This is a genomic window from Achromobacter sp. 413638 (assembly GCF_043119405.1).
In the GTDB taxonomy this organism is placed as follows: Bacteria; Pseudomonadota; Gammaproteobacteria; order Burkholderiales; family Burkholderiaceae_B; genus Achromobacter.
The window spans coordinates 1-55,558 of record NZ_JBICCO010000002.1; the positions used below are offsets into that span (position 1 = coordinate 1).

Here is a 55,558-nt window from a genome sequence, read left to right on the forward strand (position 1 = left end):
AAGTGAACATTCAGGTTCAGCGCGCTGCCGAAGCGCTGGATCAGCGTTACCGCACCGCATTGCGCCGTATCCCGCGGCACGCCGGCCTGATCGGCAAGCCAACCGGCGATCACACGATGCACGATGCCCAGCACCGGGCCGATCGCCTCAGGCTTGCTGGCGAACAGGAAGCGCAACGGGTACGGAAAACTCAGCACCCATTGCCGCACCGGCCGCGGGCCAAACACCTCCTCCACCAGGTGCCGCGCGCTCTCGGCCATGCGCCGCGCCCCGCAGCTGGGGCAGAAGCCGCGCTTCTTGCAGGAATACGCCACCAGCCTCTCGGCCCGGCACTGCTCGCAGACCACGCGCAGGAAGCCGTGCTCGAGCACGCCGCAGCGCAGGTAGGTCTCGAACTCCTCGCGCACATACTCGGGCAGCGGGCGGTCTTCGGCCTCAAGACGCGCGATGAAGTCCGGGTAGTGCGCCTGCACTAGCGCGTACAGCAGCGTGCGCTCGGGAACATGGCGTGCGTAGCTCGGCGCGGCCGCCAGCGCGGTGTTTGCGGCACGGGCGACACGCGGCGCGGCGCGTCCCTCCGGTGCGGTGAGGCACAGCACGGAACGATCCTGCGCATCGACGGCTGCACAGTGTTCCGCGCGGCCTCATCGCCGCCCATCGGCATTTCTCCCGCGCATGGGTAAGACATCGGCGCGGCGCAGCGTAGCAAATCACCTACCTGAGGGCACCTCTAAAAACCCCCGCTCTCGCGCCAGCAGCCCTCAGCAGAGTGCCCCGCTGACGGCATCAGGGTGATCCTCCGGGTACAACAACTGCGGCGCATGACAATCGATCCTGAAGCTGGCCAGAAACCGGCGGACAACCCGCAAAACGGGGATGAGAGTTCCCGATTCGACTGCGGCGCAGAGGGTCAGGTCTAGAATTGTTGCACCGCGTCGGCCGCGTATGACCGAAGGTGCGCTGCGCCACACGAGGAAGCACGCCCGACGGCCACGGCGTAGCCACATCGCGCGGCTTCCCAGGTACAGACGCCGTCACCCTTCTCGCCTGCCGCGCTTTCTCGTGCAGGCTCGGCGCCGATGCCCTCGCGCTGGACCATGCTTGTCGATCCTGCGCCCGTGGAGGACGCTGAGCGACACCAACCCTGGGCTTGGATGCAGAGTTTTATTGTTGCGAATGATTCGCATCATCACGTAGAATCCGCGCGCCGCGCATCGCGCCTTCGAGACCTACGCCCATGTATCCGCTCCGTCGCACCCTGCTCAGCCTCAGCATCGCCGCCGTCTGCGGCCCCGCCTTCGCCGACGATGCCGCCGAGCTCGACCGGGTCGTGGTGGTCGGCACGAAGGAGCGTGCCGCCGCGCAGCCCGGCAGTGCGCAGGTGCTCGATCAGGCCGAGCTCGAGAGCGCCCGCGTGCTCTCGGTCGCCGAGGCGCTGCGCAAGGTGCCGGGCGTGGTCGTCCGCGACGAGGAAGGCTTCGGCCTGCGGCCCAACATCGGCATCCGCGGCCTGAACCCGACGCGCTCGACCAAGGTTCTGCTCCTGGAAGATGGCCTGCCCTTCGCGTTTGCCCCCTACGGCGACAACGCGAGCTACTTCCACCCGCCGATCGAGCGCTATGAGCGCATCGAGGTGCTCAAGGGCACCGGTATGCTCCGCTTCGGGCCGCAGACCATCGGCGGGGTGAGATTGTAGATCGCGGTGCCGATCGCGATTTCGGAGCCGTCGCCGCGGACGAGCACGCCGGCATCGCCCGGCTGGCCGCCGCCGGTGGCGTAGAATACGGTCCGATCGAGCTCGATGCCGCCGCGCTCATTGATCGCGACGACGGTCGCTTGCGTTTCGGTCAGGTAGGCATCGTCTCGGAACAGCAATTCGGTCGGCATCGCGATCTCCATGGTTCGCTCGGTTTATCGCAGGCGAGGCCGGGCTGGAAAAGCCGGTGGAGGCCAAGTGGCCACGTCATCGGCAGGGCTTCCGCTGCGGGCCTGTCATCACTAGGGTCCGGCACAAGACTGCCGCGGCATGGAGGCCCGATCGAGACATGACCCCGCCGCGCATCGAACCGCAGGATGGCGTCGCCTGGGTGACCGGGGCGAGCTCCGGCATCGGCGCGGCCGTGGCGTTGGAACTGGCGCGGCGCGGCTGGACGGTCGCCGCGACGGCGCGCCGGCTCGACAAGCTCGAGGCGCTGGCGCTCAGCGCCGGGGGGCTGCCGGGACGGATCGTCGCCCATGTCGGCGACGTCGCCGATCCCGCCGCCATGGCCGCTGTGGTCGAGGGCATCGAGAGCGTGCACGGGCCGATCGCGCTCGCCTTCCTCAACGCCGGCATCGCCCCGCGCAACGGACCGGGCCTGATCGATGTCGCCGCCTTTGAGCAGGTCTTCGCGGTCAATCTCATCGGTGTCGTGCGAGGCGCCGCCGCCGTCGCCGAGCGCATGGCCTCGCGCGGCAAGGGCCAGATCGCGGTCAACGCCTCGCTGGCGGGCTATCGCGGCCTGCCGGGCGCGGCCGCCTACGGAGCCTCCAAGGCGGCTGCGATCCATCTCTGCGAGGCGCTGCGGTTCGATTGCGAACGGCACGGCATCCGGCTGCAATTGGTCAATCCGGGTTTCGTCGAAACTCCGATGACCAAGCGCAACAGCTTTCCGATGCCGTTCATGGTGTCGCTCGAGGCGGCGGCCGCGCGCATCGTCGAGGGCTTTGCCCGAGGCGGCTTCGAGATCGTCTTCCCCCGTCGTCTCGCCTGGCTGATGAAGGGGATGCGGTTGCTGCCTTACCCGGCCTATTTCTGGGCGATCCGAAAACTGGCCGGCGAGCATCGCGGCGGCAGGCGCGACGGGGCGGTGTAGCGGAGAAGATTCTGTGCCCAACTGCTTGGGCGGTGGCGTTCACAATCAGGGCGAGCCTGAGCCGAACCGCGTTTCGAGCCAGCTCACGCCAAAGGCGGTGATCGCCGCCGCACCGACCAGAACGGAAGAAGCGCTACCGATCAAACCCTGTCGGCCTTGGCCGCTGGCGAGAAATTGGGTCACGATCTCCGCGAAATAGTCCTCGGCCAGCCTGTCGACGATCGGATCGCCGGTATCGAATTCCTCGATCATGCGCCATTGCCTGCCGGCGGGCGTCGCCAGCGGCACCTCGACCCGCTTGATGCGCTTGCCGGGGATGTCGGCCAGATGCTCGGCATGGTGTAGTAGCGTCAGCGTGTCGAGCGGAGCGCCGAGCATCAGCACCTTGCCGCCGGCGGCGACGAGCTTGGCGAGCGGCGAGCCCTCGCCATAGCCGTAGTCGAGCGGATGATCGGCGGTGAACCATTCCGCCTTCGCTCCGAGCGCGACGATGGAGGCGCCAGGATTGCTACTGCGCAATGCCCCGGGCGTCGTCCGCAGGAACTCCGGCAGTACGCCGTTGTCGCGGATCGCGCGTGAGCGCTGCGGATCGAAGGGTGGGATGTGGTCGCGCCATTCCGGCGGCACGCGGCCGTCCTCGTCGCACAGATCTTCATAGCGCGCTTCCCAATCGGCATAGGCGAGGACGGTGCCCTCGTGGCCAACGACATCGCAGAGCGCGGCGATGATGGTGTCAGGGCCGTCGAGCAGGCGGCCGACCTTGCTCACGGCCGCGTGGACCATCACGGCATCGCCAGGAGCAAGGCCGAGCTTGGTGAGATCAACGGCCAGCGAAGCGCGCGTGACGAAGGAGGCGGGAGGCGGCGTCATGGTGGTGGGCTATTCCGAACGAAGGGCGGCAGGGTATAGGAAGTTCAACCGCCCTTTTTGGCGAGTCTGGCAGGTAGGAAGCGGCCGCGCAAGCGCCGCTTTGGGCACAGATCGGGCACAGATCGGGGGTTCATGCGTGGGTTTTCGACATCGCGGGGCCACGCAGCGGCTCAGTGCGTAGCCATTTCTCACCGAATCCCGGCACAGGGCCGAGCGCAGCCCTGCGGGGTCGTGGCCGCATCGGATCGGACTCTGGCTTGGCTGCCGGCTGTGTGGCCGGCACCTCGTCACGCGGCCGGCGGCGGCGCGCGCGCTGCGGGCCGGTAGTGCGCTTGCTCCAGCGCGCCGTGCTTCTCGAAGTGGGCGAGGATGGCGCGGATGGCGGTGGGTTCCTCGATGCTGGCGACGATCCGCACCGCGCCGCCGCAGTGGGCGCAGGTGGTGACGTCGATGGAAAAGACCCGCTTGAGCCGTTGCGCCCAGCTCATCGCACGGCGCTTCTGCTCGGGGCTGCGCGGCTCGTCGTGGGCGCTGACGTCCACCGGCACTGCATCGCTCGCAGGCCGCTTGCCGCGCCCCGATGGCGTCAACTGTGCGCGCAGGGCGGCGTTCGGGGCAAACACCCCGTGGAAGCGGGTCAGGTGGGCGCGAGGTGGCGGGACCAGTGCCGCCAGCTTGGCGATGAAGTCCACCGCATCCCATTCGACATGCGTGGTGCCATTGCGCCACGGCGTCTTGAGCTGATACCGCACCCTACCCTGCGGTGAGATCGACAGCCGCTGCTCGCTGATCGCCGGGCGCGTGATGTAGCGGCACAGCTTTTCGAGCTTGTGGCTTTCGTGTGCTTCCGCGGCCACGCCGGCATGCAGCGAGAAGCCGCCGACCTTGCCGGCATCGCCCTCCAGCGAGCCTGCGTCACCGGGCAATGTTTGCAGCGTGACGACCTTGCGGCCAGCGTCGCGACCGGTGGCGATGCGGTAGGTCATCGAACTCATCCGCAGCCCATCCATGCCGTCGTCGCTACCCGCGCTGTCGGACAGGAACACGGATTCGTCTTCGCCTTCCAGCCAGCCTTTGCGCGTCAGGTGCCGGCAGACGCGATGCGCGATGGTGTTGGCCAGTTCCGTCAGTTGCGCCGATGTGGGCGCACGGGTGCGGTGCAGGCGCGGCTTGCGCTGCGGACGCTCGGTGGTGTCCTCGTACACGCCGTCGAGCCACAGCATGTGGAAGTGGATGTTGAGATTCAGCGCGCTGCCGAAGCGCTGGATCAGGGTCACCGCACCGCATTGCGCCGTATCCCGCGGCACGCCGGCCTGATCGGCAAGCCAACCGGCGATCACACGATGCACGATGCCCAGCACCGGGCCGATCGCCTCAGGCTTGCTGGCGAACAGGAAGCGCAACGGGTAGGGGAAACTCAGCACCCATTGCCGCACAGGCCGCGGGCCGAACACCTCGTCCACCAGATGCCGCGCCGACTCGGCCATGCGCCGTGCGCCGCAGCTCGGGCACAGCCCGCGCTTCTTGCAGAAATACGCCACCAGCCTCTCTGCACGGCAGTGCTCGCACACCACCCGCAGGAAGCCGTGCTCGAGCACGCCGCAACGCAGGTAGGCATCGAACGCCTCGCGGACATATCCGGGCAGCGAGCGGCCCTCCGCTTCGATCCGTACAATGAAGTCCGGGTAGTGCGCCTCTACCAACGCGTACAGCAGCGTGCGCTCGGGCGCGTGGCGCGCGTACCGCGAACCGGTGTGGGCGGACGGCAGTGGCGCGCATCCCGCGGCTTGCCGCCGGGATGTGGCGAGGCGCGGCACGCAGCGCTCCGGTGCGGGGACGGCTGCTCAGTGTTGCGCCTGTGTTCGCACGTTCGTATCGTGCGTTCTGATCTTCGCGTCAGACATTGCCGCGGCGACTCCCGCCTCGACCGCCTCGACACCCAGGTGCAGGGCGCGGCCCAGAGCGCCGAATCCGCCAATCAGGGCGCCCAGCGCGCCAACCAGCGCCTCGACCAGATCGAAGGCCGCGTGCAGCAGCTGGAATCGTCGCCGCGCCGCGTGCCGCGCGGGTGAGCACGCACTCCGCTTGACCGACCGGCGCGGGGATCCGTCGCCTGCGCGGCGCGGATCCCCGCGTTGGATGGTGTTCCGCCCCCGAGGAGCTTCCCATCCGTACTTTCCCCCACTCCCTCCCCCACCCGGGCCGGCGCGCGGTTGCGCTGGCGCTGGCGCTGGTCAGCGTGGGCGCCACCGCCAGCGCGCGCGACGACGGCACCCCGCCGGTGACGTCACTGGACGAACTGCCCCGCGGCCAGGACGTCTCCGACACGGTGATCGAACTGGCCGGCTGGGTCGTCGCCTCCGGCGACAGCCAGGGCTATCCCTTCGCGATCATGGACAAGGCCGCCGCCCAGATCCTCGTGTTCGGCGGCGATGGCCGCCTGCGCGGCGCCGCGCCCGGCCTGTTCGGCTCCGCCGTGGGCGACCACACCGCCCCCGGCATCGCGGGCCTCGCCCTGCGCGAGATCCCCGGCCGCGACCGCACCACCCCGGCGGGCCGCTTCGTCGGCGGCTACGGTCCGTCCATCGATGCCGGCCGCGTGCTGTGGGTCGACTACGACTCCGCGGTCTCGATCCACCCGACCGCGACCGGCGTGCCGGAGGAAAAGCGCCCCGAGCGTCTGGCCTCGCCAACGCCGGATGACAACCGGGTCACCCACGGCTGCATCAACGTGTCTCCGGCGTTCTACGAGCAGGTCGTCAGCCCCACCTTCGCGCGCGGCGGCGTGTTCTACGTGCTGCCGGACGAAGGCTCGCTGGATGCAGGTGAGTGGGCACGTGTGAGCTCTGAACCGGTTAGCCGGCCTTCTGCACCACGTACGCCTCCAGGGCATCACGCATCACCGCAGACTCCGTGCGGTGCTGCCGCTGGGCCAGCTCGGCCAACTGATCCTTCAGCGCCTGCGGAACACGCGTGCGCACCGTCGGCGACGGCCCGGACTCCTGCCCCGCCCTCGGACGGCCCACAGCCAGCGGGATCACATCCTCCACCCGCTGCGCCCCCGTGGCCTCCATCAGCAACCGAGTAGCCTCAGCCCGGGCCTCGGCTCCACGGCGGATAGTGCCAGGGATGATGCTCAGCTCTCCAGCCTCAGCCCGATCAGCCAAGGTCTCGTACTCGTGGTTCATGTTCAGTCCCTCCCTCAGGACAACAGGTGGCGGTACTTGTCGGTCAGATCCATCACATGGAAGATCCGCACCCCTCTCGGGGGATTCACCTCAGCGATCACCTCAAGGTAGCGCTCGGTCTGCCCGTGGGGGTGGCCCACGTAGACCGTCGTCACCATGCCAGGCCGCCCCTCCACCGGCGCGGCCGCCTCGGCATGGAGCATGGCGTACAACGCATCCTCGTGAGGGATGCCGTGTCGGTCCGCGCTAGGTGTTGCGGGTCATGAGGTTGATGACGCGGACGGTCATCTGATCTCGTTGTCCGGATGTTGCGCGTCGTAAGCCTGGCGCGCATGGGCGATGTCGTCTCGGTGCTCAAGTGACCAGTCCGCTAGCGCCTTGACAAGATGGGACAGACTCGCGCCGGTTTCGGTAAGTCGGTAATCGACTTGGGCAGGCACGGTCGGATACACGGTCCGGAGTACCAGCCCATCGCGCTCCAGCCGGCGCACCGTGAGCGTCAACATCCGCTGGGAGATTCCATCGATGGCGCGCTGAAGCTGCCGGAAGCGGCGTGCTCCATTGGCAAGCTCGACGATCACGAGGACCGACCACTTGTCGCCCACGCGATCGAGGACATCGCGGATCCCGCAGTCGGGGTGGTCGGGTTGGCCGCACGGGTCGAGCTCTGCGGGTCCAGCGGTTACCTCGGTGTGCGTCACTGACATCAAACTGCCTCCTTGTGGGCGGTCCTTGATCGGTCGAGACTCATCGTAGTTACTGATGAGAACCACCTAGCAGCCTGTCGGACTTGAATTCATAAATGGACAGAGCGCGACAAAGACAAAGCGAATTGCCCACTATTTGAGCGTTTTTAACCGGTTGTTGCCCTGAATTTCCTGAATTCGAGCGGATTCAGCCTCTGTTCACGCATTTTGAACGGAATGCGGGCGCAACGTGGCCATGCGTTTCAAGTTCCACGCCAGGCACACCAGGGTCCATTCGTTCTGGACATTCGCCAGACCGCGCAGCAGGAACTGACGGAAGCCCATCACCGACTTGATGATTCCGAATACCGGTTCCACCGTCTGCTTGCGCTGCCCATAGGCCGCGCGCCCGGCCTTGGTCTTGAGTCGGTGCTTCATTTTGTCGACCGGACTGGTCGGCTCCGATGACGCTGCCGGCTCTTCGAAACGCTCGCGCCAGTGCCGATGGTGGGCGTCGCGGCCCACGGCAATCAGGGGCTCGATCCTGGCGGCCTCGCAGGCTTCGACATTCTTCTCGCTGAAGTAGCCGCTATCGGCCAGGAATTTCTCCGGCTGGTTCAGCTCCTCGGGAAGCGCTTGAAGCTTGGCCAGCATCGGTACGACCTGTTCCTTGTCGTTGCCCGCCTGGGTCACATGCGGCGCCATGACCAACATGGATTCGCTATCGACCAGCGCTTGGGCGTTGTAGCACTGCTCGAAGCCGCCACCAGCCACCTTCATGATGCGCGACTCTTCGTCGGTCAGGTTGATCTGGTCGTCCGGGCGCGGGCCCACCTGCGGCGGCTTCGGCGGTTTGCCTCCAGGCTTCTTGCCGTTGGCCTTTTCCTTGGCCTCGCGCTTGTCCAGCTTGGCTTGATACTCGGCCTGCTCGCGCTCGAGGCGTTCCTTGGCCCGCGCTTCGATCTTGGTCTTGGCTTCTGCTATGGCGGCCAGGCGGTCTTCGCGCCGCTTGATCTCGTCGGGCAGACTGACCCCGTCGGGGAGGTCGCTCTGATCGGCCGCTTCTGCCAGCTTGAGCATCTCCTGGACCTCGGCCTTTAGCTGGGCCTCGATCTTCTCGGCGTGAGCATAGGACAGGGCGCTGTGCCGCGAGGCATTGGCGTGGATCTTGGTGCCGTCCAGACTGACCGTGCCAAAACGCGAGACTTGGTTCTCGCGCGCGATTTGCAGTACCTGCACAAAGGTCGCGGCGAACTGCTCTCCGTGGCGACGGCGGAAGCTGGCCAGGGTGTCGTGATCCGGGTGCTGGTCGCAGGCGATAAACCGGAACGCCAGGGAGTCATAGCTGGCTCGCTCGATCTTGCGGCTTGAATACGCACCCGTGGCATAGCCGTAGATCAGCAACGACAGCAACATAGCCGGATGGTAGGCAGCGCTGCCACGGCCCGCATAGACGCTCTCCAGCTTCGACAGATCCAGGCCCTCTACGACCTCCACCACGTAGCGCGCCAAATGTGACTCGGGCAGCCAGTCCTGCACCGACGGCGGGAGCAAGTAGTCGATTTCGCGGTTTATCGGTCGAAAGCGGCTCATACAGTCAGGTTCCAGGAGCGATGCGCAATTCTACCGGCGAGGGGAAAAGTCCGACAGGCTGCTAGGAGAACGACCGCAATGATTATGGTTACCGGCGCGAACGGACAGCTCGCATCCCTCACGCTTCAGGAGTTGGCCGACCGAAGCGTGCCCGCCTTGGGCGGCAGCAGGACTCCGGCCGATGGGCAGCGTCACCTGGACTTCGACGACCCCGCCAGCCTGGACCTCACTGGTGTCTCGACGCTGGTCCTGGTCTCAGCCGGGTACGCCGAGGATGACCAGGTCATCGCCCGGCATCGGGCCGTTCTTGATGCCGCTGTCCGTGACGGCGTGCTGCATGTGATCTACACCAGCTTGACCGGAACCGGGGATCACCTCGGGTTCGCCCTTGCCCACCGCGTCACTGAGGACCTGGTCAAGGACAGTGGCCTTGCCTGGACGATCCTGCGTAATGGTCTCTACGCCGAGCTCTTCGGGGCGCTGTTGACGTGGACGCCCAACGGTCTGGAGTCGGCGTTCGGCGATGGTGTTCTCTCAGCTGTTGCTCGTGTCGACCTGGCTGCCGCAGCAGCCATCGTCGCCAGTCAACCGACCGATCACGCTGGCAAAACCTACGAGCTGGTCGGCGAACCGATTTCCACTGGGGGCGTCGCCGAGCATCTCGGGATCGCCCACCGATCGATCGGCCTTGGCGAGTACCGCGCCCGTCTCCTTGCCGACGACGCCCTGCTGCCGTTCCAGCCGCCGATGCTCGCCTCGATCGCCACCAGCGTCCGACATGGGCAGCTCAGCAACTCCAGCCCTGACCTTGCACAGCTACTCGACCGGCCGCTGACCGATGCGCTGGCTGTAGCGGCGGACACTGCGGCTGCGATGCGTCCGGGCGCTCGCTGACACGGATGGTTCATCGCAATGCGCCGCTGCCCCTCGAAGGTCGTCGACGGCTCGTAGAACGCTGCCGCACCCGTCCGATCGCGCACGTGGCAGCTGAGATGGGCATCTCTCGGGCGTGTGCATCGAAGTGGGTCAACCGCTACCGCCAGGATGGGGAGCTTGGCCTCCTGGATCGCTCCTCGACCCCTCGCCGCCAGCCGACAGCGACTTCTGCGGACACCGTGGCACGGATCGAGGACCTACGTCGCACACAGAAGTGGTCCGCCTCCCGGATCGCCTTCGAACTCCAAGACGAGGACATCAAGATCAGCCGTCGTACGGTCTCTCGTCACCTTCATGCCCTCGGGCTGAACCGCCGGAAGTTCATCGACCCGAACGGAGATACAAACCGCGAACCACGCAAGATCATCGCCCGCCGGCCCGGCCACATGGTCCACATCGACGTGAAGAAGGTCGGCCGAATCCCTAACGGCGGCGGCTGGCGAGTCCACGGCCGAGGAACCGACCAGGCCAAGGCAGCCGAGCGCGCCACGGCCTCGGCCCACCGCGCCGCCGGTGGTTGAAGCAGGCCGTTGTGCACCGAACCGTGGTAGGTGCCTACCGCCAATGTGAGCCAGCGCTCCAGCTCGCGCAGCGTCAGGGCAGCCTTGTTTTCGGAATCGTAGTCGCCGCGCTGGTCCGGGTTGGAGAAGGTTGTTCCCGGTAGATCGTCGTGGATCATCTGCATCGCCGTGCCGATGATCCGTTCCACGATGCCGCCAAAGTGCGGCTGTCCCAGCGGACGATAGTCCAGCCGGATGCCATGCTGCTCGCAACCCCGGCGCAGGGCCTCGCTCTTGAACTCGGCCGCGTTGTCCAGGTAGAGCAGCAAGGGCTTGCCGCTCATCGGCCAATCCATTTCCACCTTCAGCCCTTCCAGCCAAGGACGCTTGTCGCAGGCGACATGCACGAGGCACAGGCCAACCGAAACGGCAGACGGGGCTTCCAGCGTGACGACCATGCCGAGCACGCAGCGGGTGAACACGTCGATGGCGAGGGTCAGGTACGGGCGGCCAATCGGTTGCCGGTCGCGCTCATCGACCACGATCAGGTCGATGACCGTATGGTCGATCTGTACCTGCTCCAGCGGCGCGGAGACGGGTGGCGGAACACCACCAACACCTTGCAGGTCGCGGGCGGCATCTTGTCCTTCCCGGCGGTGAGTGACCTCGCGCGGATCGAGGCCGGCGATCCGCAGTGCCACCGTGTTGCGCGCCGGCACCCGCAGCTTTTGCAGCTTGCACGCCCGCACAACTTCGCGGTGGAACGCCGCCAAGCTACGCTTCTGCTTGGTCAGGAAGCGCTTTTGCAGTAACTCGCGGATGATTCGTTCGACCGACTCCGGCAAGCGGCCTTTACCTTTGCCACCGCTCGACTGCCCAAGAGCCAAGTCAGTGACCAGCCCCGAACCTAGCCGGGCACGGCGGATCAGGACGTAGACCTGCCGCCGGGACAGCCCCAATGCCTGGGCTGCCGCGTCGGCCGCTTCATGCCCAACCGTCTCCGACTGCGCCAACGGCCCAATGATCTCCGCACGACGACGCGCACGCTCCCATGCCTGTTCTGGCAGGGTGGCCACGCCGTGCTCGGTAATCGGTGCGGTATCGGTCGCCATGCTCACCTCGCTTTGGTGCACACGAGTATTGAGCATAGACGAGTTTTGTGCAGAGGAATCCTGATATCGGGTTATCAGGAGCCGTATGCACAACAGGCTTCAAACCGCGCTGAATGGTGCAGTCGTCTTCTGAAAATGACACTGGCGTCAGTGCCTGCCAGGGTTCGACAAAAGGATGGTTTTCCCGAACTAACCAGACGCCACAAGGGTTTGCGGGCAGGCGCTGGGCTTAAGTGCACTTTCTGTTCCGTTGCTCCCCAAACCCCCACTGCACACCCTCGGCTGTTGGGGCAAGCGGAGCGCGCAGGCCCGCCAGGGCCGGAGGCGTCAGTGATGGAAGCCCGCATGGGGCGAGACTCGCGCAGCGAGGCTCGATGCGCAGCACGACAGCGCGACGGCGGAACGCCGGGACGCCCGACTGCTGGGAACAGGACTACCCGCTATCGGTCTTGCGCTGCTCGATCTGCAACTGTGCCCGCTGCGTTGCCTGTTGCAACCGCTCCACCAGCACACCCCTTGGCGGCAAGGCGGTCAGGTACTCGGCGACGTGGATGCCCGACTTGTCCAGCTCCAGCAACTCGATCTGCTCGCGCTTCTTGCCGGTGCAAAGGATGATGCCCAGCGGCGAGGCTTCCTCCGGCTCCCGTTCGTGCTTGTCGAGCCAGCGAAGGTAAAGCTCCATCTGGCCCTTGTAGGCCGCCTTGAACTCGCCGACCTTCAACTCCACCGCCACCAGCCGCCGCAGCTTGCGGTTGTAGAAAAGCAGGTCGAGGTGGAAATCCTCGTCGTCAATCGGGATGCGCTTCTGCCGGGCCACGAAGCTGAAACCTGCGCCCAGCTCCAGCAGGAATGACTCCATTTCACGAATGATCGCGGCTTCGAGGTCGCTTTCCTGCCAAGTGTCACGCAGCCCCAGGAAGTCGAGAATGTACGGGTCGCGCATGACCAGCGCGGGCGACATGCGCTGCGCATCGCGCATCGTCGCCAGCTCCTGCGCGATCATCTCCCCTGGCTTCTGCGACAGCGCCGTGCGCTCGTACAGCATCGAGTCGATGCGCTCGCGCAGCGTTCGCACGCTCCAGCGTTCGGCGCTCGCCATCTGCGCGTAGTAGTCCCGCTGGAGCGGGTCTTTCAGCGGGATCAGGGCGATGAAATGCGTCCAGCTCAATTGTCGTATCAGTGATACGACAATTCGCTCGTCCGGGTAGGCGGCGGCGAACTGCACCATGCGGCGCAGGTTCTTGACCGCGAAACTGCCGCCGTACTCCTTGACCAACTGCGCCGCCAGGGTCAACACCACTTCCTCGCCGTAGTCGGCTCGCCGGCCCTCCAAGACCTGCGTGTGGATGCGCTGGCCGATGCGCCAATAGAGCATCGTCAACTCGCTATTCACCGCCGAGGCGGCGCGTTGCCGCGCCGCCTCGATCAGTGCCCGAATGTCGCCCAGCAGCGCCGAAGGCGCTGCGGGTGACGCTACGGATGCCTTGCGCTGGTTCATGCCGCCACTCCTTCGGCCTGCCGTGCGCCAGTGATGGCCTGGCGTCGGCTGGCCACCAGCTCGGCCGCATCGCGCACCGGCTTGTCCTCGGTGTGGACGTAGTGCATGAACATCGCCACGGTCTTGTGGCCCGTCAGCTTCATGCCTACCTTGGTCGGTACGCCCGAATTGGCAATGTCGGTCGTGGAGCGGTGGCGGATGCCGTGCGTGCCGACATGCGGGACGCCAGCGGCCTTGAGTACCCGGCACCAGCCGCCATAGTGCTCGCCGAAGGTCAGGTGCCGGGCCGGGTCGTTGGGAGACGGCAGGACATACGGGCAACCCTCCCGGCGCGGGGCCGTCGAAAGCAGCCGATGGGCTTCCGCGCTCATGGGCTTGGAAAGGCCGCCGGTCTTGCTGTCGGGCCACACGACGCGGCGATTTTCCAGGTCGATCCAGCTCCATTCGAGCGTGCAGATTTCAGAACGGCGGCCAGCGAACTCGAATTGCAGGCGGATCGCCAGCGGGATGACGTAGTTCTCCAGCCCTTCGGCCTCCAGCTTCTCCAGTTGGCGAAAGATCAGCGCCAGCTCGTCGTCAACGATGAGCCGGGTTTCCTCGCCGGGCGGGAACATCGGAACGTGGCGGCACGGGTTCGTGCCGTCCGGGCGGTAGCCCCACACTTCGGCCAGGTTGAACATCTTGCGCAGCACGCCAAAGGCGTTGTTCGCCTCGGCCGGCTTGTAGGCGAACTTTTCCATCAACGCGGCAATGTCGGGCCGCTTCACGTCCTGCACTTTCTTGCGCCCCAGCACCGGAACGATGCAGCGGTCAATGACGGCCTGGTAGCCGCGCTGCGTGGTGGGCTTGTTGCGCTTCTTGGAGTAGTCCTCCATGAACTTTTTGCACAGCGCCTCCATCGTGGGCGCCTTGCGCGCCTCGGCCTTGGCGCCGCCGGGGTCGCCACCCCGGCGAACCTCGGCCAGCCAGTCCTGCGCCATGACGCGCGCCTGCTCCACGGTCAGTTCCCCGTACAGCCCCAGCGAGGGCTTGCGGGGCTGACCGGCGTTCGTGCGGTACTGGAGCATGAACACCTTGCGGCCCGCTGGGGTAATCTTGCACAGGAAGCCGGGCACTACGGTATCCCGCAGTTCGACGTCCTTGGCCTGGGGTTGCGCCGCCTCTACGGCGGTCTTGGTGAGCTTGATCTTTGCCATGATGACTCCTTGGAACGACCCGGTTCCAAGAGCCACATAGGAGCGGCGCGAGGGGAAACCGGGTCAAGTTTCAGAAAGCACCGGCATATGATGGACGCGCCTAAGTTATTGATAAACCTGCTGTATCGAGCTTCGGCGTAGTCCAGCGAAGTACCGGGCTGGAGTCATCGTCAAACAAAAAAGCCCCCTGACGGGGGCTTTTCCGAAAAATCAGGTCCTTACAGGACTTGAATCTTCGTAGCTTGCGGACCCTTCGGACCGTTGGCGGTCACGAAGCTGACGCGCTGGTTCTCTTCCAGAGACTTGAAGCCCGAACCCTGAATCTCGGAGAAGTGGGCGAACAGGTCCTTACCACCCGCTTCCGGGGTGATAAAGCCATAGCCTTTTTCCGAATTGAACCACTTAACGACGCCGGTTTCCATACTGTATTTCCTAGAGATAATGGGCAAATGCCCGGAGGTCACGAATCAATCAAGGAGGGGACAGTAGAACAATAACACTGAGCCGGAAAAGGCACGGCACTGAACGAAAATCGCAACGCTTGTGATCGTGTGCCGACACTATCGTTAGGTTCCCCTCACAAGTCAATATAATCTTAAAAAACGCGTGCCAATAATGCAACAAAGAGAAACTAACGAATATTCACGCACGTTTTTATAGAAAACAAAAAGCCCTGCACTGGTGCAAAACACCAACGCATGATGAAAAAACAAGCAAGGCTTATATAAATGCCGTGTAAACCCTTATACGAACAAACTCTTCATATACGTCGTTTACACAGGCACCCTGGTTTGCCGCCAGGCTTACTCGTCGATGGGCAAACCAAGCAGATCGAGCGCCGCGCCGAAAGCGTCGGTGTCCGAGCACAGGAAAACCGCCACGTCGCCGGGGTTCATATTTTCCAGGACCTGGTCGATCTGGTCTTGCGCATTATCAATATTGTCGACATTGGCTGCGTGTATGTCCGCTCCGGCCTCGACTTTCTCGCGGGGGACGATCTCTGCGATCGCGTTGAGATCGGTGACGCCCGTCACGACGTAGACGCTGATGCTCTCGCCGTCCAGCGTCGTGTGCAGTTCGACGCCGCCCGCCACGTCGGCAAGGTGCCGACTTTGTATTTCCATGATCCTTCTTCCTTGATGCGCGGGCCAGGCCCGCTTGAGCATGCCTCATGACGGTGCATGATCACGCCCAGGCGCGACTATAACAGCCTTGTGCTACCGATTCCTGACTTTCGGCCCGAGCGACGGGCGCGCCGCCCCCGACGTGGCGGCCACGCTACGGCTGCGCACCCCGGCATCGGCCAGCGTCCGCCCCAGCGCCTGCTGCGCGGCCAGGAACGCGGCCTTCTCGTCACCCGTCAGTTTGCACAGGAACAACTGCGCCAGCAGCTGGGTGCGCCGGGCCTTGCGATTGTCGGATTCCTGCGACAACCACTCCCCCACCCAGGCGGCGGCCTCCTCGACCGTGCCCTGCAGCTTGACGTGTCCCAGCAGGTCGAAAATGGTGACGCCAGCGAGACGGCCTTCCTCGTCGCGGCCCAGATACAGTTTCGCGACCTGGCCGGTGTAACCAGGCACCACGGCGACGCAGTCGCGTTCGGCGGGCTTCTTCATCGTCCGGCCCCCCAGGGAAAAGCGCCCTCGAGACCGGGGCGGGAAACGCGCGCGGCATGCGCGGCGTGCATAGCTTCATTCATACGTGTAGCGCCAATGCGGTAAACCAACGATCCGGGACTGTAACCCAGCCGCCGGCCCTGTCGCATCGCTGCCGCGGAACTCTGCTATTGTCGGCCTGTTTCTTCCCTACCCCCACATGGTGGACATCATGCAACGCGATTTCGATCTGGTCGTCACGATCCTGGGAGCCCTGCGCGACGCGCCTGGCCCCAACCTGAGCACCCTGGACATCAAGAACGCCGCCCTGGCGCCGCACCCCGAAGAGCAAGGCCTGCAGCTCATCGCGCATCACATGGACCTGTTGGCCGACGCCGGGCTGGTCAAGCAGATCAGCGAAACCGCCGCCAATGCCGGCGCGACCCGCTGGCGCATCACCTGGAAGGGCTATGACGCCCTCGAGCAGGACGACGAGGACGAAGAGGAATACGAAGAGGACGGCGAAGAGGACTACGAAGAAGAGGAATAAGACCCCTTCCCGCCCGCTCAGCGTTCCGCGCGGCGCAGCAGGATGCGCCGCGTGAGCAGCGAGGCCGCGGCGGCGATCACCAGTCCGAACATGAAGGCGGCGATGGACAGCATCGCCGCCAGATCCGCGAATCCATTCAGGCGCGACAACACCAGCACCGCGACGAAAATCGCCACCGCCAGCGCCGCCACCCCGATCAAGGTCCGTTTGACCGATCCCAGCCGGCCGCACAGCGCGCCGCCAGCCAGCGCCGCCGCCACGACGGCGGCCATGGACCAGAACAGATATTCGTACTGCATCGCGGACATCCTCCGTAGCCTGGAATCGCCCGCATTATAGGCAGCCGGCCAGGCGGGACTATGCCTGCGCCAGCGCGACGGCGCTGATTTCCACCAGCGCGCCGTAATGCAGTTCGCCGGTCGGCACGATGGCGCGCGCCGGCTTGTGCGCCCCAAAGCGGCGCTCGTAAACGCGGTTGACCTCGTCCCACAAGCCCACGTCGCGCACGTAGACAGTGACGTTGACCACGGCCGCCAGCGACGAGTCCGCCGCCAGCAGGATGGCTTCCATGCTGCGCAGCGCCGCTTCGGCCTGCGCCGCCGCGCCCTGCGCCAGCACGGGCCGGGCGCCCGGCCCGGCCGGTGCCAGGAAGCCGAGCTGTCCCGAGACAAAAACAAAGCCGTTGGCACGCACCGCCTGCGAATAATGGCCGGCGGGCGGCGTGGCGTCGGGGGTGTAAATCAGGTCCATGCGGATTCCAGTCCAGGCGCGGCTCACCAGCCGCGGAAACGTTCCCAGTGCGCGACGACCTCGGGCGAGGCTCCGCGCACCACTTCATAGGCCTCATGCTGCGCGCAGGTGGCGCAGGCATGATTGGGCAGGATGCGCAGTTTGGTGCCCAACGGCAGATCCGGCAAGGTCGCGCCACTGCCGGCGCGCAGCTTGATGATGCCCTGCTCCTGGTTGGTCTCGGCCAGCAGCAGGTCGGGATACGGCCGGCCCTGCGCATCGCACACCAGGCCGTACAGCTGGTCCACGGGCTGCTTCGCCGTGCCGCGATCGCGCGACATCGCCATCCAGCCCGCGTCCACCAGGATCCAGCCCTTTTCGGCCTGATGTCCGATCACCGTGGTCAGCACCGATGCCGCGATATCGTCGGCCTGGCATACGCCCAGCCCCGCCATCACCAGATCGAAGAACACGTAGACGCCGGCGCGCACCTCGGTCACGCCCTCCAGGCTGCGGGCGAAATGGGCGGTGGGAGTGGACCCCACGCTGACGACCGGACACGGCAGGCCGGCGGCGCGGATGGCGTCGGCGCAGCTCACCGCCGCCCGCCGCTCCTGCTCGGCCATGTAGGCGATGGCCTCGACGCTGCGGCAGCCATAGGACTCACCTGCGTGCGTCATGACGCCGCGCAGGCAGCCCGCGCCGTGCAGCTCGCGGGCGATCGCCAGCAGTTGTTCGGTATTGCCCGGCTGGACACCCGCGCGGTGGCCGTCGCAATCGATCTCGATCAGCGCTGGAATGATCTCGCCCTGGGCCTGCGCGCGCCCGGCGACGGCGCTCGCGGCCTGAAGGCTGTCGACCACCACGGTCAGGTCCGCCCCCTGGCGGCGCAGGGCCAGCACGCGATCCAGTTTGGCCGGCGACACGCCCACGGCGTAGAGCAGGTCCGTGATGCCGGCGGCGGCGAACTGCTCGGCCTCCTGCAAGGTGGAGACCGCCGCAGGGCCGGTGGGCCCCGTCATTACACGGCGCGCCACGTCGATGGATTTCGGCGTCTTCAGGTGTGGCCGCAGGCGCACGCCATGCCCTGCCATCAGGCCGTTCAGGCGCTCGATGTTGCGCGTCATCCGCGTCTCGTCCAGGACCAGGCAAGGCGTGTCCAGGGATTCCAGGGTCGGGCGCTGCGAGGCGCTGAGCGTGTCGTTCATGGCGGATTCTGTAGTCGTGGTTCGGTCGCCCGGTAGGGTCGGGAAGCAATGGCGGACGCAGTCCCGCCGTGTCCGCAGTATGGCGCGCATGCGCGTTCGCATGTTTAATATCGCCTTAATTGTCAGTTAATTCCGTTCTGAATCCCCCAGGCGCCCGCATGATCACCACCGACGATCTTCGTTTCTTCCTGAGCCTGGCGTCGACCCGTTCGCTGGCGCAGGCGGCGCGCGCGCTGGATGTGACGCCGCCCGCCGTGACGCAGCGGCTCAACGCGCTGGAAAAGCGGCTGGGCGTGCGCCTGGTGAACCGTTCCGGCCGTGGCACCGCCCTGACCGACGAAGGTCGCCTGCTGGCGCAGCGCGCCACCCAGATCAGCAATGAAATCAATGACCTGGCCGACGAGCTGGCGGGCCGCCGGGGCATGGTGGCCGGCCATCTGCGCGTGGTGGCGCCGCTGGGTTTCGGGCAACGCCACATCGCCGGCCTGGTCGCGCAGTTCCGCCAGCGCAGCGCGGGCATCACGGCCAGCCTGACGCTGTCCGACGGTCCGCCTCGGCTGTCCAGCGACGACTGGGACGTGATGGTGCACATCGGCGAGTTGCGCGACTCCACGCTGGTGGCCTATCCGCTGGCGCCGAACCGCCGCATCCTCTGCGCCTCGCCCGCTTATCTGGCGCGTCACGGCGCGCCGGCCAAGCCGGAGGACCTGCGCGAGCATGATTGCATCGCGCTGCGCGAGAACGACGAGGACGTGACCCTGTGGCGCTTCAAGAAAGGCGGCGGCCCGGCGGTCGGTGTGCGTATCGCGCCGGTGCTTTCCAGCAACACGGGCGCGGCGGCGCTGCAATGGGCGCTGGACGGCCAGGGCATCGTGGCCCGCTCGGAATGGGACGTGGCGGACCATGTGCGCGCCCGCAGGCTGGTGCCGCTGCTGGCCGGATGGGCGCTGCCGCCGGCCAATGTGGTGGCGCTGGTGAAATCGCGCCAGGATCTGCCGGCTCGCACGGCGGGATTTCTCGCGTATCTGAAAGAGGCCTTCGCCGCGCCCCCCTGGCGCGACAAGCCCGCGCGCGGCGCGGCCTCCGCCTAGCGCCAGCGGCATCGCGGACCCGCCGCCCACGCCCTCTAGTCCAGCATGGCCTCGGCTTCGATCTCGATCAGCCATTCCGGCAACGACAGGCCGCTGACGACGATCCACGACGACGGCGGCGGATCCGACTTGAAGCGCTCCCGCAACGCCTGCGCGATCACCTCCTGGTCTTCACGCGCCGTTTCGCAGATATAGATGCGCAGCATGATGACCTGATCGATCCGTCCGCCCGCGGCGGCGAGCACGCGCTCGATGTTGTCCAGCGCGGCCTCGGTCTGTTCCTGCAGGCCCGGTCCCACGGTGCGCTCGTGGACGTCGATGCCGACCTGCCCCGACAGCAACATGCGGCGGCTGCCGGTAACGACCACGGCCTGGCTGAAGCCGTATTGCACCGAGTTGAAGACGGTGTCGGGATTGATCACGGTTCTGGACATATTGTTCTCCTGACGATCACGCGCCCCCGCGGCACGCATGCCAGGAATTCTATCTGCGTCGGCGCGCCGCTCAGGCCGCCGAAGACGCGCCAGCGTCACGCCCACGCAAGGCGCCGGACAGCACGATGGCCAGCACCGCCGCGCCCGCGCCGACCGCGGCGCCGAAACCCGCGCGGATGCCATGCATATCCACCAGCCAGCCCGCCAGCGCGGCGCCCGCCGCCACGCCGGCGAACAGGCCGGTGATCAGCCAGGTCAGGCTTTCGGTCAGGCGATGCGCGGGCGCGGCCGCCTCCGCCATGCCCATGGCGATGATCATGGTCGGGGCGAACGACACGCCCGCCGCCAATACCGCCAGCGACAGGCCCAGCAGGTCGTCGACCCACAGCAGCGGCAGCGTGGTAGCCGCCGTCATCGCGCCGGCGATGGCCAGCATGCGCGGCAAGGGCATGGACAGGCGCATCGCGCCGAACGCCAGTCCGGCCAGGCAGGAACCCAGCGCATACACGGACAGCACGATGCTGGCGCCCGCCGGCACGCCCTGACGCGTGGCGACGGCCACGCTCATCACATCGATGACGCCCACGATCACGCCCATCGCGGCCAGCATGAACGTCAGCTTACGCAAGGCTGCCACGCGCAGCACGGTCGGCTCGCGGCCGGCGCGCGCCGGGTTCAGCGGCGGCGCGGTCCGGGTCTGCAGGCTGAACGCGGTGATGCCGACGGCCAGCAGCGCCGCTGCGGCCAGCGGCCCCGCCTGGGGAAACCAGGCCACGCTCAGCCCCACCGCCAGCGGCGGGCCGACGATCAGCGTGACCTCGTCCAGCACCGATTCCAGCGCGAAGGCCGTGCGCAACAGCGGCTGGTCGCGGTACAGCGCACTCCAGCGCGCCCGGACCATGGCCGGCATGCTGGGCATGACGCCGGCCGCCGCCGCGCAGACGAACAGGGTCCAATCCGGCCAGTTGCCATGCGCGCCGGCCGCCAGCCCCGCCAGCGCCAGGATGCTCAGGGCCGCCGCCAGCGGCAGCACCCGGGTCTGCCCGTGCCGGTCCACCCGGCGCGATATCCACGGCGCCAGCAAGGCGGTGGACAGCGAGAACGTGGCCGCCACCGCCCCCGCCAATGCGTAGGCGCCACGCAGCTGGGACAGCATGGTGATGATGCCGATGCCCGCCATGGGCAGCGCCAGCCGCGCCATCAGGCCGGCCAGCACGAAGCCGGCGGCGCCGGGCGCCTTGAACAACTCTCGATAAGGATTTCGCAACCGCGCACCTGTGAAAAAAAGAACGCCGCCGTCCAGGCCGCGCCAGATTTACATACGAAGCGTATGCCAAATCGTATTCACATACGTGACGCATGTCAATTAACATACGCAGCGTATGCCACCAGGAAACCCGCCATGTCCCGAACCCGCGCCGAAATGATCGAGGAAACCCGTGTGAAGCTGCTGGCCGCCGCCCGCAAGGCGTTCCGCGACTCGGGCTATGCCGCGGCGTCCATGGACGAGCTGACCGCCGCGGCCGGCCTGACCCGCGGCGCGCTCTACCATCACTTCGGCGACAAGCAGGGACTGCTGGCTGCGGTGGCCGCCGAACTCGACCAGGAAATGGACCAGAGGCTGCAGCGCATCTCGGACGCGGCGCCCGACGCCTGGACGGCGCTGCGCGAACGCTGCCGCGCCTGGCTGCGCATGGCGACCGAACCCGAAATCCAGCGCATCGCGCTACAGGACGCGCGCGCCGTGCTGGGGCCGGCCTCGGAGCCGGCCCAGCAGCCCTGCATCACGTCGCTGACCACCCTGCTGCAAAGCCTGATGGACGAAGGCCAGGTCCGCGCCGCCGAACCTCAGGCGCTGGCGCGGCTCATCAACGGGGCGCTGATGGACGGCGCCTTCTGGATCGCCGCGGCGCCCGACGATGGCGAACGGCTGGAACAGGCGCTGCGCGCGCTGGACCTGCTGCTGGATGGGCTGCGCCAACGCTGAAGCCCTCTTCGGCAAGCGCCGGACACAAAGATGCATGGAGCGGCTGGCGTGGCGCCTTGCATGCCCGGCCCCGAGAAACCCCACGCCGCCACCGCCCTTGCCGGCCCGGCCGCTCCCCCTTATTATTCAAAGATAATTCTTGTTTAAATACCCCCAAGCCCGCAGCGGCAGGAGCACACCGTGAATTCAGACACCGCGCAGGCGTCAGGCGCCAGCTGGGCCGACCTGCTGCATGGCGCCAACGCGCTGCGTTCCATCGCGCTGGCCGGCGGCGTCGCCCTGCACGCCATCAACGTCTACATCGTCACCACCATCCTGCCCAGCATCATCAAGGACATCGGCGGCCTGGAGTACTACGCCTGGAACACCACGCTGTTCGTGGTGACCTCCATCGTCGGTTCGGCCCTATCGGCGCGGCTGATCCAGGCATGGGGTCCCAAGGCGGCGTACCTGCTGGCCGTGGCCGTCTTCTCGGCCGGCTCGGTCGTCTGTGCGCTCGCGCCCTCCATGCCCTGGATGCTGGCGGGCCGCAGTATCCAGGGACTGGGCGGCGGCGTGCTGTTCGCGCTGAGCTATGCGCTGATCCGCATCGTGTTCGACGCGGCGCTGTGGTCGCGCGCGATGGCGCTGGTGTCCGGCATGTGGGGGGTGGCGACGCTGTGCGGCCCGGCCATCGGCGGCATCTTCGCCCAGACGGGGCACTGGCGCCTGGCGTTCTGGACGCTGCTGCCCGCCGGCGCGCTGCTGGCCTTCATCGTGGCGACCAAGGTGGGCGGCAAGTCGACGGTGAGCGACGCGCGGCCCAGCCCGGTACCGCTGGCCACGCTCGGACTGCTGGTGGCCAGCGTGCTGGCCATCACGCTGGCCAGCCTGTCTCAGGACCTGCGCTGGAACCTGGCCGGCATCGTCGCCGGCCTGGCCATCGCGCTGCTGATCGCGCGGGTCGACACCCGCGCCGGCAAGAAACTGCTGCCCAGCGGCGCCTATACGCTCGCCACGCCGCTCGGTTCGCTGTACGCCATCATCTGCCTGGTAGTGGCCGCCATCACCACCGAGATCTTCGTGCCCTACTTCCTGCAGACCATCCACGGTTTCTCGCCGCTGGCCGCTGGCTACATGACGGCGGCGATGGCGGCGGGCTGGACGCTGGCGGCCATGCCCAGCGCCACGCGCAGCGGCGCGGCGGCCGACGGCATGATGCGGCTGGGGCCGGCGGTGGTGCTGGCCGCGCTGGTCTTGCTGGCGATCCTGATGCCGCTGCCCGGCGCCTTCGGATCGCCGGTCGGCCTGGCCGGCGGCGCGCTGGCGCTGGCCGCGGTGGGCTTCGGCATCGGCCTGGGCTGGCCTCATCTGCTGACCCGCGTCTTCAATGCCGCGCCGGCGGGCCAGGAAACCCTGACCGCCTCGTCCATTACCACGGTGCAGCTCTATGCAACGGCATTGACGGCGGCGCTGGCCGGCGTCATCACCAACAGCGCGGGACTGGCCCAACCGGGCGGCGTCGAAGGCGCGCGGCAGGCCGCCTTGTGGCTGTTCGCCGCGTTTTCCATCGCGCCCGCGCTGGCCCTGATCCTGCTGATCCGCCACCTGCGACGCTAGTGTGCGGTTTCGTGGATGCCTGCGCATGACGACATTCATGCGCAGCCGCGGGGCCAGGCCCGAACCGTTGCGCGCAGCCGACGGCGGGCGCGCCTCGCCCAAACGCCGTATGGAAGGCCCAGACCATCTTTGATACGCTGGCCCCACCCTGGATGCAAGATCAGGTATAGGCCATGAAAGAGACGATCCGCATGCTGCGCGTGCAGCCATCCTCCCTCTCGGCGCGCTTCGCCTTCCTGGCGATCGCATTGCGCTGGACGCTGGGCGCGACCCCGCGGCCGAACCGGCTGATGATCGGCCCGCACGACCTGGAGCCTGTCGGATCGGAATGCGCCTTCTGGCTGTTCGCCTTCCGGCATGCCTGCTCCGGCCAGTCCATCCTGGTGACGCGCGGCGGGCGCTGGGACCTGGGCGCCTCGTTCGACGGCGACCAGGTACACGCATTTGGCCGCAGGTTCGCCCTGCGGCAGTGCCTGTTCTGAATGCTCCCGGGCCGCTGCCGCGCGCGGCTCGTCCGCCGGACTAGAACTCCGGCAAGTCGAACAGGGTGTGCAACGTCGAACTGGGCGCCGGCGCCGAGGCCAGCCGCTCGCGGCCCTCGTCGTCGGTCAGCACGCGCACCGGCCGCGATGCCACCGACGTGCCCTCCACGCTGAATGCCGTCTCCACTTCCGCCCCCTGCCGGATCAGCTCGATGACTTCCGACGCGGCCGCCGTGACCGGCTCGCTGACCCAACCCGGCACGCCGCGCTCGGCCTGCCCCCAGCGCACATAGGCCACATGGCCGCTGAGCGGCTCCTTGCGGACGGCGACGATCACGTACAAAGACATCTTGGCCTCCTTAGCATCCGGCCAGGATCGTATAACAGCATGACTGTGCGAGCGTGACAGCCGGCTCAGGGTTCGATGTCGATGGGCGCAAAGGATTTCACCAGGTCGTCCAACTGCTTGAGCTGGGTCAGGAACGGCTCGAGCTTATCCAGCGGCAAGGCGCTGGGGCCATCGCATTTGGCGTTCCTGGGATCCGGATGGGCCTCCAGGAACAGACCGGCCAGTCCCACGCCCATGCCGGCGCGCGCCAGGTCGGCCACCTGCTCGCGGCGTCCGCCCGAGGCGGCGTCCAGCGACGAGCGCTGCTGCAGCGCATGCGTCACGTCGAAGATCACGGGACGGTTGCCGGTGACTTTCTTCATCACGCCGAATCCCAGCATGTCCACGACCAGATTGTCGTAGCCGAAGTTCGTGCCGCGATCGCACAGAATCAACTGATCGTTGCCGGCCTCGACGAATTTCTCGACGATGTTCAGCACCTGGCCCGGGCTCAGGAATTGCGGCTTCTTGATGTTGACGATGCGCTGGGTCTTGGCCAGCGCCACCACCAGGTCGGTCTGCCGCGCCAGGAAGGCCGGCAGCTGCAGCACGTCGACCACCTCGGCCACCGGCGCGGCCTGCCAGGGTTCGTGCACGTCGGTGATGACGGGCACGCCGAACGCGTTCTTAACGGCCTCGAAGATCTTCAGGCCTTCTTCCAGCCCCGGTCCGCGATACGAATGGATCGAGGAACGGTTGGCCTTGTCGAACGAGGCCTTGAACACATAGGGAATGCCAAGCTTGGACGTGACACGTTGGTATTCCTCGCAGGCGCGCAACGCCAGGTCCTTCGATTCCAGGACATTGATGCCGCCGAACAGCACGAAGGGCCGGTCGTTGGCGCAGGCAATCGAGGAAGAAATGAGGACTTCAGGGGCGCTCATGGGGGAATCCTGTAAAAAATGGAGCAGACGACAGTGCGTAATGTACAACCTGCGACCGCCCTGCCCCGGAATCCTCCCGCGACGCGGCGCTCAACGCCGCGGCAGCATCCGGCGCAGGATCCCGTCCTTCAGCCAGTAATGATGGGCCAACCCCGCCAGCGCATGGCAACCCGCCAGGACGATGATGGTCCAGGCCACCGTGTCGTGCAGGCCGCCGATGGCGCGGCGCTGCTCGCGGTCGATGGGGATCAGCGTGGGCACGTCGAACAGGCCGAAAAAGGTGAACGCTTCACCCTGCGCCCAGCGGAACAGGAAACCCAGCACGACCTGCGCCGCCATCAACACATAGAGCAGGACATGCATGCTTGAGCCAGCCAGTCCCCAGATGCCGCCGGACGCCCGGGGCAGACGCCGCCCCGCCGTCAAGCGCCAGACAATGCGCGCCACCAGCACGGCTGCAAACAGCAGGCCGAAGGACACATGCAGCGACTGCAGCAATTTGCGCGTGGGCGTGCCGCGCGGCAGCGCGTCCCATATCTCGGCCAGGGCGAACAGGCCGACCACAAGCAGGGCCGTCAGCCAATGCAGCAGGATGGTGGGCGTGTCGTAGCGCGTCGGCGAGCCAGCGTCGCCGGACAAAGGGAGGGGATTCACGGATCAGGCCCGGAAAGTGGCGGAATCCATGAGAGTATCGAGCGGCGACTTACGGCGTCCTGAGTCCCGCCAGAACGCCACAAGGCGCAAGCCGGCCCCGCACCTGGGCCGTCGGCGAGCCTGCTTACTCGTTCTCGGGCCGGCTGACCAGGCGGTAGGCGATCGCGCCCACCACGGCGCCGGCGATCGGCGCCACCCAGAACAGCCACAGCTGCTCCACCGCCCAACCGCCGACGAACAGGGCCGGGCCGGTCGAACGCGCCGGATTCACCGAGGTGTTGGTCACCGGGATGCTGACCAGATGGATCAGCGTCAGGGCCAGGCCGATGGGAATGCCCGCGAATCCGGCGGGCGCGCGCTTGCTGGTGGCGCCCAGGATCACGAAGATGAAGCCGGCGGTCAGCACCAGCTCGGCGGTGAAAGCCGCCGCCAGCGAGTACTTGCCGGGAGAATGATCGCCATAGCCATTGGCGGCGAAGCCGCTGGCCTGCAGGTCGAACCCCGTCTTGCCCGTAGCGATGCAGGCCAGCACCGCCGCCGCCGCGACGGCGCCCAGCACCTGGGCCACGACATAGGGCAGGACGTCCCTGGCGGGAAAACGCCCGCCCGCCAGCAACCCCACGGTCACCGCAGGGTTGAAATGCCCGCCTGAGATATGGCCCACGGCGAAGGCCATGGTCAGCACCGTCAGGCCGAACGCCAGGGCGACGCCGGCATAGCCGATGCCCACATCGGGCACGCCGGCGGCCAGCACCGCCGCGCCGCAGCCGCCCAGCACCAGCCAGAAAGTCCCGAAAAACTCGGCCCCGCACCGTTTCGACAAAGCATGCATGATGGTGGTCCCTTGGACTGAAAATCCAAAGATATCGCGCCGCGCCATCCCAGACTTCAAAGCATTGCAAAGTCGGCGCCGGCGCCACGCGCCTGGATGCTGCCTTAAGTCGCCGCTCGAATTGCCGTCAACCCGGCAACGCAAGCTCCAGATATCGCCTATTCGGAACCGATTTCATGTCCATCACGGATGCCGCCTCCGCGCCGCCAAACCTGTATCAGAAACCCGCGCAATTCGTCGACGGCCCGACGCGGCCGCTGGCCCCCCTGTCCGGCCAGTCCCTGGCCGGCAGCCCGGCCCGCGACCTGCCGGCCGGCACCATCGTCGACCTGCCCAGCGTGCGCTATAGCAACGGCCAGATGGAAATGCGCCCGGCGGACCGCGCCACGGCCGCCCTGATGGGCGTGGTGCAGCCGCGCGCGTTCGAGGCGTTCAAGGCGGCGCTGCTGAACGACGGCGACTGGCGCGGCTTGCTGCATGCATTCGAACGCAGCATTCCGCAGAATCCGGAATGGCGGCTGGGGGAATACCGCATCGCGGCCGGCGAGTTCCTCAAGAGCACCGGCTATCTGCTGGACCTGCGGGCCTGAGACCCACGGATCCGGCCGGTCATGCCTGGATCGGGCTGCACAGTTCGACCAGCGAACCGTCCGGGCATCGGACATAGGACACGACCTGGCCCCAAGGCTTGGTCTCTGGCGCGCTGAGCTGGGTCGCGCCCGCGTTGACCGCGCGGACATGCGCGCCGGCCACGTCCTGCGTCACGAAGGCTATCTCCACGCCCAGCGGCCTGGCCGACGCGGCCGCCGGGATCACGCCGCCTTCGAAATGCAGGTCAGCCAGTTCGCTCGCGGCGAAGGCCAGCGTGGTTTCGCCGGTTTCCAGTTCGCCGTAGGTATTCGACTCATGCAGGAAACGGCGCGCAAAGCCAAAGGCATCCTCGAAAAACCGCAGCGAGGCCGGGACATCCGGCACGTAGATAATGGTGTAGCCAAATTTCATGGTTCTTCCTGATTCGGTTATGGTTCAGCGGCGGCCGGCCGATCCGACGCACGACATTCTGCGATTATCCATGCCTCTCGACTTGCCGCGCGACGATCCGGACCTGGCGTCCGTTCCTGCGATCCCCAACCATAGCCATCCGAATACGCCATGCCGAACCCGATCTCCCGCCTGCTCTGCGCCCTGCCCCTGCTGCTGCCCCTGGCCGCCGGCGCCGCGCCGGCCGTCGACTACAACACGCTGTATGACCGCTGCCTGACCGAGGCCGGCGCGGTCAACAACACATCGGTGCTGAGCTGTTCGGAATCGGTTTCGGCGCAGGTCAAGCGCGAGATCAACACGCTCTATGCGCGGCTGCATGCCAAACTCGCGCAGGAAGCGCCCGAGGACGCCGACAAGCTGGAACAGACGCAGAAGGCCTGGCTGCAATACCGCAACGGCCATTGCGCGCTCGCCACGTCCTATGTGGGCTCGCCGATGTACGGGCACTGCCCCATGCTGCTGAACATCGCCCGCGCGCTGGAGCTGCGCGAACTGGCGGGCGACTGAGGCGGCACGGATCCGGCCATGACGATCACGCTCGAACGCGTTCCCGCCAGCGGCCCGGCGCGGGAGGAACTCACCGCCCTGCTGCCCGGCTACCTGCGCGGCCTGGGCGTGGACGCCCACTACCCGTATCTGCCGCTGTATTGGACCGAAGCCGGCCGCTTTCCCTATCTGATCCGCGAGCAGGGCCGGACCGCAGGCTTCGCCCTGGTCCGGCAACTGCCCGACAGCGGCGCCTTCGAAATGGCCGAGTTCTGCGTGCTGCCCGACTTCCGCGCGCGGGGCCTGGGCGCGCAGGCCGCGCGCGCGCTGTTCGCCGCCCATCCGGGCGCCTGGCGCATCGGCATCATGGCAAACAACGCCGGCGCGCTGCGCTTCTGGCGCACGGTCGCGCCGCAGGCGGCCGTGCAGCCGCCGCGCGAAGCAGATGGCGAAGACGGATTCTGGATGCTGTCCTTGCCCGGCGCGCCTCCGACCCGCGCGTCCGACCAGACCGCGCCGCCCCAGGATGCGCAGCAAGTCCGCGTGGCGACGCCGGCGGACACGCCAGCCATCCTCGCGGTCGACGCCCTGGCCCTGGCGGATCCCGCGCGCGCCAGGCAGATCACGCGGGCCATCGAACAGGGACAATGCCGGGTCGCGCTCGACGCCGGCCGCATCGTGGGCTATGTGATGCAGGACCACGGCTTTTTCGGACACGGCTTCGTATCGCTCATCGTCGTCGCCGCCGCTTGCCGGCGCCAGGGCGTGGCGCTGCGCCTGCTGCAAGCGGCCGTGACCGCTTGCGATACAGCCAAGCTTTTCACGTCGACCAACCAGTCCAATGTCGCCGCCCGGCGCCTGATGGCCAAGGCCGGTTTCGTGCCCAGCGGCATGATCGAAAACCTGGACGAAGGCGACCCGGAACTCGTCTACGTCAAGTTCGTCCGCTGAACGCCAGGCTCGGCGGCAGATTCACAACCACAACAATCCTTCACACAACTTCATACCATGCGCTCCCGCGCTTGCTAAGCTTCTCCTGCCACCGTTCCTGGCATCCCCCGCCCGTAACCGGTGGCACTGCGCCCCAGGCAACGTGCGGTTGTCTGGGGCGTTTTCTTTGCCATGGCCCCGCCCACGCCTGCACGGATGGCCATCCGGACAAAGACGGCGTCGCTACAGCACGCCTTCGACCGCGTTCACCAGGATGCCCGCATACGCCTGCGGCGTGAACGGAATCGGATTAGTGCCGGCCGAGCCATCGGCGTGCGCCATCCTGCCGATGCGTTCCGCCTCCTTCGCGTCGATGCCGATCTGCGCAAGCGTGTGCGGGATGCCCAGGGCGGCACGCATCTCCAGCACCCAATCCAGAAAGCTGTCGAAGGACGGATCCGGCAGCTCCAGATAGCGCGCCAGCAGACCGATGCGCGACGCGATGACGCTCTGGTTGGCGCGCAGCACATATGGCATCAGGATCGCGTTGAGCAGGCCGTGATGCGCGTCGTACAGCGCACCCAACGGGTGCGCCAGGGCGTGCATCGCGCCCAGGCCGCGCTGGAAAGCCGTCGCGCCCATGCTCGACGCCACCAGCATTTGCAGGCGCGCCTCCAGATCCGCGCCGTTTTCGCAGGCGCGCGGCAGATAGTCCTTGACCAGGCGGATGCCTTCCACCGCGATACCCACGGCCATCGGATGGTAGAACGGCGAACAATACGCCTCCAGGCTGTGCGACAGGGCGTCCATGCCGGTGGCGGCCGTGATCTTCGGCGGCAGGCCGACCGTCAGTTCCGGGTCCAGGATGACCACCGCCGGCAGCATCTTCGCATGGAAGATGATGCGCTTGACGTGCTCGCGCTCATCGGTGATGACCGAGGCGCGGCCGACTTCCGAGCCGGTGCCTGCCGTCGTCGGAATGGCGACCACGGGCGCCATGCCCGCGACGTTCACGCGCAGGTGGTTGTCGCCGACGTCCTCGAAATCCCAGAGCGGCCGGTCCTGGCCCGCCATCAAGGCGATCGCCTTGGCGGCATCGAGCGCCGAGCCGCCGCCGAATGCGATGACGCCATCATGGCCGCCGGCCTTGAACGCCACCACGCCGTCATCGACGTTCTTGCCGGTCGGATTGCCCTTGATGGCATGGAACAGGCCCGCGTCCAGGCCGGCCGAGCGGCATGAATCCAGCAGCTTCACCGTCATCGGCAACGCCGCCAGCCCCGGGTCCGTCACCAGCAGCGGCCGCTTCATGCCCAGGCTGGCACACCATTGCGGCAGTTCGCTGGCGCGTCCCGCGCCCACCTTGACCGAGGTCGGATAATTCCAGTTTGCAATCGGGAGAGTCATGTTTTTCTCAAGGACTAGGGTTGGACATGCCGCTTCAGGTGGAAGGACTTCGGACGGGTCAGATGCTCATAGCCGACCTGCGAGAGCGTGGCCCCGCGCCCCGAGTGCTTCACGCCGGTCCATGCCAGCGCCGGATCCAGGTAGTCGCAGCGATTCATGAAGAACGTGCCCGTCTCCAGGCGCTGGCCGATGCCGATCGCCGCCTGCTCGTCGGTGGTGAATACACTGGCGGTCAGGCCGTAAGGGCTGGAGTTCATCAGCGCGATCGCCTGCTCGTCGTCCCGGACCGGCATGATGCCGACGACCGGGCCGAAGCATTCATCGTTCATCAGCGTCATCGTGTGATCCACGTTGACGAACAGGCCCGGCGCCAGATACGGTCCGCCATCGTCAGCCCTGCCGAACACCTGCTGATCAATGAGATTCTTCGCGCCCTTCGCCAGCGCGTCGGCAATGACGGCGCGCACGCCATCAGCCGCCGAGGCGCGGACGACCGGGCCCAGCGTCGTCGCCGGGTCCAGCGGATTTCCCAGCACATACTGGTTCGTCAGCGCCACGGCGCGCTGAACGAACGCGTCATAGTGGCGCTGCGCGACGTAGATGCGCTGGATGCCGCAGCAGGACTGCCCGCTATTGAAAAACGCGCCGTCCACCAGCGTCTCGACGGCATGGCCGAGGTTGGCGTCTTCGCGCACATAGGCCGGATCGTTGCCGCCCAGTTCCAGGCCGACGCCGATGAAGCGGCCGGCGGCGGCCTGCTCGATGGCGCGCCCGCCGGCCACCGATCCCGTGAAGCAGACGACGTTGACCTGATTGGATTCGATGATGCGGCGAACGGCATCATGGTCGACGTGCAGGTACTGGAACAGACCCGGCGGCAGATCGGCCTCGACGAAGGCCTGGTGGATCCATTCGGCGCAAAGCGGCGTCTGGTCAGAGTGCTTCAGGATGACCGCGTTGCCGGCCGCCAGCGCCGGCACGATGCTGTTCACCGCCGTCAGCAGCGGGTAGTTCCACGGCGCGATCGTGAAAACCACGCCTGCCGGTTCGCGCGTGATGTAGCGGGTGTAGCCTTCCTGCGGCGGCGCCTGGATCGGCCTCAGCGACGCTTCGGCGATCGACAGCATGTGGCGGGCGCGCGCGGCGAATCCGTCCACCTCGCCGCCGGCATAGCGGATCGGCCGCCCCATCTGGCGCGTGATGCCTTCGGCGATGATCTCCTTGTTGGCGACAAAGCGGTCGATCGCGGTGCTCAGGATCCTGATGCGATGCGCGATCGGCTGCCTGGCCCAGTCCTTCTGAACTGCGTGCGCGTGCGTCAGCGCCTGCGCGATCTGCGTGTCCGTCGCCAGATCGCGCTGAACGTACAGGCTGCCATCGATGGGGCTGATGGTGGTCAGTTGCTTTTTCATGACGGTCTCTCGACGACTGGAACCTAGATGATTTCGAAATAGCGCTTGAGCTCCCAGTCCGTCACATGACGGCGGAACTGGCGCTCCTCCCACTCGCGCGTGGCCACGAAATGCTCGACGAACGCATCGCCGAACAGCTCGCGCCCCACTGCCGATGCGCGCAGGCGCTGCGCCGCGTCCCATAGCGAGCTGGGCAGCTTCAGATGATCGGGAAACTGCTGCGTGTAGGCATTGCCCGTGACGATGGGCTGGAGTTTCAGCTTGTGCTCGATGCCGTGGAGACCCGCGCCCAGGGCCGCGGCCAGGGCGATGTACGGATTCGCGTCCGCGGAGCCGATGCGCACCTCGACGCGCTGCGACTTTTCCGTTCCCGGAATCAGGCGCAAGGCCGTGGTGCGGTTTTCCACGCCCCAGGTGGCGTCCAGCGGCGCCCAATAACCCGGCACCAGACGCGAATAGCTGTTGACCGTCTGCCCGTACATGCTCATGAATTCCGGCAGGAATTGCTGGACGCCGGCGATGAAGTGCTCCTGCACCACGCTCATGTTGTGCGGCCGCGATTCATCGTGGAACGCCGACTTCCCTGATTCCCGCTCGCGCAGCGACATGTGGATGTGGCCGCTCTGGCCGGGCTCGTTGTGCGACCACTTCGCCATGAACGTGGCCATCAGGCCGTTGCGCTGGGCCAGGGCCTTGGTGAAGCACTTGAACAGCATGGCCTTGTCGGCCATCGCCAAGGCTTCGTCGACCGCCAGCGCGGCCTCCAGCACGCCCGGTCCCGTCTCGGTGTGCAGCCCCTCGATCGGCATGTCCATGGTCTCGGTCATGTCGATGAGGTCGCGATAGAAATCGCTGTTCACCGTGCTGCGCAGGATCGAATAGCCGAAGTTCCCGGGCGTCCAGCTCTTGAGGTTCTGGTAGTTCTTTTCGCGCACGCTGTGAGGCGTTTCCTCGAACACGAAGAACTCGTATTCCAGCGCCGAATACACGTCGTAGCCCAGGTCGCCGGCGCGCTTGATCACCCGGCGCAGGACGCCGCGCGGGCAGATGTCCTCGGCATCGCCGGCGAACTCCGCCAGGAAGAACAGCATCGGTTCGCCGTTCATGATTTCCAGCGGCAGCCGGCGGCAGCTCTGCGGAATGATGCGGACCTGCGCATCCGGGTAGGCCGTGTGCCAACCCGTGTACGACGCGTTGTCGTACATCTGATCGTCGGCGTCCCACCCCAGCACCACGCTGCAGAACGCGAACCCCGAGCGCAACGCGCAGACGAACTTGTCCTTGCGCAGATACTTGCCGCGCAGGATGCCGTCGACGTCGGACAGCCCCACCTTGATGTGAGTCAGCTTGCTGGCCTCGACCAATCGAATGGCGTCCTCGACCGTCTTGATATCGATACCCGACTTACCCTGCGTGTCCACGATTGACGTCTCCACTGTTGCTGTCTTCGATACAAGCTCATCGAACGCGACGGCCTGATTGCATCCCGTCCTTTCGATGCGTCCATGGTAATGAGGGGCATCGCGCAACCCGTATCGACTTTTGGCAAAGAATCGCCCTCTACTGGTTAACCATGAGCGAGGTGAATCAAGCGTGATTGCAATCGCCGACGGCGCGCGCATGGCCGCGCCGCCCGCGCGGCGGCCATGCCAGCGACGCGATGTGCCGTGAGCCGGCTCAGCCCGCGCTGGCGCCGCCCGCGAGCAGGGTGTCGGAAGGCAGCACGCCGAACAGCGTCCGATAGTCCTGGGCAAACTGGCTCATGTGCCAGAAGCCCCAGGATGAGGCGACCTGATGGATGGTGGTCGAACCGCGCTCGCGCGCTGACAGCTCTCGACGCACGCCATTGAGCCGCAACGCGCGCAGGTAGTTCTGCGGCGTCGTGTCGTAGGCATATTCAAAACAGTATTGAAGCGTTCTGCGGCTGACGTGCAGCACGCCGCAAAGCTCCAGGATGCCGACCGCCCTGTCCCGGTTGGCCAGCGCGAAATCGCGGGCATCGGAAGCGATCTGGACCCGACGCGCGCTCGAGATGTGGCGGGCCTTCTGGCGCGTCGTCGGCAACACGCCGGACTCGACCAGCGTGGCGAATATCGTCGTTTCCACGTTGTGCTGCGCGGCGCCCCCGGAGGCATCGGCGGCGCTGCGCCCTTCCCGCAGGATCATCTGCAGCATCTCGCTCAGCGCATGCCGCCTCTGCGCGCCGATACAGATGATCTCGTTGCTGGTGTGGATCTGCCGCAACGTCGATTCGCAGTACTGCTCGGCGTAGCGCATGAGCGCATCCGCGTTCACCACCACGCCGAGAATCGAATAGTCGGGCGGCGTCAGCAGTTCGAATTCACAGCCGCCCGGACGAAAGGCCAGCACCTCCGTCGAGATGGGCGTGGCATGGATGCTGCCGGCGGCATCGCGTCCGACCGGAATGCCGAACCACCATGCGCCATCCGGAATCTCGCACAGCTGATGCAGCTTGTGGCTGGTCGTTTCGCAAAACAGATGCGTGGCCGAGAAATTCAGCTCGGTAAGACTGCCGACAAACGGTCCGGGAGTCAGCTGGTCGTAGGTCTGCTTCCAGCCGCACAAGGTCGCCGCCTGCTCGTCGGCATCGTGCGACACGATCTGGCGCGCCTTGAACTCGCGGACTGATGTAGAGGTTTCGAGCATCTCGTGGCGACCTCATCGATTGCCGTCAGGCGGCTGCGGCAGCGCCCCATGTCGAGGCCGCGGCCAGCTTGGCATCACGAAGAATCGGTTGGCGCCTGGCATCATGTTCCCCTACTCCGGCCTCACGGCCTCTTCGAGCAACTCGGCCGCATCGTCCTTGCGCCTTCCCCTGGTCATCAGGAAGTAGACGTAGCCCAGCGCCATGAAGGCCGCGAACAGCAGCGCGACCTCGCGGTTATAGTAGATCATCGTCACCAGACAGACGATGGCCGCCACCAGGGAAAACCCTGGGAAAAAGGGATACAACGGCGCGCGGAACGGGCGGGCCAGCCCGGGCTCCGTTTTCCTCAGCTTGAACAGCGAGAGGATGCTGATGATGTACATCACGATGGCGCCGAACACCGACATCGTCACGATGTTCGCGGTGAGCGCCTGGCCGGCGAACTGCACGTACTGGTCGCTGAAGATGGCGATGATGCCGACCACGCCGCCAGCCAGGATGGCCCGGTGCGGCGTCCTGAAGCGCGGGTGCAGCTTCGCCAGCCACGCCGGCAGATAGCCTTCGCGGCCCAGCGCGTAGATCTGGCGCGAGTAGCCGAGGATGATGCCGTGGAACGAGGCGACCAGGCCGAACAGCCCAAGCCAGATCAGCATGTGCATCCAGCCGCTGTTTTCCCCCACGATGAGCTTCATGGCCTGCGGCAGCGGATCGTTGATGTCCGCCAGCAGTTTCCAGTCGCCCACGCCGCCCGCGAACAGCATCACGCCCATCGCCAGCACCACCAGCGTCAGGATGCCCGTGATGTACGCGATCGGAATCGAACGCCTGGGATTCTTGGCTTCCTCCGCCGCCATGGCGACGCCCTCGATCGCGAGGAAGAACCAGATGGCGAACGGCACCGCGCCAAGGATGCCGCCAAACGTGCCCATCGAAAAGTTGTCGGCGCCAGCCCAGCCGCCCTGCGTGAAGTTCGACCAGTGGAATCCCGGAGCCACGACGCCCATGAACACGAGCAGCTCGAACACGGCCAGCAGCGTGATCGTGAGCTCGAACGCCGCGGCGATCTGCACGCCAACGATGTTCAGCGACATGAAGATGAGATAGGCGCCCACCGCCGCGGTGGTGGGCGAAAGCCCGGGAAACTGGATATGGAGATACGCGCCGATGGCCAGCGAAATGGCGGGCGGCGCGAACACGAATTCGACCAGCGTCGCCATGCCGGCAATGTATCCGCCCACCGGGCCGAACGCCCGCTTGGCGTAGGCGAAAGGCCCGCCCGCGTGCGGAATCGAGGTGGTGAGTTCGGTGAAGCTGAAGATGAACGTCGTGTACATCGCCGCGACGAAGGCCGACGTGACCAGAAAGCCCAGCGTCCCGGCCTTCGCCCAGCCGTAGCTCCAGCCGAAATACTCGCCGGAGATCACGAGCCCGACGGCGATGCCCCACAGCTGCCAGGTGCCCAGCGTCTTCTTCAGACCGCCCTGGGTCGATCCGCCATGGGGATGGGAATTCACATTTGACATGCTTTCGTTTCCCGATGTGTCTGATACAGGACGTCCCGACGCTCGGACGGCATCCGGTGAAGAGGGTCCACGCTGCCGTGCCTAGCGCCGCGGAGGATGACTTCCCCTGCCTTCGGGACAAGTCAGCGCGTTCTTGCCTACGACCTTCCGCGGACGGGCTGTCGGAGCCTCTGGACGCGGACCATGCCCCTTGCCATGTTCTGGGTTGCGCCGGCGAGACCGTCCGCATGCGCAGCCTTGGCATTGCGTACCCTTCCGCCGCGCTCGGCCCGACTTGCCGGAGCGGCCGCGCGCAAGCAGGAAAGGTACGTTTTTGATGCTAATGATCAAAAGACTCAACGGGTTATCAAGATTTGGCAAACTTTCCCGGGATTAGGGATATCCCATATCCCGGCCGCGCCGCGTCCGTCCGACGTGGCGCCGGGAGCGGCGATGGAATTCGACATCTGCGGCACACGGCCATCCCCTGGCGCGCGGACAAAAGAGAAGCCCCGGAGCACTTGCGTGCCACGGGGCTCCAGACAGCGCCGGCCTGGCGCCGGATCAACGCCCGCGCAGGGCATCCGGTCACCGGCCGCGCTTGGCCTTGTCATGCTTGCGCCAGTAGGCGAATTCTTCCTCGTGGACTTCCAGGTCCAGCTCGGCAACGCGCGCCTGCAGCCTTTCCTGCACGTCGGCAACCGCCCGGTTGTAGATGACCGGCGCGATTTCCTCCAGGAAGAATCCCAGCAGCGCGCCGGCGGCGATATTGCCGATCGGCTCTTCCATGTTCTGGTCGAAATACCGCTGGATCGACGCGACCGCCGTATCGCGCAGTTCCCGTTCAAGTTCGATAGGCATCCTGCCCGCCTCGGTTTGCATTCATGAGGGCTACGAGACTAGAACAAAGCGCGCGGCAGGACAACGCAAGCCCGGCCGCGCAACATTATCCCGCCGGGCACACGGCCGCCTTGTTCCCGGCTTCAAGCCGCCCGCCATCGACGTAGCGCGTGAGCGCCCGCCACGGGTTCAAGGCATACAAGCGCCAGCGTTGCACAACCTTGAGCGATGATCATCCGGGTTGATCATCAAGATTGATTCCGGGTTGAATCCGGGTTGAATCCAGATGTGCGGAAAATGGATGCCATCAGCGGCCCCAATACCGGCCGCAAGGCCGTCGGCCTCTTCGGGGAGAACCTGGCATCAAGTGGTCGCCCATAGCCCAGACAGCCCCAAAAAGCCAAAAACAATGACAAGGTAAAAACCTAAGTCATTGTTTTTGATGGGAGTTTCTTGGTGCGAAGGAGGGGACTCGAACCCCTACACCTGTTACGGCGTCAGGACCTAAACCTGGTGCGTCTACCAATTTCGCCACCTTCGCTTTAGCCAAGCCCGCTATTGTAGCTTGCTTGTTAAAATCGTGCGCATGAACCCGCGCCTAGATGCCCTACACCCCTACCCGTTCGAGAAATTGCGGGCCTTGCTGGCCTCGGCCGGCACGCCGCCGGACGGGCTTGCCCCCATCAATCTGTCGATCGGCGAGCCCAAGCACGCCGCGCCGGAGCGCGTGGCGCAGGCCATCCGGGACGGCATGGCGGGGCTGTCGGTCTATCCGTCCACCAAGGGCGATCCGGCGCTGCGCCGGGCGATCTCCGCGTGGCTGGCGCGCCGCTACAGCATCCCCGCCCCCGACGCGGAAACCCAGGTGCTGCCCGCGCTGGGCTCGCGCGAAGCGCTGTTCGCCTTCACCCAGACGGTGATCGATCCCTCGGCCGGCGCGGTGGTGGTCTGCCCCAACCCGTTCTACCAGATCTACGAAGGCGCGACGCTGCTGGCCGGCGGCACACCCTATTACGTCAATGCCGACGCGGCGCGCAATTTCGGCTGCGACTGGAACCAGGTGCCGGAAGACATCTGGCGCAAGACGCGGCTGGTGTTCGTGTGCTCGCCGGGCAACCCGGCCGGCAACGTGATGTCGCTGGAAGAATGGAAGACGCTGTTCCAGCTGTCCGACCGCCACGGTTTCGTCATCGCGTCCGACGAATGCTATTCCGAGATCTACCTGGACGAAGGCAATCCGCCGCTGGGCGGTTTGCAGGCGGCGCGCCGCCTGGGCCGCGACGACTACCGCAACCTGGTGGCGTTCTCCAGCCTGTCCAAGCGCTCCAACGTGCCCGGCCTGCGCTCGGGCTTCGTGGCCGGGGACGCGGCGCTGATCGGCCGCTTCCTGCTGTACCGCACGTATCATGGCAGCGCCATGAGCCCCATTGTCACGGCCGGCAGCATCGCCGCCTGGACCGACGAGGAACACGTGAAGGAAAACCGGCGCATGTACCGCGAGAAGTTCGACGCGGTGCTGCCCATTCTGCGCGACGTCCTCAACGTGGACCGCCCGCAAGCCTCGTTCTACCTGTGGGCCGGCACGTCCGGCCCCGACACCGCCTTCGTGCGCGACCTCTACGGCCGCACCGGCGTGACTGTGCTGCCCGGCAGCTTCCTGGCGCGCGACGCCCACGGCGTCAATCCTGGCGAGAACCGGGTGCGCCTGGCGCTGGTCGCGCCGCTGGCCGAATGCGTGCAGGCCGCCGAGCGCATCGCGCATTTCGTCAAGACTTCCGTTTGACCAACCCCTCTTTGAAAAGCTGAGCCGTTATGACTCTCGACCTGCAAACCACCATCGAAAAGGCCTGGGAAGACCGGACCAACCTGTCGCCCGCCGACGCCAGCGCCGAAGTGCGCGAAGCGGTCGAGCACACCATCGACGGTCTGGACCTGGGCCGCCTGCGCGTGGCCGAAAAGATCAATGACGACTGGGTCGTGCATCAATGGATCAAGAAGGCCGTGCTGCTGTCGTTCCGCCTGAGCGAGAACGCCATCATGGGCCAGGCCCCGCTGCAGTTCTACGACAAGGTGCCGCTCAAGTTCTCCGAGTACGGCGACAACGCCTTCAAGCAAGGCGGCTACCGCGTGGTGCCGCCGGCCGTGGCCCGCCGTGGCGCCTACATCGCCCGCAATGTGGTGCTGATGCCCTCCTACGTCAACATCGGCGCCTACGTCGACGAAGGCACCATGGTCGACACCTGGGCCACGGTGGGCTCGTGCGCCCAGATCGGCAAGAACGTTCACCTGTCCGGCGGCGTCGGCATCGGCGGCGTGCTGGAGCCGCTGCAGGCCAACCCCACCATCATCGAGGACAACTGCTTCATCGGCGCCCGTTCCGAAGTGGTGGAAGGCGTGGTGGTCGAAGAGAACTCGGTGCTGGCCATGGGCGTGTTCCTGTCGCAAAGCACCAAGATCTATGACCGCGCCACCGGCAAGATCACCTACGGCCGCGTGCCGTCGGGCTCGGTGGTGGTGCCGGGCTCGCTGCCTTCGGCCGACGGTTCGCACAGCCTGGCCTGCGCCGTGATCGTCAAGCGCGTCGACGCGCAGACGCGCGCCAAGACCAGCATCAACGACCTGCTGAGGGCTTGATGAGCACGTCTTCCGGATCATCGGCCGTCCTGGACCTGGTCAAGGACCTGATCGCCCGCCCGTCTGTCACCCCGGCCGACGAGGACTGCCAGGCGACGCTGGCCGCGCGCCTGGAACGCATCGGTTTCCGCTGCGAGACCATCGCCCAGGGCGGCGTCACCAACCTGTGGGCACGGCGCGGAAGCGCCGCCCCGCTGGCGGTGTTCGCCGGCCACACGGACGTGGTGCCGCCGGGCCCGCGCGAGAAATGGCAGAGCGACCCGTTCACGCCGACCGAGCGCGACGGTTTCCTGTACGGCCGCGGCGCGGCCGACATGAAGAGTTCGATCGCCGCCTTCGTGGTGGCGGCCGAGGAATTCGTGGCGGCCCATCCGCAGCACGGCGGCTCGATCGCGCTGCTGATCACGTCCGACGAGGAAGGCCCCTCGATCGACGGCACCGCCATCGTCTGCGACGCGCTCAAGGCGCGTGGCGAACAGATGGACTTCTGCATCGTCGGCGAACCCACCTCGGGCGATACGCTGGGCGACATCTGCAAGAACGGCCGCCGCGGCTCGCTGTCCGGCACGCTGACGGTCAAGGGCGTGCAGGGCCACGTGGCCTACCCGCACCTGGCGCGCAACCCGGTGCACCAGCTGGCGCCGGCGCTGGCCGAGATCGTGGCCATCGAGTGGGACCAGGGCAATGAGTACTTCCCGCCCACCACGTTCCAGGTGTCGAACCTGAACTCGGGCACCGGCGCCACCAACGTGGTGCCGGGCGAGGCCGTGGCGCTGTTCAACTTCCGCTTCGCGACCGCCAGCACGCCCGACGGGCTGAAGGCGCGCGTGCATGAGGTGCTGGACCGCCATGGCCTGGAATACGAGCTGGACTGGGAACTGGGCGGCGAGCCCTTCCTGACCCCGCGCGGTTCGCTCAGCGAAGCGCTGTCCTCGGCCATCCTGGCCGAGACCGGCGTGACCACCGAGCTGTCGACCACCGGCGGCACGTCGGACGGCCGCTTCATCGCCAAGATCTGCCCGCAGGTCATCGAGTTCGGCCCCTGCAACGCCACCATCCACAAGGTGAATGAACGTATCGAGATCGCCTCGCTCGATCCGCTCAAGAACATCTACCGGCGCACGCTGGAAAACCTGCTGCCCGTCCAGCCCTGACGAGCTACACCCCGCGCCTGCCGCGCGGGACCGCCGCCCCCATGAAGGCCCGCCGGGTCGGACGGGGGCGGCTTCACGAATCCGAGTACACATGAATCCTGCCGCCCGCCACGAACTGCAAACGCTGCGCGACCTGATCCGCTACGGCGTGTCGCGCCTGAACGCCGCCCAGGTGGCGCTGGGCCATGGCAGCGACAATGCCTGGGACGAGGCGGTGTACCTGACGCTGCATGCGCTGCACTTGCCGCTGGACACGCTGGATCCCTTCCTGGACGCCCGCGTGCTGGCCGAGGAACGCGAGCGCGTGCTGGACCTGATCGACCGCCGCGTCACCGAACGCGTGCCGGCCGCCTACCTGACCAACGAGGCCTGGCTGCGCGGCCACCGCTTCTATGTGGACGCGCGCGTCATCGTGCCGCGCTCGCCCATCGCCGAACTGCTGGACCAGGGCCTGACGCCCTGGGTGCAGGATCCCTACGCCGTCGAGCACGTGCTGGACATGTGCACCGGCTCGGGCTGCCTGGCCATCCTGGGCGCGCTGGCCTTCCCCCATGCGCAGGTGGACGCCGTTGACGTGTCGCCGGACGCGCTGGACGTGGCCCGCCGCAACGTCGACGACTACGGCCTGGCCGAGCGGCTGGAACTGCACCAGAGCAACCTGTTCGACGCGCTGCCCGCGCGCCGCTACGACGTGATCCTGTGCAACCCGCCCTATGTGAACAGCGGCTCGATGGACGCGCTGCCGCAGGAATACCTGCACGAACCGCAACTGGCCCTGGCTGGCGGCGCGGACGGCATGGACCTGGTGCGCCGCATCCTGGAAGCCGCGCCGCGCTATCTGAGCGACGAGGGCGTGCTGGTGCTGGAAATCGGCCACGAGCGCGACTTCTTCGAAGCCGCCTTCCCCGAGCTGTCGCCCGTGTGGCTGGACACCGAGGAAGCCAGCGACCAGCTTCTGCTATTGACCCGAGAACAACTGAAGTAGATGGCCCACCCCCGAAGCGCTCACGCGCTTCCCCCTCTAGGGGGCATGCCTGCGGACCGGCAAAGCCGGCTCCGCGGCATCCCGACAGACGGCAACCGTTCGAACGGCGCGGGTGGCGCACAGCATGATGGAAAACGAGAAACGTGATACGCGCCCAAGGATTGACCGTGCGCCGCGGCACCAAGGTGCTGCTGGACGGCGCTGAGTTTGTTGTACACCCCGGCGAACGCGTGGGCATCGTCGGCAAGAACGGCGCCGGCAAGTCGACGCTGTTCGCGCTCCTGACAGGCGAGATCGACCAGGACGCCGGCGACCTGAGCCTGCCGGCCGGCTGGCGCATCGCCAGCGTCGAGCAGGAAATCCACGCCGACGAACGTCCCGCCCGCGAGTTCGTCATCGACGGCGACACCCATCTGCGCGAACTGCAGGCGCGCCGCGCCACGCTGGGCGACGACCAGGGCACGCAGATCGCCGAGACCGAGGCGGCGCTGGTGGAAGCCGGCGCCTGGAGCGCGGCCTCGCGCGCCGAGCAGTTGCTGGCCGGCCTGGGCTTCAAGCCGCAGGAATGGATGCAGCCTGTGCAGAGCTTCTCCGGCGGCTGGCGCATGCGCCTGGCGCTGGCGCGCGCGCTGATGGCGCCGTCCGAGCTGCTGCTGCTGGACGAACCCACCAACCACCTGGACCTGGACGCCATGCTGTGGCTGGAGAAATGGCTGGCGGCCTATCCCGGCACGGTGATGCTGATCTCCCACGACACCGAGTTCCTGGACGCGGTGGCGAAATCCATCCTGCATTTCGACCATGCCAAGCTGGTGCGCTACCGCGGCGGCTACAACGACTACCTGACGCAGCGCGCCGAGCGCCTGCGCCTGGGCAACATCGCCTACGAACGCCAGCAGCGCGAGGCCGCCCGCCTGCAGGGCTTCATCGACCGCTTCAAGGCCAAGGCATCCAAGGCCAAGCAGGCGCAGAGCCGGGTCAAGGCCCTGGCGCGCATGCAGGTGCTGGCGCCGCTGCAGGCCGAAGCCGGCATCGATATCCGCATTCCCTCGCCCGATCAGGTGCCGGATCCGCTGCTGACGCTGGAACACCTGTCCGCCGGGTACACCGACGCGGCCGGCAACACCGTGCCCATCCTGCGCGACGTGACGCTGATGGTGCGCGCCGGCAGCCGCGTCGGCGTGCTGGGCGCCAACGGCGCCGGCAAGAGCACGCTGATCAAGACGCTGGCCGAAGAGCTGCCGGTGCAGGCCGGCGAGCGCCGCGCCTCGCGCGGGCTGGCCATCGGCTATTTCCACCAGCACCAGCTCGACATGCTGGACGTGGACAGCACGCCGCTGGCGCACCTGGCGCGGCTGGCGCCCGAGGCGCGCGAGCAGGAGCTGCGCAACTACCTGGGCGGCTTCGGCTTCTCCGGCGACACGGTCAACGGCAAGGTCGGCCCCATGTCCGGCGGCGAAAAAGCCCGGCTGGCGCTGTCGCTCATCGTCTGGCAAAAGCCCAACCTGCTGCTGCTGGACGAACCCAGCAACCACCTGGACGTGGAAACCCGCGAGGCCCTGGCCGCCGCGCTGGCGGAGTTTGGCGGCAGCATGCTGCTGGTCTCGCACGACCGGCACCTGCTGCGCACCACGGTGGACAGTTTCTGGATCGTGGCCGACGGCGCCGTGCGCGAGTTCGACGGCGACCTGGAGGACTACCGCGACTGGCTGGCCGCGCGCAATGCGGGCGAGCGGGCCGAGGCGCGTGAAAACGCGGAAGGCGCCGATCCCGTCGTCGACCGCAAGGCCCAGCGCCGCGCCGAGGCCGAACAGCGCCAACGCCTCGCCGCCCTGCGCAAGCCGCTGGAAGCCAGGCTCGCCAAGGTCGAGACCGAGATGGAAAAGCTGCGCGCCAAGCTGCAGGCGCTGGATGCGACCATCGCCGATCCGGACCTGTACTCCGACGAACGCCGCGCCGAACGCCAGAAGGTCATGGCCGAGCACGGCGAACACGGCAAGCGCATGGACGAGCTGGAAGAGCAGTGGCTGGAGCTGCAAGGCTCGCTGGAGGAAATCGGGCAGTCCGAAGCCTGACGGCAAGCGGAGGGGGCGACAAGCCCCCTTCTTGACTGCCGTTCCATGCGCCTATTTGATATCAATAATTATTATCATTTATACTTCGTCGCGAATCTGGCTCTGACGGCCGACCGGGCCGGCGTCATGTCTACGCTTACGGATGTATTTCTTCGCCACTACCGCGAACTGCTGGGCTTTCTTTCACTGCGCACGGGGTCGCGCGACGTGGCCCAGGACTGCGCCCATGACACCTGGATCAAGCTGGCGCAATTCCGTGACCGCACGCGCCCGGACAATGACCGCGCCTACGTCTTCCGCGTCGCCGCCAATATCGCCACCGACTGGCACCGTCGGCGCAGCCGCGAACTGACCGGCGCAGCCGACTACGCCAGCGCCCTGCCCCCAACCCACGAGGCCGACACGCTGGAGGTCGCCGTGGCCAACCAGATGCTGCGACGGCTCGAAGCCGCGCTGCTGTCCCAGCCGCGCCGCAGCCTGGACGTGTTCGTGATGCACCGGCACGACGGCCTGACCTACCGCGCCATCGCCGAACGCTACGCGATCACGGTCAGCGCGGTCGAAAAACACATGATGCGCATCCTGCTCGCCTGCGACCAGGCGCTGGCGGCGTGAGCGCCGCCGACGCGCGCGGCCGGCAGGCCAGCCTGGCCGAGCAGGCCTCGCGCTGGGTCGTGCGCCGCAGCGGGCAGCCATTGGCCCCGGAGGCTCAGGCGGAGTTCGACGCCTGGTATCAGGCCGATATCCGCCATGCCGAGGCCTATGAACGGTTGGCGCGGATATGGCGCCGCATGGGTGACATCGACCAGGCCCGGCTGGCCAAGCGCCCGGCGCGCGGACGCAAGGCAACGGTCGCGGCGCTGCTGATCGCCGCCACGGCCTGGCCCGTCTGGCAATTCTCGCGCAATGCCCATCCCGGCGCGGACTATGCCAGCGGCAACGCGCTGCGCGTCGTCGAGCTGCCCGACGGCTCACGCGTCACGCTGGACGCGGAGTCCGCCATCGCGCTGGACTATGCGGCGGGCAAGCGCGTCGTGCGCCTGCTGGCGGGCCGCGCACTGTTCGAGGCCGCTCCCGCCGCGCAAGGTGGCCCCGCCTTCACCGTCACCACGCCCGATGCATCAGCCACGGCGCTGGGCACGCGCTATACCGTGGAGCGCCAGGAGCATGGCACCCGCGTCGCGGTCTACGAACACCGCGTGCAAGTGCATTGCCGGATCTGCGCCGACGATCGCGCCGACATCCTGGACAGCGGCGACAGCGTCCAGGTCTCGGCCGACGGCATCGTCCGCGTCGCCTCGTCAAGCGAAGCGGCGCCGGACTGGAGCCAAGGCCTGCTCTCGTTCAACGATGTGGCGCTGCCGGCGGCGGCGGCGCAATTGTCCCGCTACACCAGCAAGCGCGTGCTGGTGCTGGGGCAGGCCGCGCGCAATGCGCGCATCTCCGGCACCGCGCGCCTGGCCGCCCCGAAACGCGCGCTGGAACTGCTGCTCGCGCAGACCCGCGTGCGGATCACCGACCTGCCGGGACTGCTGCTGCTGCGTTGACCGCGACGACCGGCATGCGGCGGCCCATTTGCCGTTTGCCAATCGGTAAATAAGAATCAATATAAATTATTCATGGCGATCGCGCTGAGGTAATCCAGCGCCCGCAGCGTCCTACGGCCGAGATCAACACCGCTTTTGGACGCACGCATGTCTACCTCTTCCATCGGCCGACGCCGCGCCGGCACCGCGTTGCTCGGCGCCGTGCTGGCCCTGGCCGCTCCCGTCTACGCGCAACCCGCCGCACGCCCCGCCACATACAACCTGCCCTCCCAGCCCCTGGGCGATGCGCTGCTGGCGCTAGGCCGCCAGGCGGGCCAGGAAATCTCGTTCCCGCCAGCCGCCGTCGCCGGCAAGACCGCGCCGGCGCTGCGGGGCGAATACTCGCCGCTGCTGGCGCTGGGCCACCTGCTGGCCGGATCCGGCCTGGCCCTGAAAGCGGACGGTCCGGGCCGCTACATCGTCTACGTGGACAAGACCAATCTGTTCTCGGCCCATCGCCTGGACGCGGTGCGCGTCTACGGCGAACAGCCCGGCGAGCGGACCTACACGCGCGAACAGATCGCCGAGACGCCCAGCTCCAACCGCGACCTGACATCGCTGGTCGCCAGCCACCCGGCGGTGCGCGTCAATGCCGGCGCCAACGGTTCGCAGAACCGGGGCTCGCTGGACGTGGAAGACCTGTCCTTCCACGGCGCCAGCCCCTACCAGAACCTGTTCCAGCTGGACGGCATGGACGCCACCAACCGCCTGGACCCGGCCAGCAAGAACCTGAACCTGCAGGTCGGCAACATCCCCAGCAACAGCCAGTCGTATTTCGTCGACACCAGCCTGCTCGAGGAGGTTCGCGTCTACGACAGCTTCGTGCCGGCGGAATACGGCCGCTTCACTGGCGGCGTGGTCGACGCCCGGCTGCGCCGCTACTCCGGCGAGAACCACCTGAGCCTGGACTACCGCTGGAACACGTCCAAGATGACGCAGCAGAAGGTGGCCGAAGGCGAGGAAGCGAGCTGGGCGCAGGGCAAGCCTGGCTACGCGCCGGAATGGAAAAAGCGCTTCTACTCCGGCGTGGCGGATCTGGCTTTCAACGAAAAGTCCGGCGCGGTCCTGGCGGTATCGCGTCGCCAATCCGACATCACGCGCTGGAACATGGGCGTGGACGGCAAGGGCCAGCCGCTGCCCGGCCAGGACAACTATCGCGACCAGATCGACAATTTCCTGGGCAAGTTCAGCGTGCGCGTCAGCGCGCGGACCACGGCCGACCTGGTGCTCAAATACAGCGACCGCAAGGAAACGCTGGTCAGCAACCTCTTCCGCGAAACCCGCTGGGACAACAACCATGCGGCGCGCGGCATCAGCGTCAACATCGACCACCAGTTCCAGGGCGGGCGCTATTCGCTGCAGGCCGGCTGGGACCGCGCGCTCAGCAACCGCGTATCGGTCGGCGACGAGCTGGTCACTTTCCAGCCCCGGGGCCTGCCGCAATATACGGCGGGCGGCTTCGGCAAGGAACAGAAGCAGCAGGACAGCTGGACCCTCAAGGGCCACGTCGACCTGGATCCCATCCGCACCGGCGCCTTCACGCACATCCCCTACGCCGGCCTGGAATGGCAGCGGGTGCAAGCCGGGTTCGAACGCTTCCAGCAATCACACTCCTACCGCCGCGCCTACGATAACAAGGGCGGCTACCAGGATTTCAGCAAGGTCCGCTACCTGCCCGGCACCGTAGACGTGAACTACGACAGCGTCAGCGCCTATCTGTCAGACCGCGTCGAATGGCAACGCCTGGCACTGGACGCCGGCGTGCGCTATGACCGCGAGAGCTTCCTGGGCACGAACAATATCTCGCCGCGCTCCCGCCTGGATTGGGATGTGCTCGGCTCGGGCGACACGCTGCTCAGCGCGGGCTGGTCGCGCTACTACGGTTCGGAAGTGCTGCAGACCGCGCTGGAGGAAGAGATCAACCGCATGCGGCGGCAGGTGCTGGACGCCAAGGGCCGCCCGGTCACCGACGGCACCAGGGAATACTACGTGCGCTATCAGGGCCTGCGCATGCCCTACGACGACGAATGGGCCATGTCGCTGCGCCAGCGCCTGGCCGGCATCGAAGGCACGCTGAGCTATGTGCATCGCAACGGCCGCGATCAATGGACCAAGGCCGGCAACGATACCGACGGCTACCGCTACACCAACGACGGCCGCTCGACCACCGATGGCGTCAGCCTGACGCTGCGTCCGCTGGAGCCCTGGCGCCTGGGCGAGACACGCTGGAACCTGCTGGCGACCTGGAGCTGGCAGAAGCGCAAGACCAACGGCGACCTGGTGAAGGGCTATAGCGGCGACGCCCGCGATCCCGACGACCAGGTGATCTACAACAACGCGCAGATACGCGCCATGGATCTGCCGCCCAGCAATTTCCACCAGCCGCAGGAAGCCGTGCTGCACCTGATCGGCGCTTTACCCAAGGCCGGCCTGACCTGGAGCAACAAGCTGCACTGGCGCAGCAAGCGCGACGCCACCATCTACGTGGGCGTGGGACCCAAGCCGCTGTACCTGCAGCGCTACGAGTCCGGCAACCTGCCCTCGTACTGGACCTGGGACACCAAGCTCGCGTGGCGGCCGACCTTCGCCCGCAATCTCGAAATCTCGGCCGAGGTGCTGAACGTGCTCGATAGCAAGCCCGCGCTCACGGCCAGCAACCCGAATCTCAAGAGCAGCCGCGCGCTGTATCAGGTGGGACGTGAAATATGGCTGCAAGTCGGTTATCGCTATTGATGCTGGGCGCGGCGCTGGGGGCCGCCGCGAACGCGGCCGACCCGTCCGCGGCCGTCTGCCGCGCGCAGGCCGGCTGGGATCTCGCCTGCCTGCGCGCGCGCTATGCGGCGCCAAGAGCACAATGGCCCGCGCCGTCCATCGATCCGGGCGTGGCCTGGACCGAATGGGCGCCGGTGCCTGCCGCGTCGGCCCCCGCCCTGCAATGGACCGCCGCCAATGCCGGACAGGCGCAGCTGGCCGCCGATGTGGCCACGCCCGCGATCGTCGCGCTGGGCCAGACGCTGTTCTTCGATGCGCGCCTGTCGCGCAAGGGGCAGGTATCCTGTGCGTCCTGCCATGCGCCCGAACGCGCCTTCACCGACGGCAGGCCGCTGGCGGTGGGCGAGGACGGGCTCATGGGACGGCGGCGCTCCACGCCGCTGTACGCCGCGCCCTTCGCGCCCCGGCTGTTCTGGGACGGACGCGCCGCCACGCTCAAGGAACAAGTGATGGGGCCGCTGCACGATCCGCGCGAGATGAACCACGACGCGGCCGGCGCGGTCGCCCGGCTCGACGCATCCGAGTCCTATCCCGCCCGGTTCCTGCGCGCATTTGGCGCAGCGCCCGCACAGGGTTCGCCTCCAGGCGCCGTCCCCATGTCGTCCGTGCCAAACCCTCCACTCGATGCCATCTCCGTGGCGCCCGTGCCGGGCTCTCCGATCGATGCCGACCGGCTGGCGCGCGCGCTGGCCGCCTACGTCGCCACCCTGCGCCCTGAACGCACACGCTTCGACGACTTCATCGAAGGCCGCGCCGATGCGCTGGACGACACCGAGCTGCTCGGCCTGCACCTGTTCCGCACCCGGGCCCGCTGCATGAATTGCCACGGCGGCCCGCTGCTGAGCGATCACGCCTTCCACAACATCGGGCTGTCTTTCTACGGCCGGCGCAACCAGGATCTGGGGCGCTATGAAGCGACGCGCGATCCGGCGGACCTGGGCAAGTTCCGCACGCCCAGCCTGCGCAACGTCGCGCGCGCCGGCCCGTGGATGCACAACGGCCTGTTCCCCGACATGAGAGGTCTGCTGCGCATGTACGACGCCGGCATGGGCCGCGACCCAGTACCGCGCGAACCACCGGATCCGCTGGCGCCGCGCAAGTCGGAACACATCCGGCCGCTCGATTTGAGCGCTGACGAGATCGACGCCCTGATGGCGTTCATGAAGGTGTTGTGAAGCGGGCGCGCTGTCCGCCGGCGCGAAGCCGGCGGGCAGGCCGGGAAGGGATCAGGAATACGGACGGTCGCGCAGGCGGCTGTGGTGGTCGATCACGGTGTCGATCACCTCGCGCAGGATGGTTTCTGCCAGCGCGGCCGGCACGCCGGCCTCTTCGGCCAGGCGGCGGATGCGCGCGACCTGCTGGGCCTCGCGCTTGGGATCCACCAGATCCATGCCGTGGTTCTGCTTCAGCTCTCCGATCATGTCGGTGCAGCGAAAGCGCACGCCGAGCAGCAGCATGATCTGCTGGTCGATCTCGTCGACCTCGGCGCGCAGCGCTGCCAGTTCGGCCTTGGGGGAATCGTGGTCAGCCATGTCGTTCAACCCTGGACTATGTCGAGTTTGGCGATGCCCAGCGCCAACGTCTTGGCGCCCACGTCGCGGAACTGGATCTCGGCCTGGGCATCCTGCCCCGACCCGCTCAGACCGATGATGGTGCCGTCGCCGAAACGCGCGTGATGCACGCCCTGGCCCACACGATACTGCTTGTCGCCCACGGTGACGCCGGTGGCGACGCCGCGCGGTTGACGCGGCGCAATCGTGTTGGTGGGCTTGCGGCCGAACGCGTCGGTGCGGCTGCCGCCCCAGGACGCCTGCGAGGCGCCCGCCTGGGCCAGGCCGGCCTTGGGCGTCAGCCACTTCAGGTGCTTCTCGGGGATTTCTTCCAGGAAGCGCGAACGCATGGCGTAGCGCGTCTGTCCATGCAGCATGCGGCTCTGCGCCAGCGTGATGTACAGGCGCTGTCGCGCGCGCGTGATCGCCACGTACATCAGGCGCCGTTCCTCTTCCAGCCCGGATTGTTCGAGGATGCTGTTCTCGTGCGGGAACAGGCCCTCTTCCAGGCCGGTGATGAAGACCGCGTCGAACTCCAGGCCCTTGGCGGCATGCACCGTCATGAGCTGGACCGCGTCCTGGCCCTGCTGCGCCTGGTTGTCGCCGGCTTCCAGCGCCGCGTGCGACAGGAAGGCCGCCAGCGGCGTCATGCCGTCCGGCGCGACGATGGGCGCGTCGACCACGCCCGGCATCAGCGTCGAGGACGCATCGGTCTGGGGCACCACGCCGGCGGGCATGCCGTCGTAATTTTCCTCGGACGCGAACACGGCCGCGGCCGTGATCAGTTCGTTCAGGTTTTCCAGGCGCTCGGCGCCTTCGCGCTCGGCCTTGTAATGGGCGTTCAGGCCGCTGGCCTCGAGCATGTGCTCGACCATCTCGGGCAGCGGCAGGTCGCGCGTTTCCTCGATCAGGCGGTTGATGAGCTGGGCGAACTGCACCAGGTTGGAACCGCCCTTGCCGCCCACCATGGCCACTGCCGAATACAGGCTGATGTCATGGGTGCGGGCCGCGTCGGCCAGCGTTTCCAGCGTGCGCGCGCCGATGCCGCGCGTGGGGAAGTTCACCACCCGCATCAACGACGTGTCGTCCTGCGGGTTGGCCATCAGGCGCAGATAGGCCAGCGCGTGCTTGACTTCCTGGCGCTCGAAGAAGCGCAGGCCGCCATAGACCTTGTAAGGAATGCCGGCGGAAAAGATGGCGTGTTCCAGCACGCGCGACTGCGCGTTGCTGCGGTAGAGCACGGCGATCTCGCGGCGCAGGCTGCCTTCGTGGATCAGCGAACGGATCTCGTCCACCACCCACTGGGCTTCCATGCCGTCCGACGGCTGCTCGATGACGCGCACGGGCTCGCCTTCGCCCTGCTCGGTCCAGAGGTTCTTGCCCAGGCGGCCGCTGTTGTGGCCGATCAGCGCGTTGGCCGAATCCAGGATGTGGCCATAGGAACGATAGTTCTGCTCCAGCCGGATCACCGTGCCACGCGCGTAATCGCGCTCGAAGTCGGCCATGTTGCCGACGTTGGCGCCACGGAACGCGTAAATGGACTGGTCGTCATCACCCACGGCGAAGATCGCCGCACCGCCCCCGGCCAGCAGACGCAGCCACTTGTACTGCAGCGTGTTGGTGTCCTGGAACTCATCGACCAGGATGTGGCGGAAACGCCGCTGGTAGTGCTCGCGCACCGGCGCGTTGCGCGACAGCAGTTCATAGGCGCGCAGCAGCAGCTCGGCGAAATCGACCACGCCCTCGCGCTGGCACTGGGCCTCGTACAGCTGGTAGATCTCGATCAGGCGGCGGCGGTGGCTGTCGTAGGCTTCGACGCCGTCCGGGCGCAGCCCTTCTTCCTTGGCGCCATTGATGAAGCGCTGCACGTCGCGCGGCGGGTACTTCTCGTCGTCGACGCCATTGGCCTTCATCAGCCGCTTGATGGCGGCGAGCTGGTCGGTGACATCGAGGATCTGGAAGCTTTGCGGCAGGCCGGCATCGCGGTGATGCGCCCGCAGCATGCGATTGCACAGCCCGTGGAAGGTGCCGATCCAGAGACCGCGCGTGTCGATCGGCAGGATGGACGACATCCGCGCCAGCATCTCGCGGGCGGCCTTATTGGTGAACGTGACAGCCAGCAGCCCAAAAGGCGAAGCCTGGCCGGTTTGAATCAGCCAGGCCATGCGGGTGGTGAGCACCCGGGTCTTGCCGCTGCCCGCCCCGGCCAGGACCAGGGCGTGCTGCGGTTCTAACGTTACTGCGGCGCGTTGTTCGGGGTTGAGCTTCTCTAGCATCATGCCGCGTAGCGGCGCAGACGTTGAGCGAATTGCTCGAGCCCGGCGATGCCGCTTTGCTGGGCGCGCTGGCACCAGGCCTGCAGGTCATGGAGCAGCTGTTCGCTGCTGGCGCTGGAACTTTCCCAGATGCGGCCTAGCTCGCGGCGCATCTGCACCAGCGTGGACAGCGACTTGTTCTGGGCGATGGCCTGATCGACGGCCTGCAGCTGCTCGGGCTGGAGGATGTCCTCGTTGCGGTGAATGGCGCGGCGCACCTTGTGCAGCTTGCTCCAGCCGCATTCGGCGTTGCCTTCCTGACGCGAGGCCTTCATCTTGGCCAGCTCTTCGCGGGCGGCGCTCTTGATGATGTCGGCGTAGCGGGCCATGACTTCGTAGCGGTGCGTGATCACGCCCTGCAGCGTGCGCAGGTCGATGCCGGTGCGCGAGTCATCCAGCTTGAGCTTGGGCGCGACCTTCTTGATCTTGGCCAGGCCCAGGAACTTCAGGATGTTGATGTAGCACCAGCCGATGTCGAATTCGTACCACTTGGCCGAGAACTTGGCCGACGTGCCGTGAGCGTGGTGGTTGTTGTGCAGCTCTTCGCCGCCGATCACGATGCCCCAGGGGAACACGTTGGTGCTGGTGTCCGGGCTGTTGTAGTTGCGGTAGCCCCAATAGTGGCCGATGCCATTGACCACGCCGGCGGCCCAGAACGGGATCCAGGCCATCTGCACGGCCCAGACGGTCAGGCCGATGGCGCCGAACAGGGCCACGTCGATGGCGAGCATGGTCAGCACGCCCCACAGGCTGTGCTTGCTGTAGACGTTGCGCTCGAGCCAGTCGTCAGGCGTGCCGTGGCCGAACTTGGCCATGGTTTCCTTGTTGTTGGATTCTTCGCGGTAGAGCTCGGCGCCACGGAACAGCACCTTCCAGATGCCGAACAGGATGGGCGAATGGGGATCGCCTTCCTTTTCGCACTTGGCGTGGTGCTTGCGGTGAATGGCGACCCATTCCTTGGTGACCATGCCCGTCGTCATCCAGAGCCAGAAGCGGAAGAAATGCATGACGGCGGGATGCAGGTCCAGACCGCGGTGCGCCTGGCTGCGATGGAGGAAGACGGTGACCGAGACGATCGTGATGTGCGTCACCACCAGCGTGAAAACCACGACCTGCCACCAGGTGGCTTGGGTCAGACCGCCGGCAATGAAGGAAAGGATGTAATCCATAAAGCTTTTGTGAGCCTCGCGTAAAGAGTGCCTGAAGTTTAGCTTACCTTTGCCTGCTTATGACAAGGGAGTTTCAAAATAGTTATTGAGAGAAATCAAGGACTAAGCCCCGTTTGGCTGGCAAGAAACCTGCTGAAAAACCCGCAGGCAAGCCGCCAATGAACCGAATTTTCCGCAAAAACATTTCAGGCGCGTCGCGATACGTCCTCGCCTGCGTGGCCCGCGCCAGATGGCGCGGCCCGCAGCGCCTGTTTCAAGGGAATTGGCGCGGACGTCAGGTTTTGGCCGGCCCGGGCCGTTAAAGTTCCAGTCAGGTGCGCCCGTCTTGATACGGCCACGGACTGGAGGCAAACTTCGCCCCTGCCCTCAGTCCTCCACTTCGAACCCGTTCCGATGCCCGTTTCAATTATACGTCCCCATTTAATCCCCCTGCTGGCCGCCGCGACCCTGGCTTATGCCGGCGGCGCCTGCGCCCAGTCATTGAAAGTGGGAGACGTGACGGTGTTGGCTTCTTACTACGAAATAAGAGGGTCGGATTGCTTGGCCCTGCGGGCGCCAAAAGTGACGATCACCCTGCCGCCGCACCTGGGTTCAGCCAACGTGGCCCATACCCAGGGACAATCGAGTGATTCGGGTCGCTGCGCCTACAAGGCTGTGCCGATCGCCCAGGTGGTTTACCAGACCGGCCAGCCCGGCGCGGACACCCTGGCCTGGGAAGTGAAATACCAGAACAAGACACTGGGCATCCGTCGCTACAGCGCTACCGTGAACGTCGCGCCCGCGCCCTGATGAAAACGGCGCCCCGGCCTAAAGCCGGGGTGCCGCTGATCGAAGATCCCCTGGGGACTCAGGCGGTTTCGCCGGCTGCCGAATCCGTCTGCGCGCCGGCATCCTGCCCGGCTTGCGGCGATGCGTCGTCCATCTCGCCCTCGGCCTCGAGCGCCAACGGCTCGGCATCCTGCTCAGTCTTCGCGCCCGCCTTCTTGCGCTCGAACACGGCGGCGAAGAAGCCGTCGGTACCGTGCAGGTCGGGCCGCAGTTGCACGTAAGGGCCTTCCAGCTTCAGGTTCTCGCAACGTCCGGCCAGGATGGCCGCGGCGTCCAGGCGCTCGAACTCGGGGTGGCTGGCCAGGAAGCGCTCGGCCTGGACCTCGTTTTCCTCGGCCAGCAGGCTGCAGGTGGCGTACACCAGCCGACCGCCCGGCGCCACGCAGCGCGCGGCGCTGTTCAGGATGCGCTCCTGCAGCTGGCCCAGTTCGGCCAGCGCCTCGGGATGCTGGCGCCATTTCAGGTCGGGATTGCGGCGCAAGGTGCCGATGCCGCTGCACGGCGCGTCGACCAGCACGCGCTGTGCCTTCCCGGCCAGGCGCTTGATGCGGGTGTCGTTCTCGCTGTCGATGGCCACGGGAACCACATTGGACAGTCCGCTGCGGGCAAAACGCGGCTTGGCGCGCGCCAGACGCGCGGCCGACACATCGAAGGCGTACAGCCTGCCGGTCGAGCGCATCAGTGCGCCCAGCAGCAGCGTCTTGCCGCCCGCGCCGGCGCAGAAATCGATGATCATCTCGCCGCGCCGCGGCGCCACCAGCAGGGCCAGCAGCTGGCTGCCCTCGTCCTGCACCTCGATGCTGCCGTTCTCGAACTGGGCCCAGCGGTTGATGGCCGGACGGCCCTCCATGCGGATGCCCCAGGGCGAATACGGCATGGCGACCGGCTCGTAGCGACCGGCGCTCTGCTGCAGCTCGACCAGCATGGCATCGCGCTCGGCCTTGAGCGGATTGACCCGCAGGTCCAGGCTGGCCTGGCGGTTCAGCGCCTCGATCAACGTATCCGGGCTGTCCATGGCGGACAAACGCTCGTCCAGCCAGTCGGGGATGCTGCCCCGCACCGCGCGCGGCAACGTGGCCGGATCGATGCGCGACACGCGCTGCAGCCATTCGGCCTCGGCCGCGTCCAACCCTTCGGCCAGTTCCTGCGCGCCCAGCGTGGCGGCCAGGCCCAGGATGGCCAGACGGCGCGAGGCCGGGCCAACGCCGCTTTCACCGTACTGGCGGTAGCGCCGCAGATGCCGCAGCACGTCGTAGACGGCTTCGGCGACTTCGGAGCGGTCGCGGGCGCCCAGGCCGGGATGGCCGCGCAGCCAGTGCGACAAGGCCGCGTCC

Annotated in this window: 56 protein-coding genes, 1 tRNA gene and 2 pseudogenes (1 of these 59 cut by a window edge); 23 read left to right on the forward strand and 36 right to left on the reverse strand. The window is 66.7% G+C overall.

The features are described 5' to 3' along the window. The coding region (locus tag ACEU5R_RS01175; RefSeq protein WP_392408863.1) for a transposase zinc-binding domain-containing protein at nt 1–596 on the reverse strand (596 nt) is incomplete at its 3' end. A gap of 641 nt (nt 597–1,237) precedes the next feature. Between ACEU5R_RS01175 and ACEU5R_RS01180 the strand changes: the two genes are divergently transcribed. Then, nucleotides 1,238–1,696: a TonB-dependent receptor plug domain-containing protein gene (locus ACEU5R_RS01180; RefSeq protein ID WP_128318342.1), complete on the forward strand. Its 459-nt coding sequence runs from the start codon at nt 1,238–1,240 to the stop codon at nt 1,694–1,696. On the opposite strand, the gene ACEU5R_RS01185 is transcribed toward ACEU5R_RS01180, so the two are convergent. Beyond that, the gene (locus ACEU5R_RS01185; RefSeq protein ID WP_206617213.1) at nt 1,618–1,899 is read right to left on the reverse strand and encodes a hypothetical protein; all 282 of its coding nucleotides are present in this window, start codon (nt 1,897–1,899) and stop codon (nt 1,618–1,620) included. The two genes, ACEU5R_RS01180 and ACEU5R_RS01185, sit on opposite strands and share 79 nt — an antisense overlap. A gap of 146 nt (nt 1,900–2,045) precedes the next feature. Between ACEU5R_RS01185 and ACEU5R_RS01190 the strand changes: the two genes are divergently transcribed. Beyond that, nucleotides 2,046–2,855, forward strand: coding sequence for an SDR family oxidoreductase (locus tag ACEU5R_RS01190; protein ID WP_092156959.1), 810 nt, complete (start codon nt 2,046–2,048; stop codon nt 2,853–2,855). A 45-nt stretch (nt 2,856–2,900) separates the two neighbouring features. Here ACEU5R_RS01190 and aac(3) read toward each other — a convergent pair whose 3' ends face one another. Further along, on the reverse strand, nt 2,901–3,725 hold the full coding sequence (gene aac(3) / locus ACEU5R_RS01195) for an aminoglycoside 3-N-acetyltransferase (RefSeq protein ID WP_241342122.1): 825 nt from the start codon (nt 3,723–3,725) through the stop codon (nt 2,901–2,903). A 287-nt stretch (nt 3,726–4,012) separates the two neighbouring features. Continuing rightward, entirely contained in the window at nt 4,013–5,494 is a 1,482-nt protein-coding gene (locus tag ACEU5R_RS01200; protein WP_392408929.1) for a transposase, read from the reverse strand. Nucleotides 5,495–5,602: 108 nt separating this feature from the next. On the opposite strand from ACEU5R_RS01200, the gene ACEU5R_RS01205 reads away from it, so the two are divergent. After that, nucleotides 5,603–5,797 carry a hypothetical protein gene (locus ACEU5R_RS01205; RefSeq protein WP_019186234.1) on the forward strand — a complete coding sequence of 65 codons (195 nt, stop codon included), beginning with the start codon at nt 5,603–5,605 and terminating at the stop codon, nt 5,795–5,797. 215 nt (nt 5,798–6,012) lie between these two features. Here ACEU5R_RS01205 and ACEU5R_RS01210 read toward each other — a convergent pair whose 3' ends face one another. From ACEU5R_RS01210 to ACEU5R_RS01230, 5 genes are all read right to left on the reverse strand, one after another. After that, nucleotides 6,013–6,444 carry a hypothetical protein gene (locus ACEU5R_RS01210; protein ID WP_368077736.1) on the reverse strand — a complete coding sequence of 144 codons (432 nt, stop codon included), beginning with the start codon at nt 6,442–6,444 and terminating at the stop codon, nt 6,013–6,015. Between the two features lie 136 nt (nt 6,445–6,580). Then, complete coding sequence (locus ACEU5R_RS01215; protein ID WP_128318345.1) at nt 6,581–6,913, reverse strand: ribbon-helix-helix protein, CopG family; 333 nt, start codon at nt 6,911–6,913, stop codon at nt 6,581–6,583. A gap of 14 nt (nt 6,914–6,927) precedes the next feature. After that, on the reverse strand, nt 6,928–7,116 hold the full coding sequence (locus ACEU5R_RS01220) for a hypothetical protein (RefSeq protein WP_128318351.1): 189 nt from the start codon (nt 7,114–7,116) through the stop codon (nt 6,928–6,930). An 81-nt stretch (nt 7,117–7,197) separates the two neighbouring features. Then, nucleotides 7,198–7,620, reverse strand: a complete 423-nt coding sequence (locus tag ACEU5R_RS01225) for a helix-turn-helix domain-containing protein (protein ID WP_128318346.1) — start codon at nt 7,618–7,620, stop codon at nt 7,198–7,200. A 198-nt stretch (nt 7,621–7,818) separates the two neighbouring features. Then, on the reverse strand, nt 7,819–9,192 hold the full coding sequence (locus tag ACEU5R_RS01230; RefSeq protein WP_003458619.1) for an IS1182 family transposase: 1,374 nt from the start codon (nt 9,190–9,192) through the stop codon (nt 7,819–7,821). 78 nt (nt 9,193–9,270) lie between these two features. Here ACEU5R_RS01230 and ACEU5R_RS01235 point away from each other — a divergent pair, with 78 nt between their 5' ends. Both ACEU5R_RS01235 and ACEU5R_RS01240 read left to right on the forward strand, forming a co-directional pair. Beyond that, nucleotides 9,271–10,086, forward strand: a complete 816-nt coding sequence (locus ACEU5R_RS01235) for an NAD(P)H-binding protein (protein WP_027020466.1) — start codon at nt 9,271–9,273, stop codon at nt 10,084–10,086. A 5-nt stretch (nt 10,087–10,091) separates the two neighbouring features. Beyond that, nucleotides 10,092–10,637 (forward strand): annotated as a pseudogene (locus ACEU5R_RS01240) (helix-turn-helix domain-containing protein); the annotation flags it as partial. Here ACEU5R_RS01240 and ACEU5R_RS01245 read toward each other — a convergent pair. The 6 genes and pseudogenes from ACEU5R_RS01245 to ACEU5R_RS01270 form a co-directional block, all read right to left on the reverse strand. Continuing rightward, a pseudogene (locus ACEU5R_RS01245) lies at nt 10,610–11,740 on the reverse strand (transposase family protein); the annotation flags it as partial. The pseudogenes ACEU5R_RS01240 and ACEU5R_RS01245 sit on opposite strands and share 28 nt — an antisense overlap. Nucleotides 11,741–12,173: 433 nt before the next feature. After that, nucleotides 12,174–13,238 (reverse strand): YhcG family protein, encoded by a 1,065-nt coding sequence (locus ACEU5R_RS01250; protein ID WP_023101690.1) that lies wholly within the window; start codon nt 13,236–13,238, stop codon nt 12,174–12,176. After that, nucleotides 13,235–14,434 (reverse strand): site-specific integrase, encoded by a 1,200-nt coding sequence (locus tag ACEU5R_RS01255; protein WP_023101691.1) that lies wholly within the window; start codon nt 14,432–14,434, stop codon nt 13,235–13,237. Before ACEU5R_RS01255 ends, ACEU5R_RS01250 begins: the two co-directional genes overlap by 4 nt. A 218-nt stretch (nt 14,435–14,652) precedes the next feature. Beyond that, a complete protein-coding gene (locus ACEU5R_RS01260) occupies nt 14,653–14,856 on the reverse strand; it encodes a cold-shock protein (protein WP_006220190.1) in 204 nt (67 codons plus the stop codon). A 381-nt stretch (nt 14,857–15,237) separates the two neighbouring features. Then, nucleotides 15,238–15,558, reverse strand: a complete 321-nt coding sequence (locus tag ACEU5R_RS01265; protein WP_103275076.1) for a hypothetical protein — start codon at nt 15,556–15,558, stop codon at nt 15,238–15,240. 93 nt (nt 15,559–15,651) lie between these two features. Beyond that, nucleotides 15,652–16,050, reverse strand: coding sequence for a hypothetical protein (locus ACEU5R_RS01270; RefSeq protein WP_392408865.1), 399 nt, complete (start codon nt 16,048–16,050; stop codon nt 15,652–15,654). A gap of 211 nt (nt 16,051–16,261) precedes the next feature. Between ACEU5R_RS01270 and ACEU5R_RS01275 the strand changes: the two genes are divergently transcribed. Next, on the forward strand, nt 16,262–16,579 hold the full coding sequence (locus ACEU5R_RS01275) for a DUF2513 domain-containing protein (RefSeq protein ID WP_392408866.1): 318 nt from the start codon (nt 16,262–16,264) through the stop codon (nt 16,577–16,579). 17 nt (nt 16,580–16,596) lie between these two features. Here ACEU5R_RS01275 and ACEU5R_RS01280 read toward each other — a convergent pair whose 3' ends face one another. Genes ACEU5R_RS01280 through ACEU5R_RS01290 form a run of 3 tightly spaced genes read right to left on the reverse strand, consistent with a single transcriptional unit; the run spans nt 16,597 to nt 18,516 of the window. After that, nucleotides 16,597–16,878 (reverse strand): hypothetical protein, encoded by a 282-nt coding sequence (locus ACEU5R_RS01280; RefSeq protein ID WP_392408867.1) that lies wholly within the window; start codon nt 16,876–16,878, stop codon nt 16,597–16,599. A 58-nt stretch (nt 16,879–16,936) separates the two neighbouring features. After that, nucleotides 16,937–17,329, reverse strand: a complete 393-nt coding sequence (locus ACEU5R_RS01285) for a RidA family protein (protein ID WP_103275078.1) — start codon at nt 17,327–17,329, stop codon at nt 16,937–16,939. 23 nt (nt 17,330–17,352) lie between these two features. After that, entirely contained in the window at nt 17,353–18,516 is a 1,164-nt protein-coding gene (locus ACEU5R_RS01290; protein ID WP_392408868.1) for a DSD1 family PLP-dependent enzyme, read from the reverse strand. 158 nt (nt 18,517–18,674) lie between these two features. Between ACEU5R_RS01290 and ACEU5R_RS01295 the strand changes: the two genes are divergently transcribed. Then, nucleotides 18,675–19,607: a LysR family transcriptional regulator gene (locus tag ACEU5R_RS01295; protein ID WP_103275080.1), complete on the forward strand. Its 933-nt coding sequence runs from the start codon at nt 18,675–18,677 to the stop codon at nt 19,605–19,607. Between the two features lie 35 nt (nt 19,608–19,642). Here the strand turns inward: ACEU5R_RS01295 and ACEU5R_RS01300 are convergent, their stop codons facing one another. Further along, on the reverse strand, nt 19,643–20,041 hold the full coding sequence (locus ACEU5R_RS01300) for a RidA family protein (protein WP_103275081.1): 399 nt from the start codon (nt 20,039–20,041) through the stop codon (nt 19,643–19,645). A 70-nt stretch (nt 20,042–20,111) separates the two neighbouring features. Further along, nucleotides 20,112–21,308, reverse strand: a complete 1,197-nt coding sequence (locus ACEU5R_RS01305; RefSeq protein ID WP_392408869.1) for an MFS transporter — start codon at nt 21,306–21,308, stop codon at nt 20,112–20,114. 135 nt (nt 21,309–21,443) lie between these two features. Here ACEU5R_RS01305 and ACEU5R_RS01310 point away from each other — a divergent pair, with 135 nt between their 5' ends. The 3 genes from ACEU5R_RS01310 (at nt 21,444) to ACEU5R_RS01320 (ending at nt 24,109) form a co-directional block, all read left to right on the forward strand. Further along, on the forward strand, nt 21,444–22,028 hold the full coding sequence (locus tag ACEU5R_RS01310) for a TetR/AcrR family transcriptional regulator (RefSeq protein ID WP_392408870.1): 585 nt from the start codon (nt 21,444–21,446) through the stop codon (nt 22,026–22,028). Between the two features lie 180 nt (nt 22,029–22,208). After that, a complete protein-coding gene (locus tag ACEU5R_RS01315; RefSeq protein ID WP_392408871.1) occupies nt 22,209–23,627 on the forward strand; it encodes an MFS transporter in 1,419 nt (472 codons plus the stop codon). A 173-nt stretch (nt 23,628–23,800) separates the two neighbouring features. After that, entirely contained in the window at nt 23,801–24,109 is a 309-nt protein-coding gene (locus ACEU5R_RS01320) for a hypothetical protein (protein ID WP_103275085.1), read from the forward strand. Between the two features lie 40 nt (nt 24,110–24,149). Here ACEU5R_RS01320 and ACEU5R_RS01325 read toward each other — a convergent pair whose 3' ends face one another. From ACEU5R_RS01325 to aqpZ, 4 genes are all read right to left on the reverse strand, one after another. Continuing rightward, a complete protein-coding gene (locus tag ACEU5R_RS01325) occupies nt 24,150–24,458 on the reverse strand; it encodes a carbohydrate isomerase (protein ID WP_103275086.1) in 309 nt (102 codons plus the stop codon). A 65-nt stretch (nt 24,459–24,523) separates the two neighbouring features. Continuing rightward, on the reverse strand, nt 24,524–25,381 hold the full coding sequence (gene kdsA, locus ACEU5R_RS01330; protein ID WP_392408872.1) for a 3-deoxy-8-phosphooctulonate synthase: 858 nt from the start codon (nt 25,379–25,381) through the stop codon (nt 24,524–24,526). A gap of 90 nt (nt 25,382–25,471) precedes the next feature. Next, complete coding sequence (locus tag ACEU5R_RS01335) at nt 25,472–26,035, reverse strand: cytochrome b (RefSeq protein ID WP_392408873.1); 564 nt, start codon at nt 26,033–26,035, stop codon at nt 25,472–25,474. Between the two features lie 124 nt (nt 26,036–26,159). Next, on the reverse strand, nt 26,160–26,867 hold the full coding sequence (gene aqpZ, locus ACEU5R_RS01340; RefSeq protein ID WP_103276548.1) for an aquaporin Z: 708 nt from the start codon (nt 26,865–26,867) through the stop codon (nt 26,160–26,162). A gap of 176 nt (nt 26,868–27,043) precedes the next feature. On the opposite strand from aqpZ, the gene ACEU5R_RS01345 reads away from it, so the two are divergent. Continuing rightward, entirely contained in the window at nt 27,044–27,457 is a 414-nt protein-coding gene (locus tag ACEU5R_RS01345) for a hypothetical protein (protein WP_103275089.1), read from the forward strand. Nucleotides 27,458–27,476: 19 nt separating this feature from the next. Here ACEU5R_RS01345 and ACEU5R_RS01350 read toward each other — a convergent pair whose 3' ends face one another. Beyond that, a complete protein-coding gene (locus tag ACEU5R_RS01350) occupies nt 27,477–27,869 on the reverse strand; it encodes a VOC family protein (protein WP_103275090.1) in 393 nt (130 codons plus the stop codon). A 150-nt stretch (nt 27,870–28,019) separates the two neighbouring features. Here ACEU5R_RS01350 and ACEU5R_RS01355 point away from each other — a divergent pair, with 150 nt between their 5' ends. Next, nucleotides 28,020–28,418 (forward strand): lysozyme inhibitor LprI family protein, encoded by a 399-nt coding sequence (locus ACEU5R_RS01355; protein ID WP_103275091.1) that lies wholly within the window; start codon nt 28,020–28,022, stop codon nt 28,416–28,418. A gap of 18 nt (nt 28,419–28,436) precedes the next feature. Next, nucleotides 28,437–29,348, forward strand: a complete 912-nt coding sequence (locus ACEU5R_RS01360; RefSeq protein WP_392408874.1) for a GNAT family N-acetyltransferase — start codon at nt 28,437–28,439, stop codon at nt 29,346–29,348. A gap of 222 nt (nt 29,349–29,570) precedes the next feature. Here the strand turns inward: ACEU5R_RS01360 and ACEU5R_RS01365 are convergent, their stop codons facing one another. The 7 genes from ACEU5R_RS01365 to ACEU5R_RS01395 form a co-directional block, all read right to left on the reverse strand. Beyond that, the gene (locus ACEU5R_RS01365) at nt 29,571–30,734 is read right to left on the reverse strand and encodes an iron-containing alcohol dehydrogenase (RefSeq protein WP_392408875.1); all 1,164 of its coding nucleotides are present in this window, start codon (nt 30,732–30,734) and stop codon (nt 29,571–29,573) included. Nucleotides 30,735–30,748: 14 nt separating this feature from the next. Next, the gene (locus ACEU5R_RS01370; RefSeq protein ID WP_392408876.1) at nt 30,749–32,146 is read right to left on the reverse strand and encodes an aldehyde dehydrogenase family protein; all 1,398 of its coding nucleotides are present in this window, start codon (nt 32,144–32,146) and stop codon (nt 30,749–30,751) included. Between the two features lie 23 nt (nt 32,147–32,169). Further along, nucleotides 32,170–33,567, reverse strand: coding sequence for a glutamine synthetase family protein (locus ACEU5R_RS01375; protein ID WP_233772480.1), 1,398 nt, complete (start codon nt 33,565–33,567; stop codon nt 32,170–32,172). Between the two features lie 256 nt (nt 33,568–33,823). Further along, nucleotides 33,824–34,813: a helix-turn-helix domain-containing protein gene (locus tag ACEU5R_RS01380; protein ID WP_392408877.1), complete on the reverse strand. Its 990-nt coding sequence runs from the start codon at nt 34,811–34,813 to the stop codon at nt 33,824–33,826. A gap of 111 nt (nt 34,814–34,924) precedes the next feature. Further along, nucleotides 34,925–36,337 carry an ethanolamine permease gene (eat, locus tag ACEU5R_RS01385; protein WP_392408878.1) on the reverse strand — a complete coding sequence of 471 codons (1,413 nt, stop codon included), beginning with the start codon at nt 36,335–36,337 and terminating at the stop codon, nt 34,925–34,927. A gap of 567 nt (nt 36,338–36,904) precedes the next feature. Then, nucleotides 36,905–37,177 carry a DUF2164 domain-containing protein gene (locus ACEU5R_RS01390; RefSeq protein WP_103275098.1) on the reverse strand — a complete coding sequence of 91 codons (273 nt, stop codon included), beginning with the start codon at nt 37,175–37,177 and terminating at the stop codon, nt 36,905–36,907. A 433-nt stretch (nt 37,178–37,610) separates the two neighbouring features. Further along, nucleotides 37,611–37,697, reverse strand: a tRNA-Leu gene (locus ACEU5R_RS01395). Between the two features lie 45 nt (nt 37,698–37,742). Between ACEU5R_RS01395 and dapC the strand changes: the two genes are divergently transcribed. The 9 genes from dapC (at nt 37,743) to ACEU5R_RS01440 (ending at nt 49,537) form a co-directional block, all read left to right on the forward strand. Then, on the forward strand, nt 37,743–38,939 hold the full coding sequence (dapC, locus tag ACEU5R_RS01400; protein ID WP_392408879.1) for a succinyldiaminopimelate transaminase: 1,197 nt from the start codon (nt 37,743–37,745) through the stop codon (nt 38,937–38,939). Between the two features lie 29 nt (nt 38,940–38,968). Next, nucleotides 38,969–39,790, forward strand: a complete 822-nt coding sequence (gene dapD, locus ACEU5R_RS01405; RefSeq protein ID WP_212312547.1) for a 2,3,4,5-tetrahydropyridine-2,6-dicarboxylate N-succinyltransferase — start codon at nt 38,969–38,971, stop codon at nt 39,788–39,790. Beyond that, nucleotides 39,790–40,944, forward strand: a complete 1,155-nt coding sequence (gene dapE / locus ACEU5R_RS01410; protein WP_103275101.1) for a succinyl-diaminopimelate desuccinylase — start codon at nt 39,790–39,792, stop codon at nt 40,942–40,944. Before dapD ends, dapE begins: the two co-directional genes overlap by 1 nt. A 91-nt stretch (nt 40,945–41,035) precedes the next feature. Next, a complete protein-coding gene (prmB, locus tag ACEU5R_RS01415; RefSeq protein ID WP_392408880.1) occupies nt 41,036–41,929 on the forward strand; it encodes a 50S ribosomal protein L3 N(5)-glutamine methyltransferase in 894 nt (297 codons plus the stop codon). 143 nt (nt 41,930–42,072) lie between these two features. After that, nucleotides 42,073–44,004, forward strand: a complete 1,932-nt coding sequence (locus ACEU5R_RS01420) for an ABC-F family ATP-binding cassette domain-containing protein (protein WP_103275103.1) — start codon at nt 42,073–42,075, stop codon at nt 44,002–44,004. A 126-nt stretch (nt 44,005–44,130) separates the two neighbouring features. Beyond that, a complete protein-coding gene (locus ACEU5R_RS01425; protein ID WP_392408881.1) occupies nt 44,131–44,619 on the forward strand; it encodes an RNA polymerase sigma factor in 489 nt (162 codons plus the stop codon). Then, a complete protein-coding gene (locus ACEU5R_RS01430; protein WP_392408882.1) occupies nt 44,616–45,551 on the forward strand; it encodes a FecR family protein in 936 nt (311 codons plus the stop codon). The genes ACEU5R_RS01425 and ACEU5R_RS01430 overlap by 4 nt, the downstream gene beginning before the upstream one ends. Nucleotides 45,552–45,698: 147 nt before the next feature. Beyond that, nucleotides 45,699–48,323, forward strand: a complete 2,625-nt coding sequence (locus tag ACEU5R_RS01435) for a TonB-dependent receptor plug domain-containing protein (RefSeq protein WP_392408883.1) — start codon at nt 45,699–45,701, stop codon at nt 48,321–48,323. Beyond that, on the forward strand, nt 48,296–49,537 hold the full coding sequence (locus ACEU5R_RS01440; protein WP_392408884.1) for a cytochrome-c peroxidase: 1,242 nt from the start codon (nt 48,296–48,298) through the stop codon (nt 49,535–49,537). The genes ACEU5R_RS01435 and ACEU5R_RS01440 overlap by 28 nt, the downstream gene beginning before the upstream one ends. A 51-nt stretch (nt 49,538–49,588) precedes the next feature. On the opposite strand, the gene ACEU5R_RS01445 is transcribed toward ACEU5R_RS01440, so the two are convergent. From ACEU5R_RS01445 to ACEU5R_RS01455, 3 genes are read right to left on the reverse strand one after another with little or no spacing between them, the layout of a single operon-like run. Further along, nucleotides 49,589–49,894 carry a chorismate mutase gene (locus ACEU5R_RS01445; RefSeq protein ID WP_103275105.1) on the reverse strand — a complete coding sequence of 102 codons (306 nt, stop codon included), beginning with the start codon at nt 49,892–49,894 and terminating at the stop codon, nt 49,589–49,591. 5 nt (nt 49,895–49,899) lie between these two features. Then, nucleotides 49,900–52,191 carry a UvrD-helicase domain-containing protein gene (locus tag ACEU5R_RS01450; RefSeq protein ID WP_392408885.1) on the reverse strand — a complete coding sequence of 764 codons (2,292 nt, stop codon included), beginning with the start codon at nt 52,189–52,191 and terminating at the stop codon, nt 49,900–49,902. Beyond that, nucleotides 52,188–53,396, reverse strand: a complete 1,209-nt coding sequence (locus tag ACEU5R_RS01455; protein WP_103275107.1) for a fatty acid desaturase — start codon at nt 53,394–53,396, stop codon at nt 52,188–52,190. Before ACEU5R_RS01455 ends, ACEU5R_RS01450 begins: the two co-directional genes overlap by 4 nt. A 561-nt stretch (nt 53,397–53,957) precedes the next feature. Here ACEU5R_RS01455 and ACEU5R_RS01460 point away from each other — a divergent pair. After that, entirely contained in the window at nt 53,958–54,185 is a 228-nt protein-coding gene (locus ACEU5R_RS01460; RefSeq protein ID WP_392408886.1) for a hypothetical protein, read from the forward strand. A 58-nt stretch (nt 54,186–54,243) separates the two neighbouring features. On the opposite strand, the gene ACEU5R_RS01465 is transcribed toward ACEU5R_RS01460, so the two are convergent. Next, nucleotides 54,244–55,558, reverse strand: the 3' portion of a protein-coding gene (locus tag ACEU5R_RS01465; protein ID WP_103275109.1) for an RsmB/NOP family class I SAM-dependent RNA methyltransferase. The gene runs 35 nt beyond the window's last position; the window shows 1,315 of its 1,350 coding nt (coding positions 36–1,350); its start codon lies off the right edge, out of view — the gene reads right to left on this strand; it ends in the stop codon at nt 54,244–54,246.

Bases quoted from the DNA above. Each gene is read 5' to 3' on its own strand.
- ACEU5R_RS01180 (WP_128318342.1), top strand. From the start codon at position 1,238: ATGTATCCGCTCCGTCGCACCCTGCTCAGCCTCAGCATCGCCGCCGTC.
- ACEU5R_RS01185 (WP_206617213.1), bottom strand. From the start codon at position 1,899: ATGGAGATCGCGATGCCGACCGAATTGCTGTTCCGAGACGATGCCTAC.
- ACEU5R_RS01190 (WP_092156959.1), top strand. From the start codon at position 2,046: ATGACCCCGCCGCGCATCGAACCGCAGGATGGCGTCGCCTGGGTGACC.
- ACEU5R_RS01215 (WP_128318345.1), bottom strand. From the start codon at position 6,913: ATGAACCACGAGTACGAGACCTTGGCTGATCGGGCTGAGGCTGGAGAG.
- ACEU5R_RS01220 (WP_128318351.1), bottom strand. From the start codon at position 7,116: ATGCTCCATGCCGAGGCGGCCGCGCCGGTGGAGGGGCGGCCTGGCATG.
- ACEU5R_RS01225 (WP_128318346.1), bottom strand. From the start codon at position 7,620: ATGTCAGTGACGCACACCGAGGTAACCGCTGGACCCGCAGAGCTCGAC.
- ACEU5R_RS01230 (WP_003458619.1), bottom strand. From the start codon at position 9,192: ATGAGCCGCTTTCGACCGATAAACCGCGAAATCGACTACTTGCTCCCG.
- ACEU5R_RS01235 (WP_027020466.1), top strand. From the start codon at position 9,271: ATGATTATGGTTACCGGCGCGAACGGACAGCTCGCATCCCTCACGCTT.
- ACEU5R_RS01250 (WP_023101690.1), bottom strand. From the start codon at position 13,238: ATGAACCAGCGCAAGGCATCCGTAGCGTCACCCGCAGCGCCTTCGGCG.
- ACEU5R_RS01255 (WP_023101691.1), bottom strand. From the start codon at position 14,434: ATGGCAAAGATCAAGCTCACCAAGACCGCCGTAGAGGCGGCGCAACCC.
- ACEU5R_RS01260 (WP_006220190.1), bottom strand. From the start codon at position 14,856: ATGGAAACCGGCGTCGTTAAGTGGTTCAATTCGGAAAAAGGCTATGGC.
- ACEU5R_RS01265 (WP_103275076.1), bottom strand. From the start codon at position 15,558: ATGGAAATACAAAGTCGGCACCTTGCCGACGTGGCGGGCGGCGTCGAA.
- ACEU5R_RS01270 (WP_392408865.1), bottom strand. From the start codon at position 16,050: ATGAAGAAGCCCGCCGAACGCGACTGCGTCGCCGTGGTGCCTGGTTAC.
- ACEU5R_RS01275 (WP_392408866.1), top strand. From the start codon at position 16,262: ATGCAACGCGATTTCGATCTGGTCGTCACGATCCTGGGAGCCCTGCGC.
- ACEU5R_RS01280 (WP_392408867.1), bottom strand. From the start codon at position 16,878: ATGCAGTACGAATATCTGTTCTGGTCCATGGCCGCCGTCGTGGCGGCG.
- ACEU5R_RS01285 (WP_103275078.1), bottom strand. From the start codon at position 17,329: ATGGACCTGATTTACACCCCCGACGCCACGCCGCCCGCCGGCCATTAT.
- ACEU5R_RS01290 (WP_392408868.1), bottom strand. From the start codon at position 18,516: ATGAACGACACGCTCAGCGCCTCGCAGCGCCCGACCCTGGAATCCCTG.
- ACEU5R_RS01295 (WP_103275080.1), top strand. From the start codon at position 18,675: ATGATCACCACCGACGATCTTCGTTTCTTCCTGAGCCTGGCGTCGACC.
- ACEU5R_RS01300 (WP_103275081.1), bottom strand. From the start codon at position 20,041: ATGTCCAGAACCGTGATCAATCCCGACACCGTCTTCAACTCGGTGCAA.
- ACEU5R_RS01310 (WP_392408870.1), top strand. From the start codon at position 21,444: ATGTCCCGAACCCGCGCCGAAATGATCGAGGAAACCCGTGTGAAGCTG.
- ACEU5R_RS01320 (WP_103275085.1), top strand. From the start codon at position 23,801: ATGAAAGAGACGATCCGCATGCTGCGCGTGCAGCCATCCTCCCTCTCG.
- ACEU5R_RS01325 (WP_103275086.1), bottom strand. From the start codon at position 24,458: ATGTCTTTGTACGTGATCGTCGCCGTCCGCAAGGAGCCGCTCAGCGGC.
- kdsA (WP_392408872.1), bottom strand. From the start codon at position 25,381: ATGAGCGCCCCTGAAGTCCTCATTTCTTCCTCGATTGCCTGCGCCAAC.
- aqpZ (WP_103276548.1), bottom strand. From the start codon at position 26,867: ATGCATGCTTTGTCGAAACGGTGCGGGGCCGAGTTTTTCGGGACTTTC.
- ACEU5R_RS01345 (WP_103275089.1), top strand. From the start codon at position 27,044: ATGTCCATCACGGATGCCGCCTCCGCGCCGCCAAACCTGTATCAGAAA.
- ACEU5R_RS01350 (WP_103275090.1), bottom strand. From the start codon at position 27,869: ATGAAATTTGGCTACACCATTATCTACGTGCCGGATGTCCCGGCCTCG.
- ACEU5R_RS01355 (WP_103275091.1), top strand. From the start codon at position 28,020: ATGCCGAACCCGATCTCCCGCCTGCTCTGCGCCCTGCCCCTGCTGCTG.
- ACEU5R_RS01360 (WP_392408874.1), top strand. From the start codon at position 28,437: ATGACGATCACGCTCGAACGCGTTCCCGCCAGCGGCCCGGCGCGGGAG.
- ACEU5R_RS01365 (WP_392408875.1), bottom strand. From the start codon at position 30,734: ATGACTCTCCCGATTGCAAACTGGAATTATCCGACCTCGGTCAAGGTG.
- ACEU5R_RS01370 (WP_392408876.1), bottom strand. From the start codon at position 32,146: ATGAAAAAGCAACTGACCACCATCAGCCCCATCGATGGCAGCCTGTAC.
- ACEU5R_RS01380 (WP_392408877.1), bottom strand. From the start codon at position 34,813: ATGCTCGAAACCTCTACATCAGTCCGCGAGTTCAAGGCGCGCCAGATC.
- eat (WP_392408878.1), bottom strand. From the start codon at position 36,337: ATGTCAAATGTGAATTCCCATCCCCATGGCGGATCGACCCAGGGCGGT.
- ACEU5R_RS01390 (WP_103275098.1), bottom strand. From the start codon at position 37,177: ATGCCTATCGAACTTGAACGGGAACTGCGCGATACGGCGGTCGCGTCG.
- dapC (WP_392408879.1), top strand. From the start codon at position 37,743: ATGAACCCGCGCCTAGATGCCCTACACCCCTACCCGTTCGAGAAATTG.
- dapD (WP_212312547.1), top strand. From the start codon at position 38,969: ATGACTCTCGACCTGCAAACCACCATCGAAAAGGCCTGGGAAGACCGG.
- dapE (WP_103275101.1), top strand. From the start codon at position 39,790: ATGAGCACGTCTTCCGGATCATCGGCCGTCCTGGACCTGGTCAAGGAC.
- prmB (WP_392408880.1), top strand. From the start codon at position 41,036: ATGAATCCTGCCGCCCGCCACGAACTGCAAACGCTGCGCGACCTGATC.
- ACEU5R_RS01425 (WP_392408881.1), top strand. From the start codon at position 44,131: ATGTCTACGCTTACGGATGTATTTCTTCGCCACTACCGCGAACTGCTG.
- ACEU5R_RS01435 (WP_392408883.1), top strand. From the start codon at position 45,699: ATGTCTACCTCTTCCATCGGCCGACGCCGCGCCGGCACCGCGTTGCTC.
- ACEU5R_RS01440 (WP_392408884.1), top strand. From the start codon at position 48,296: ATGGCTGCAAGTCGGTTATCGCTATTGATGCTGGGCGCGGCGCTGGGG.
- ACEU5R_RS01445 (WP_103275105.1), bottom strand. From the start codon at position 49,894: ATGGCTGACCACGATTCCCCCAAGGCCGAACTGGCAGCGCTGCGCGCC.
- ACEU5R_RS01450 (WP_392408885.1), bottom strand. From the start codon at position 52,191: ATGATGCTAGAGAAGCTCAACCCCGAACAACGCGCCGCAGTAACGTTA.
- ACEU5R_RS01455 (WP_103275107.1), bottom strand. From the start codon at position 53,396: ATGGATTACATCCTTTCCTTCATTGCCGGCGGTCTGACCCAAGCCACC.